Annotated in this window: 39 protein-coding genes; 13 read left to right on the top strand and 26 right to left on the bottom strand. The window is 73.8% G+C overall.

Going from position 1 to position 45,324, the window contains the following annotated elements; translation table 11 throughout:
- Nucleotides 1–539 (bottom strand): DUF4140 domain-containing protein (locus tag BIV57_RS19980; protein ID WP_139275732.1); only part of this gene is annotated, 539 nt, incomplete at its 3' end.
- Nucleotides 540–874: 335 nt separating this feature from the next.
- On the opposite strand from BIV57_RS19980, the gene BIV57_RS19975 reads away from it, so the two are divergent.
- Nucleotides 875–2,743: a putative bifunctional diguanylate cyclase/phosphodiesterase gene (locus BIV57_RS19975; protein WP_071658234.1), complete on the top strand. Its 1,869-nt coding sequence runs from the start codon at nucleotides 875–877 to the stop codon at nucleotides 2,741–2,743.
- 60 nt (nucleotides 2,744–2,803) lie between these two features.
- Nucleotides 2,804–3,178, top strand: a complete 375-nt coding sequence (locus BIV57_RS19970) for a hypothetical protein (RefSeq protein WP_071658233.1) — start codon at nucleotides 2,804–2,806, stop codon at nucleotides 3,176–3,178.
- Between the two features lie 15 nt (nucleotides 3,179–3,193).
- Here the strand turns inward: BIV57_RS19970 and BIV57_RS19965 are convergent, their stop codons facing one another.
- Complete coding sequence (locus BIV57_RS19965) at nucleotides 3,194–4,180, bottom strand: LysR family transcriptional regulator (RefSeq protein ID WP_217651748.1); 987 nt, start codon at nucleotides 4,178–4,180, stop codon at nucleotides 3,194–3,196.
- A gap of 63 nt (nucleotides 4,181–4,243) precedes the next feature.
- Here BIV57_RS19965 and BIV57_RS19960 point away from each other — a divergent pair, with 63 nt between their 5' ends.
- Nucleotides 4,244–5,485, top strand: a complete 1,242-nt coding sequence (locus BIV57_RS19960; protein ID WP_071658232.1) for an MFS transporter — start codon at nucleotides 4,244–4,246, stop codon at nucleotides 5,483–5,485.
- Here the strand turns inward: BIV57_RS19960 and BIV57_RS19955 are convergent.
- The 7 genes from BIV57_RS19955 to hpnC all read right to left on the bottom strand — a co-directional run bounded on the left by BIV57_RS19955 (nucleotide 5,460) and on the right by hpnC (nucleotide 14,098).
- A complete protein-coding gene (locus tag BIV57_RS19955; protein WP_071658231.1) occupies nucleotides 5,460–6,839 on the bottom strand; it encodes an aspartate aminotransferase family protein in 1,380 nt (459 codons plus the stop codon). The genes BIV57_RS19960 and BIV57_RS19955 overlap by 26 nt on opposite strands.
- Complete coding sequence (locus tag BIV57_RS19950; RefSeq protein ID WP_071658230.1) at nucleotides 6,836–7,489, bottom strand: phosphorylase family protein; 654 nt, start codon at nucleotides 7,487–7,489, stop codon at nucleotides 6,836–6,838. Before BIV57_RS19950 ends, BIV57_RS19955 begins: the two co-directional genes overlap by 4 nt.
- A gap of 104 nt (nucleotides 7,490–7,593) precedes the next feature.
- Nucleotides 7,594–9,621, bottom strand: a complete 2,028-nt coding sequence (gene shc, locus BIV57_RS19945; protein ID WP_071658229.1) for a squalene--hopene cyclase — start codon at nucleotides 9,619–9,621, stop codon at nucleotides 7,594–7,596.
- Nucleotides 9,622–9,625: 4 nt separating this feature from the next.
- Entirely contained in the window at nucleotides 9,626–10,657 is a 1,032-nt protein-coding gene (locus BIV57_RS19940) for a polyprenyl synthetase family protein (protein WP_071658228.1), read from the bottom strand.
- A 65-nt stretch (nucleotides 10,658–10,722) separates the two neighbouring features.
- A complete protein-coding gene (gene hpnE, locus BIV57_RS19935; RefSeq protein ID WP_071658227.1) occupies nucleotides 10,723–12,243 on the bottom strand; it encodes a hydroxysqualene dehydroxylase HpnE in 1,521 nt (506 codons plus the stop codon).
- Nucleotides 12,243–13,112: a presqualene diphosphate synthase HpnD gene (hpnD, locus tag BIV57_RS19930; protein WP_107409640.1), complete on the bottom strand. Its 870-nt coding sequence runs from the start codon at nucleotides 13,110–13,112 to the stop codon at nucleotides 12,243–12,245. The genes hpnE and hpnD overlap by 1 nt, the downstream gene beginning before the upstream one ends.
- A gap of 20 nt (nucleotides 13,113–13,132) precedes the next feature.
- On the bottom strand, nucleotides 13,133–14,098 hold the full coding sequence (hpnC, locus tag BIV57_RS19925; RefSeq protein ID WP_071658225.1) for a squalene synthase HpnC: 966 nt from the start codon (nucleotides 14,096–14,098) through the stop codon (nucleotides 13,133–13,135).
- Between the two features lie 466 nt (nucleotides 14,099–14,564).
- Here hpnC and BIV57_RS19920 point away from each other — a divergent pair, with 466 nt between their 5' ends.
- The gene (locus BIV57_RS19920) at nucleotides 14,565–14,792 is read left to right on the top strand and encodes a Rieske (2Fe-2S) protein (protein WP_071658224.1); all 228 of its coding nucleotides are present in this window, start codon (nucleotides 14,565–14,567) and stop codon (nucleotides 14,790–14,792) included.
- Nucleotides 14,793–14,898: 106 nt separating this feature from the next.
- On the opposite strand, the gene BIV57_RS19915 is transcribed toward BIV57_RS19920, so the two are convergent.
- The 7 genes from BIV57_RS19915 to BIV57_RS19885 form a co-directional block, all read right to left on the bottom strand.
- On the bottom strand, nucleotides 14,899–15,681 hold the full coding sequence (locus BIV57_RS19915) for an ABC transporter ATP-binding protein (protein WP_071658239.1): 783 nt from the start codon (nucleotides 15,679–15,681) through the stop codon (nucleotides 14,899–14,901).
- A gap of 133 nt (nucleotides 15,682–15,814) precedes the next feature.
- The gene (locus tag BIV57_RS19910; protein ID WP_175548807.1) at nucleotides 15,815–16,720 is read right to left on the bottom strand and encodes an ABC transporter permease; all 906 of its coding nucleotides are present in this window, start codon (nucleotides 16,718–16,720) and stop codon (nucleotides 15,815–15,817) included.
- A gap of 78 nt (nucleotides 16,721–16,798) precedes the next feature.
- The gene (locus BIV57_RS19905; protein WP_071658237.1) at nucleotides 16,799–17,671 is read right to left on the bottom strand and encodes a glycosyltransferase family 2 protein; all 873 of its coding nucleotides are present in this window, start codon (nucleotides 17,669–17,671) and stop codon (nucleotides 16,799–16,801) included.
- Between the two features lie 99 nt (nucleotides 17,672–17,770).
- On the bottom strand, nucleotides 17,771–18,607 hold the full coding sequence (locus BIV57_RS19900; RefSeq protein ID WP_071658223.1) for a CDP-alcohol phosphatidyltransferase family protein: 837 nt from the start codon (nucleotides 18,605–18,607) through the stop codon (nucleotides 17,771–17,773).
- On the bottom strand, nucleotides 18,549–19,631 hold the full coding sequence (locus BIV57_RS19895; RefSeq protein ID WP_071658222.1) for an iron-containing alcohol dehydrogenase family protein: 1,083 nt from the start codon (nucleotides 19,629–19,631) through the stop codon (nucleotides 18,549–18,551). Before BIV57_RS19895 ends, BIV57_RS19900 begins: the two co-directional genes overlap by 59 nt.
- Nucleotides 19,619–20,356 carry a phosphocholine cytidylyltransferase family protein gene (locus BIV57_RS19890; protein ID WP_071658221.1) on the bottom strand — a complete coding sequence of 246 codons (738 nt, stop codon included), beginning with the start codon at nucleotides 20,354–20,356 and terminating at the stop codon, nucleotides 19,619–19,621. The genes BIV57_RS19895 and BIV57_RS19890 overlap by 13 nt, the downstream gene beginning before the upstream one ends.
- A 121-nt stretch (nucleotides 20,357–20,477) precedes the next feature.
- Nucleotides 20,478–22,286 (bottom strand): DUF5941 domain-containing protein, encoded by a 1,809-nt coding sequence (locus tag BIV57_RS19885; protein WP_071658220.1) that lies wholly within the window; start codon nucleotides 22,284–22,286, stop codon nucleotides 20,478–20,480.
- A gap of 265 nt (nucleotides 22,287–22,551) precedes the next feature.
- Between BIV57_RS19885 and BIV57_RS19880 the strand changes: the two genes are divergently transcribed.
- Nucleotides 22,552–23,490 carry a cation diffusion facilitator family transporter gene (locus tag BIV57_RS19880; protein ID WP_071658219.1) on the top strand — a complete coding sequence of 313 codons (939 nt, stop codon included), beginning with the start codon at nucleotides 22,552–22,554 and terminating at the stop codon, nucleotides 23,488–23,490.
- A gap of 18 nt (nucleotides 23,491–23,508) precedes the next feature.
- On the opposite strand, the gene BIV57_RS19875 is transcribed toward BIV57_RS19880, so the two are convergent.
- Entirely contained in the window at nucleotides 23,509–24,366 is an 858-nt protein-coding gene (locus BIV57_RS19875; protein ID WP_071658218.1) for an ABC transporter permease, read from the bottom strand.
- Nucleotides 24,367–24,492: 126 nt separating this feature from the next.
- Between BIV57_RS19875 and BIV57_RS19870 the strand changes: the two genes are divergently transcribed.
- A complete protein-coding gene (locus BIV57_RS19870; protein WP_071658217.1) occupies nucleotides 24,493–25,125 on the top strand; it encodes a TetR/AcrR family transcriptional regulator in 633 nt (210 codons plus the stop codon).
- Here BIV57_RS19870 and BIV57_RS25400 read toward each other — a convergent pair.
- From BIV57_RS25400 to BIV57_RS19850, 5 genes are all read right to left on the bottom strand, one after another.
- Nucleotides 25,097–25,258, bottom strand: coding sequence for a hypothetical protein (locus BIV57_RS25400; RefSeq protein WP_175548806.1), 162 nt, complete (start codon nucleotides 25,256–25,258; stop codon nucleotides 25,097–25,099). The two genes, BIV57_RS19870 and BIV57_RS25400, sit on opposite strands and share 29 nt — an antisense overlap.
- Nucleotides 25,259–25,400: 142 nt before the next feature.
- The gene (locus BIV57_RS19865; RefSeq protein ID WP_071658216.1) at nucleotides 25,401–27,722 is read right to left on the bottom strand and encodes a glycosyl hydrolase family 95 catalytic domain-containing protein; all 2,322 of its coding nucleotides are present in this window, start codon (nucleotides 27,720–27,722) and stop codon (nucleotides 25,401–25,403) included.
- Nucleotides 27,723–27,763: 41 nt separating this feature from the next.
- A complete protein-coding gene (locus BIV57_RS19860; protein ID WP_071658215.1) occupies nucleotides 27,764–30,031 on the bottom strand; it encodes a glycosyl hydrolase family 95 catalytic domain-containing protein in 2,268 nt (755 codons plus the stop codon).
- A 314-nt stretch (nucleotides 30,032–30,345) separates the two neighbouring features.
- Nucleotides 30,346–31,431 (bottom strand): Gfo/Idh/MocA family protein, encoded by a 1,086-nt coding sequence (locus tag BIV57_RS19855; protein ID WP_071658214.1) that lies wholly within the window; start codon nucleotides 31,429–31,431, stop codon nucleotides 30,346–30,348.
- Nucleotides 31,416–32,108 (bottom strand): ThuA domain-containing protein, encoded by a 693-nt coding sequence (locus BIV57_RS19850; protein ID WP_071658213.1) that lies wholly within the window; start codon nucleotides 32,106–32,108, stop codon nucleotides 31,416–31,418. The genes BIV57_RS19855 and BIV57_RS19850 overlap by 16 nt, the downstream gene beginning before the upstream one ends.
- A 390-nt stretch (nucleotides 32,109–32,498) precedes the next feature.
- Between BIV57_RS19850 and BIV57_RS19845 the strand changes: the two genes are divergently transcribed.
- A complete protein-coding gene (locus BIV57_RS19845) occupies nucleotides 32,499–32,981 on the top strand; it encodes an ATP-binding protein (RefSeq protein ID WP_071658212.1) in 483 nt (160 codons plus the stop codon).
- 126 nt (nucleotides 32,982–33,107) lie between these two features.
- Here BIV57_RS19845 and idi read toward each other — a convergent pair whose 3' ends face one another.
- Both idi and BIV57_RS19835 read right to left on the bottom strand, forming a co-directional pair.
- Complete coding sequence (idi, locus tag BIV57_RS19840) at nucleotides 33,108–33,683, bottom strand: isopentenyl-diphosphate Delta-isomerase (RefSeq protein ID WP_071658211.1); 576 nt, start codon at nucleotides 33,681–33,683, stop codon at nucleotides 33,108–33,110.
- A 98-nt stretch (nucleotides 33,684–33,781) separates the two neighbouring features.
- Nucleotides 33,782–34,546: a FadR/GntR family transcriptional regulator gene (locus tag BIV57_RS19835; protein WP_071658210.1), complete on the bottom strand. Its 765-nt coding sequence runs from the start codon at nucleotides 34,544–34,546 to the stop codon at nucleotides 33,782–33,784.
- 201 nt (nucleotides 34,547–34,747) lie between these two features.
- On the opposite strand from BIV57_RS19835, the gene BIV57_RS19830 reads away from it, so the two are divergent.
- The 4 genes from BIV57_RS19830 (at nucleotide 34,748) to BIV57_RS19815 (ending at nucleotide 40,700) form a co-directional block, all read left to right on the top strand.
- Nucleotides 34,748–35,818, top strand: a complete 1,071-nt coding sequence (locus BIV57_RS19830) for a sugar ABC transporter substrate-binding protein (protein WP_071658209.1) — start codon at nucleotides 34,748–34,750, stop codon at nucleotides 35,816–35,818.
- Nucleotides 35,808–37,340, top strand: coding sequence for a sugar ABC transporter ATP-binding protein (locus BIV57_RS19825; protein WP_071658208.1), 1,533 nt, complete (start codon nucleotides 35,808–35,810; stop codon nucleotides 37,338–37,340). The genes BIV57_RS19830 and BIV57_RS19825 overlap by 11 nt, the downstream gene beginning before the upstream one ends.
- The gene (locus BIV57_RS19820) at nucleotides 37,333–38,340 is read left to right on the top strand and encodes an ABC transporter permease (RefSeq protein WP_071658207.1); all 1,008 of its coding nucleotides are present in this window, start codon (nucleotides 37,333–37,335) and stop codon (nucleotides 38,338–38,340) included. The genes BIV57_RS19825 and BIV57_RS19820 overlap by 8 nt, the downstream gene beginning before the upstream one ends.
- A gap of 332 nt (nucleotides 38,341–38,672) precedes the next feature.
- Entirely contained in the window at nucleotides 38,673–40,700 is a 2,028-nt protein-coding gene (locus BIV57_RS19815; protein ID WP_071658206.1) for a glycosyl hydrolase family 18 protein, read from the top strand.
- A 92-nt stretch (nucleotides 40,701–40,792) separates the two neighbouring features.
- Here the strand turns inward: BIV57_RS19815 and BIV57_RS19810 are convergent, their stop codons facing one another.
- On the bottom strand, nucleotides 40,793–41,701 hold the full coding sequence (locus BIV57_RS19810) for a DMT family transporter (protein ID WP_071658236.1): 909 nt from the start codon (nucleotides 41,699–41,701) through the stop codon (nucleotides 40,793–40,795).
- Between the two features lie 84 nt (nucleotides 41,702–41,785).
- Nucleotides 41,786–42,670 (bottom strand): DMT family transporter, encoded by an 885-nt coding sequence (locus BIV57_RS19805; protein ID WP_071658205.1) that lies wholly within the window; start codon nucleotides 42,668–42,670, stop codon nucleotides 41,786–41,788.
- 228 nt (nucleotides 42,671–42,898) lie between these two features.
- Here BIV57_RS19805 and BIV57_RS19800 point away from each other — a divergent pair, with 228 nt between their 5' ends.
- Both BIV57_RS19800 and BIV57_RS19795 read left to right on the top strand, forming a co-directional pair.
- Nucleotides 42,899–43,603, top strand: coding sequence for a TetR/AcrR family transcriptional regulator (locus BIV57_RS19800; RefSeq protein ID WP_079170516.1), 705 nt, complete (start codon nucleotides 42,899–42,901; stop codon nucleotides 43,601–43,603).
- A 158-nt stretch (nucleotides 43,604–43,761) separates the two neighbouring features.
- Nucleotides 43,762–44,868, top strand: coding sequence for a calcium:cation antiporter (locus BIV57_RS19795; RefSeq protein ID WP_071658204.1), 1,107 nt, complete (start codon nucleotides 43,762–43,764; stop codon nucleotides 44,866–44,868).
- Nucleotides 44,869–45,324 lie beyond the last annotated feature (456 nt).

Here is a 45,324-nt window from a genome sequence, read left to right as displayed (position 1 = left end):
GTGGTGGCCTCGTCGCGGCGGGCGCGGGCGAGGGCCACCGCGTGGCGCGCGTCGTCGGCGTCCTGGCGGGCCCGCTCCAGCGCCGCGTGCAGGCTCTCCAGGCGTGCGTCCACGAACGCGGCCAGCGCCAGCCGCGCCTCCACCGGCGCCGGCCGCGGCGAATCGCCGCGCTTCCCGCGAGGCGTCACCGCCCGCAGCGCCGCCGTCTCCGCGACGCGCAGCGTCAGCCGCTCGCGGCGCGCCTCCGCCTCGGCGAGCTCGCGCTCCGCGCGCTCCACCGCGTGCACCAGCTCCGGGAGTTGCTCCGAGGGGCCCAGCTCCGCGCCGAGCGAGAGGCGGACGTCCGTCACCGTCACGCCCGGCGCGGTCACGCCCGCCCGCAGCGCCGCCGGGTCGACCGTCCGCGGCAGCCCCGGCACCCGGACGCGGACCGCCTCGGCGCCCGCCGGGACCTCGACCCGCACCGCGCGGCGGCACTCCGCGCCCACCGCGTGCACCGTCACCGCCACCAGCCGCGATTCCGCCGCCACGACCTCCATGGCCCAGCCCCTTCCCCGTGATCCCCGTCCCGCCCAAACCTACCGTCCGGACAGATGGAAATCCGCCTATCCATCCTGCCCCGACCCGCTCCGCCGGGTCGGCTGGCGGTCATCGGCGTCTCACGGACCGTCATCCCGGGGCGCGCGACCGGTGGTGCGCGGCCGCCGATGCGCCCGCCGTGCAACCGTGCGCCCGCCTCGGCCTTGGCCGGAAGCCGCCGAATGTTACCCATGACGCATATGACGACCATATGATTCGCGCTGTGGTTGAGCTGTTCTCGTCCGATGATCCGGCCGCCACATCGCAACACACGGGCGACGGGGACGGAAGAAGGATGAGCGGTCGTCAGACGGCGGAGCAGGGCGAGGCCGAGCCCGGCAGCAGCCCCGCCGCGCGCGCCCACCCCGCGCCCGGCGCCGCGGTCGATCCCGCGGAGCACGCGGCCCTGCTCGACGAGTGGTGCAACGCCCTCGCCCACCACCCCGGCCCGACCCTCCGGCTGCGGCCCCTGCTCGCCGCGCTGACGGACCGTCTGCTGCGCGCCGCCGCGACCGGCGCCCCCACCACCGCCGCCGCCGAGTTCGCCGCGGTCGGCCGCGAGCTCGCCGCCAACGGCCTCGCCGACGCCGACGCGATCGGCGCCACCGTCTCCGTCGTCGGGAGCCATCTGCTGACCGCCGCGGCCGCCTCCCCCGCCGAGGCGGCCGGCTTCGCCCACCTCCAGGGCATCCTGGTGGGCGCCGCCCTGGAGGCCGCCCCGCGGCCCCAACTCCCCCGGCCCGCCGCCATCCCCGGGCCCCGCACCCCCGGCTCGACGGGGGCGCCCGGCCTGCCCGGACGCGACCCGCTCACCGGCCTCACCGACCGGGCCGGCTTCCACGAGCGGCTCGCCGCCGTCTTCCGCGACGCCCCGCCCGGCGCCCGCCTCGGCCTGTGCTACCTCGACCTGGACGGCTTCAAGGAAGTCAACGACACCGCCGGCCACCAGGTCGGCGACGAGCTGCTGACCCGCGTCGCCCGCCGGCTGCACGACGCCCTCGCCGGCCCCGGCCGGCTCGTCGCCCGGCTCGGCGGCGACGAGTTCGTCGTCCTGCTGGAGCGCTCCTCGGGCCCCGCCGACGCCGAGTGGGTGGCGCGCACCGCGCTGCGCGCCGCGGACTGCGCGTTCGGCAAGCCCGGCCAGGAGGTGCGCATCACCGCCTCGGCCGGCGTGGTGGAGCGCCCGGTCGCCGGCACCGACGCCGCCGACGCGATGCGCGCCGCGGACATGACGCTGTACTGGGCGAAGGCGGCCGGCAAGGGCCGGTTCGCGGTCTTCGACGCCCAGCGGGACGCCCGCCAGACCGCCCGCTACCGGCTCGGCGCGCAGCTCCCCCGGGCGCTGGAGCGCGGCGAGTTCTTCGTCCTCTACCAGCCCATCGTCCGCCTCCCGGACGGCTTCCCGGTCGCCGCGGAGGCGCTGGTGCGCTGGCGGCACCCGGAGCACGGGGTGCTCGCCCCGGGGCAGTTCATCCACCTCGCCGAGGACAACGGCATGATCGCCGAGCTCGGCCGGTTCGTGCTGGAGAAGGCGTGCCGGCAGGCCGAGGCATGGCGGCGGCGCGATCCGGCGCGGGCGCCCTCCGTCTCCGTCAACCTCTCCCCCCGGCAGTGCGCGGACGAGGGCCTGGCCGGCGAGGTCGACCGGGTGCTGCGGGAGACCGGGCTGCCGCCCGAGCGGCTGCAGCTGGAGCTCACCGAGTCGGCGGTGATCGAGGGCCACCGCTCGCCGGAGTCGCTGCGCGAACTGTCCGCGCTGGGCATCCGGTTGGCGCTGGACGACTTCGGCACCGGCTACTCCAGCCTCGCCTATCTGCGCACCCTGCCGGTGGACGCGCTGAAGCTGGACCGCTCCTTCGCGGAGGGCCTGCGCGGCGGCGAGGGCCTGGACGGGGTCGACGCCCGCATCGTCGCCGCGCTCACCCAGCTGGCCCGGGCGCTGACCCTGACGGTGACCGTGGAGGGCGTCGAGACGGCCGCGCAGGCCTACCGGCTGGCGCGGCTCGGCTGCGAGTTGGGGCAGGGGCTGCTCTTCGGCGGCCCGGGGCCGGCGGGCGCGGCGGGGCCGCTGGACGCGGCGGCCGAGCCGGACGCGCTGCACGTCGGGGAGCAGGCTGTCGGCGGGCATGCCGTTTCGCCGTGGCCCGGCGCGGAAAGCCACTGAGCGTCTGCAACGTCTGTGTCCCACGGTGGTTGTCGATCTATCGATGAGGAGTCGCGCGCGATGGCGAACATGGAGACCGCGCTGAAGGAAGCCATGCAGATCGAGGGGGCGCTGGGGGTGGCGCTGGTCGACTACAACAGCGGCATGGCGCTGGGCACGCTCGGCTCCGGCAAGGACTTCGACCTGAATGTGGCGTCGGCCGGCAACACGGACGTGGTCCGGGCCGAGATGCGGACGCTGGAGATGCTGAATCTGCAGGGCGAGGTGATCGAGGACGTGCTGGTGACGCTGGCCGGGCAGTACCACGTGATCCGGCCGCTGACGCATCACGGGAGCAAGGGGCTGTTCCTCTTCCTGGCGCTCAACCGCGCCCGCGCCAACCTCGCCTTCGCACGGCACCGGTTGGCGCGGATCGAGGAGGGGCTGGAGGTCTAGCCCGCTTCTGGAGGTCTAGCCCGCCCCGGCCGGGGTGAAGTCCGCGACGAGGGCCGCGAAGGCGGCGACCCGGGGGGTGGGCGGGCCCAGCGGGCGGACGAGGGAGAGGTTGCCGTCGGGGAGGCCGTCGACGGGGACGAAGGCGATGTCGCGGCGGAAGAGGTAGTCCGCCGCCTCCAGCCCGAAGAGCAGCCCGCCGCGGCCCGCCGCCGCCAAGGACAGCGCCTCCTGGAGGGTGTTGGCGCGGCAGCCGCTCGCGATCGTCCGGCCCGCGGGCGTCCGCTCCGGCGCGAACAGCTCGCGCCAGGCGCGCGGCGCGTCCTCGGGCACCCCGATGAGCGGCACCTCGGCGAGCTCCTCGGCGGCCAGCGAGTCCCGCCCGGCGAGCGGGTGACGGGCCGACAGGGCGAGCCCGCGCGGCCCCCGGCACACCGCCGGCCCCACCTGCACGCCCGGCACCGGGCCGACCAGCGGGCCGCGCAGCAGCATCACGTCCGCCTCGCCGCGCTGCAGCGGGCCGAACGGGTCGGCGAGCGGGGCCTCCACGATCGACACGTCGGAGCACGGGTAGCGGTCCCGGAAGGTCTGGGCCAGCTCCTGGAAGACCGAGTCGGGGATGCCGACGAAGCCCAGCCGCAGCGTCCCCGCGACGCCGCGGGCCTCCTCGGCCGCCCCGGCGACCGCGTTCCGCAGCGCGGCGTACGCGGGGCGCAGATCGGCCAGCAGCCGCGCACCGAGCGGGGTGAGCGCCGCGCTGCGGCTGGTGCGCTCCAGCAGCCGGCCGCCGATCCGCCGCTCCAGCGCGGCCAGCAGCTGGCTCACCCGCCCCTGGGAGACCGTCAGGCGCTCGGCGGCGCGGCCGAAGTGGAGCTCGTCGGCGAGCGCCAGGAACGCCTCCAGTTCGCGCAGTTCCAGCGATCCCTGGTACCCCTGGTAAGCCGGGGAGGACGGCGAGGACGGCCGGGCCGGCTGTGCGGGGCGCTCCGCGTAGCGATTAACCACGCTTATCGAACCATCCTCGAATCGCCGTTGTTCCCGCTCCGCCGCCGCAGCATCGTTGCGCCCATGGACACCACCTCCCGCCACTACCTCCCAGTGACCGTCGTCGCCGTCGGCTCCCTGACCGTCGTCACCAGCGAAATGGCGCCCGTCGGCCTGCTTCCGCAGATGGCCGCCGGGCTCCATGTCAACACCGGAACCGCCGGGTTGGCGATGACCGCGCCCGGCCTGGTCGCCGCCGCCACCGCGCTGCTCTTCGCGCTGCGCGGCGGCCGCGCCGACCGCCGCACCCTGCTGCTCGCCTCCTCCGGGACGCTGGCCGTCGCCAACCTGGCGGCCGCACTGGCGCCCGCCTTCCCCGTGCTGCTCGCCGCCCGGCTGCTCACCGGCCTGGCGATCGGCGTCTTCTGGTCGGTGGCCGCCGGGCTGGGGCCGCGGCTGGTGCCGGCCCCGGCCGTCGGACGGGCCACCACGCTGATCCTCGGCGGGGTGCAGGTCGCCAACGTCGCCGGGGTGCCGGCGACCGCGCTGATCGGCCGGGCGGCCGGCTGGCGCGCCGCGTTTCTCGTGCTGGCCGTCGCGGCGCTGGCGATCGGCGCCGCGATCGCGCTGCTCGTCCCCAGGCTGCCGGCGCCGTCCGCGGCGGACTCCACCCGGATCGGCGCCGTCCTCGGCGGCCCCGCCGGCCGGGCCGTACGCTGGGCGCTGGCCGCCCAGTTCCTCGCCGTCCTGGGGCACTTCGCCGCCTACACCTATGTGACGCCCGCGCTGCGCGACCTCGCCGGGGTGGCCGCCGGCACGGTCGGGGTGCTGCTCGCCCTCTACGGGGCGGCCGGGCTGATCGGCAACTTCGTCGGGGTGCCGCTGGTGTCCCGCTCCGGGCGCTCCTGGACGACGGGCGCGCTGGTGCTGGTGACCGCGCTCGCCCCGCTGACGCTGCCGCTGCTGGCGCACGGCACCGGCAGCGGGACCGCGATGCTGCTGCTCTGGGGCCTCGGCTACGGCGCCGCGCCGGCGCTGCTGCTGCTCGACATCTTCCGGGCCGCCCCGCAGGCCACCGAGACGGCGGGCGCGCTGGGCACCTTCGCCTTCAACCTCGCCATCGCCCTGGGCGCGGCGGCCGGCGGCGCCGTCGTCGACGCCGCCTCCGTCCCGGTCACCCTCGTCGCCGGCGGCGCGGTGCTGATCGTCGCCGCCCTGCTCTCCGTCCGGGCCCGCGCCCTCGCCGGGCGGCGGGCCCCGGAGACGGTGATCGCCCGTCAGGAGCCGGAGAAGGAGCCGGTCACCGGTTCGCGACAGCCTGCTTGATCAAGGTCTTGCCGAAGTCCCAGACCAGCCCGGAGCCGGAGTGGGCCGCGTCCATCACGTCCTCGAAGGCCGTGACGAACCGGTCCACCTCCGGCTCTCCGATGACCAGCGGCGGGATCAGCTTGATGACCTCCAGGTGGTCCCCCGACACCTGGGTGAGGATGCGGTGCTTCTGGAACAGCGGCACCACCACCATCTGCGCGAAGAGCCCCTTCCGCGCCGCCTGCAGCATCGCCCACTGGCTGCGCAGCTTCAGCCCCTTGGGCCGGCCGAACTCGATGCCGATCATCAGCCCGCGGCCGCGCACGTCCGCCAGCAGCTCGTAGCGGTCGACCAGCGCCTCCAGCCGGCCGCGCAGCAGGTCGCCGGTCTTTCGGGCGTTCTCCACGATCCCCTCGTCCTCCATCACCTGGAGGACGGCCAACCCGGCCGTCATCGCCTGGGCGTTGGAGCCGAAGCTCGCCGAGTGCACCAGCACCCGGTCCATCGAGGAGTAGACCGATCGGAAGATCCAGTCCTTGCCGAGCGTGGCGCTCACCGGGATGTAGCCGCCGGAGAGCATCTTGGCGACGGCGATCAGGTCCGGCTGCACGCCCTCCTCGTGCTGGTAGGCGTAGAAGTCGCCGGTGCGGCCCAGCCCGGTCTGCACCTCGTCGAGGATGAGCAGCGCCTTGTGCTGGTGGAGCAGCTCCTGCGCGGCGCGCAGGAACCCGGGCGGGGTGGGGGTGACGCCCTTGCCCTGGATGGGCTCGACGATCAGCCCGGCGACATCGCCGCGCTTCAACTCGCGCCGCAGCGCCTCCAGATCGCCCACCGCGATCGAGGTGTCCGGCAGCAGCGGGGCGAACCCCTTGCGGAAGCCGTCCTCGCCGTTGACGGAGAGTGCGCCGGTGGTCAGCCCGTGGAAGGCGTGGTCGAAGTAGACGACCCGCGGCTTGCCGGTGGCGTAGCGGGCGAACTTGACCGCCGTCTCCACCGCCTCCGTCCCGCTGTTGCCGAAGAAGACCCGGTCCAGGTGCGGCGAGTGGGCCAGCAGCTTCTCGGCGAGCAGCCCGGGCAGCGGCGAGGAGTCGAAGCGGGTGAGGTCGGGCAGCTGGGCGTCGAGGACGTCGTGCAGCGCCTGCCGCACCACCGGGTGGTGCCGGCCCAGGCCCTGGACGCCGAACCCGGCGAGCATGTCCAGGTAGTCGTCGCCCTGCTCGTCCCAGAAGTAGGCGCCCTCGCCCCGCACGTACGTCTTGTCGAAGCCGATGGTGTGCAGCATCTTGCGCAGCTGCGGGTTGACGTACTTCTCCTGCAGCTCGTAGCGCTCGCCGCCGCGCTCCTTCAGCAGCCGGTTGATGTCGAAGGTCATGCCTCCACCGCCTTGTTCTCGCTGCTCGTCGTGGTGTCGGTTCCGGTGCGCGCCTGCCACTCCAGGAAGGCGGGGACGGCGGCCTTCAGGGCCCGGTAGGCGTGCAGCCCGTTCCTGATCGTCGCGGGCCGGAAGAGCTCGCTGACCGGGGTGTCGACGACCACGCGGGCGACGGCGACGGGCCGGTCGGGGTCGGTGCGCGCCGCGACGCGCACGGTGGCGGCGCACTCCATGTCGACGCCGATGGCGCCGGTCTCGTGCAGTTCGGCGCGCTCGGGGCCGCGGACCACGTGGTCGGCGGAGACCAGGACGCCCCGATGGACCGTCAGCCCCTGGGCGCGCAGCAGTTCGGCGAGGGGCTCGGCGCCCGGGCAGGGCACGATCCCCGACTTGTCCCACACCTCGTCGGGCACCACGAAGCCGCCCGGCGCGATGGAGGGGTCGGTGGCGGCGCAGAAGCCGGACGCGATCACCGCCGCGTCGGCGGCGTCGGGGCGGGCGAGGGTGCGGGCCATCGCGCGGTGGGCGCGGACGGCGCCCATGCCGGTGCGCAGCACGCCCGCGCGGGCGCGGGCGGCGGACCAGTTGCCGCCGCGCAGCGCGTGGTGCTCGGTCGGCAGTGCGCAGACGACGAGCAGCGGTCTTGTCATCTTCCGGTTTCCTTGGGTTGCGGTTGCCGCCCCTTCGCCCCGGCGCCCCACCCGGACGGCTTCGCCGTCCGCCGGGGGCGCCGGGCGAGGGAGTGCCGCGGCCGTCAGGCCGCGGTGCGGACGGCCGGGGAGCCGGAGTGGGTGTCCGCCGGGCCGCCGTGGACGTAGCGGCCCAGCGCGGTGATGGGCCAGACCATCCGGTACAGGTGGTAGTTGATGGAGAAGTCCCAGGGGAAGCCGGTGCCGGTGAACTGCGGCTCGTCCCAGGAACCGTCCTCCTGCTGGGTGCGGCCCAGGTACTCCACGCCGCGCCGCACCGCCTCCGAATCGTCCTCGCCCGCCGCGAGCAGCGCCATCAGCGCCCACGCGGTCTGCGACGCGGTCGACTCGCCGCGGCCGGCCCACTCCGACGGGTCGTGGTAGGAGCGCAGGTCCTCGCCCCAGCCGCCGTCGGTGTTCTGGTGCTCCTCCAGCCAGGTGACGGAGCGCCGGATGGACGGGTGCGTCACCGGGATGCCGGCGGTGACCAGCGCGGGCACCACCGACCCCGTCCCGTAGATGTAGTTGACGCCCCAGCGCCCGAACCACGAGCCGTCCGGCTCCTGCTCGCGCAGCAGCCAGGCGACGCCGCGGCGCGTCCGGGGGTGACCGGAGAAGCCGAGGTCGGCGAGCATCTCCACCATGTGCGCGGTGACGTCCGCGGACGGCGGGTCGATGACCTCGCCGAAGTCGCAGAACGGCAGCCGGTTGGGGAACCGGCTGGTGTTGTCGGCGTCGAAGGCGCCCCACGCCCCGTCCTTGGACTGCATGCCGGCGGCCCAGTTGGCGGCCCGCCGGATCGCCGCGTCCCGCCGCCGGTTGTCGGTGGTGTCGACGCGCCGCAGCGCGAGCACCACCTCGGCGGTGTCGTCCACGTCCGGGTAGTTGTCGTTCTGGAACTCGAAGGCGAAGCCGGAGGCGCCCAGCCGGGGCCGCTGCACGGCCCAGTCGCCGCGCTTGGCGACCTCCTCCTGGACCATCCAGTCGCCGGCCCTGACCAGCGCCGGGTGGTCGCGGGGCAGGCCGGCGTCGGCGAGCGCGACGACCGCGAGGCAGGTGTCCCAGACCGGCGACTGGCAGGCCTCGACCATCCGGGCGCCGCCGCGGCGGGCCACCGAGAAGTCGTCCAGCGCCTTCAGCCCGGCCCGCATCACCGGGTGGTCGATGTCGTAGCCCTCCAGGTAGAGGGCCATCAGCGAGTAGACCGCCGGGGGCTGGATGCCGCCGAAGCAGCCGTCGTTCTCCTGGCGTTCGATGATCCAGCGCACCGCCTGGTGCTTGGCCATCTTCCGCAGCCGCTTGGAGTGGTGCTTGTGGTAGACGTGCAGGATCTTGTCGAGCCGCTGGAAGACGCCCTCCCAGCTGGCCGCCGGGGCCGGCGGCGCGGGCTTGTACGGGTCCTCCGGGTCGGCGTGCAGCTCGTCGAGGCGGAACGGCGCCGGGCGGCGCGGCCGGCGCGAGCCGACCACGGTCAGCGGCACGATGGTCTGCCGCGCCCAGGAGGCGAACGAGTAGATGTTCAGCGGCATCCACTTGGGCAGGAACATGATCTCGGGCGGCATCTCGGGCAGCCGCTCCCACGGCCACCACCCGAAGAGGGCCAGCCAGATCCGGGTGAAGACGCGGGACTTGACGATCCCGCCCTGCTTGCGCACCCAGGCGGAGGCGGCGGCCATGTGCGGGGCCTCGGGGTCGTCCCCGGCGAGCCGGAGCGCCACATAGCCCTCGATGGTGGCCGACAGGTCGGACGGGCCGCCGTAGAAGGTGGCCCAGGTGCCGTCGTCCTGCTGCTGGGAGCGGACCCAGCGGGCCGCCGACTCGGTGCGCTCGGCGTCGCGGATGCCGAGGAACTCCCGGAGCAGGAGGTCCTCCGCGTCCATGGTGATGTTGGTCTCCAGGTCGCCCTTCCACCAGCCCTCGTCGCTCTGCCGGGCCAGCAGGTTGTCGGAGGCGGCGCGCAGGGTCTCGGCGGCGCGCTCGCGCACGGCGTCATCGCCGCCCCCGGGCCGGACGGCACCCTCGGCCGCGGCAGCAGCGGCGGGGTCGGCGACGGAGGAGCCGGCGGCGGGCTCTCTTTCGGGGCTGGGGGACATGCGGTCACTTCTTCCGTACGACGACGAATTCGGCGAGAGCGACGAAAGCGTTGCGGACCTCGGCGTCCATCGGGACGTCGTCGAGGGCCGTGAGGGCGGCGCGGTGGCGGCGCTCGGCCTCCTCCTGCGTCCAGGCGCGGCCGCCGGCGTCCTCGATCAGCCGGGCGCGCTCGGCGAGCTGCTCCTCCGTCTCCTCTCCGTCGGCAGGGGTGGCGAGGAGTCGGGCGAGGCGGTCGGAGGCGGGCCCGCCGGCGGCGAGCGCGGCCACCACGGGCAGCGACTTCTTGCGCTGCCGCAGGTCGCCCCAGGAGGGCTTGCCGGTGACGGCGGTGTCGCCCCAGATGCCGAGCAGGTCGTCGACGGCCTGGAAGGCGAGGCCGAGGTGCCAGCCGTAGCGCTCCAGGGCGTCGGCGTGCTCGTCGGGGGCGCCGCCGAGGACGGCGCCGATGGAGGCGGAGCAGGCCAGCAGGGCGCTGGTCTTGTTGCCCTCCATGGCGAGGCACTCCTCGACGGAGACCCGGTCGCGCTTCTCGAAGGAGAGGTCCTGGGCCTGACCGTCGATCAGCGCGCGGGTGGCGCGGGTGAGTCGGCGGATGGCGCGCAGCGCCTCGGGCCCGCCGCTCTCCACCAGCACCTCGTTGGCGAGCGCGAACATCGCGTCGCCGACCAGGATGGCCTGCTCGGGGCCGTGCACCTTCCAGACGGTGGCGCGGTGGTGGCGCTGCTCGTCCTCGTCCATCAGGTCGTCGTGCAGCAGCGAGAAGTTGTGCACCAGCTCCACAGCGACGGCGCCGGGTACGCCGGCCTTGGGGTCGGCTCCCGGCACCTGGGCGGAGAGCAGTGCCATGGCGGGTCTCAGGCCCTTGCCGGCGGCCCCGGTGGCCGGATTGCCCTCGGCGTCGGTCCATCCGAAGTGGTAGGAGCCGACGATGTCCATCGGAGGTGCGAGCCGGCCGATGGCCTCCCGGAGGACGGGCGTGGTCAGGGAGCGGCCGCGCTCCAGGATCGCGCTCACATCAACCTGTCCAACGCTCACGGCGCCTCCTTCTTCCTTCGTGCCATTCGCTGTCCGGCCAGTCTGATGGGTACCGGTGGCGCCGATCACCGGACCACACCCGATTTCCGGGTCGGCTCAGGGGTGTCTCCCCCGTACGGCCCATCCTGGGAACCGTCCGCGACCGCCTCGCGATTCCTCAACTCAGGTCGCAATTCGATCTCGGGGACACCGAGTCCGAGCAGCGTGCCGCGGGCGGCCCGCAGTCCGCTGCGCACCGCGCCCTCCATGGTGGCGGGCCAGCCGGTGGCGGTCCATGCCCCGGCCAGGTGAAGGCCGGTCAGCCGGGTTGCCTGGGTGGGGCGCAGGGCTCCGCTGCCGGGCGCCGGCGCGAAGGTGGCGGTGCGCTCCCGGGTGACGAAGAAGTCGAGCACACGTGCGCCGCGGGCGGCGGGCAGCACCCGCTGCAGCTCGGGCAGGAAGCGCTCGCGCAGCACGGAGACGGAGGCGTCGATCTCCTGGTCGGCGGCGGACTGGGAGAGCGCGATGTACTGGGCGCCGGGCCGATGGGCGATCAGACCGGAGTGCCGGGTGCGGTCGAAGATCCACTGGATGGGGCTGCCGAGGACGGCGAGGAAGGGCCGGCGGATCACCTGGCGGTCGTACACCGCATGAATGTTGATGATCGGCGAGTCGGCGAGCTTGTCGAGGCGGCCCGGGTCGTCGAGGGCGCCGTCCGGCAGCAGCGGCCGGGCCTCGGTCTGCGGGACGGCGAGGACCACGGCGTCCGCGGGCAGCTCCGCGCCGCCCGCGGCGACGGACCACTTCGGCCCGCCGCCCGGCACCGCCCGGACGCCGTCGACGCGGGTGCGCAGCCGGATCCCGACCCCGGCCGCCTCCAGCGCGGAGCGGGCCAGGTCGTGGTGGATGCGGCCGAGCGGGACGCGGGAGATGCCGATGTCGGAGGCGCCGGGGTCGGAGAGCAGCCCGGTCTTGAAGACCATCGCGGCGAGCGCCATCGAGGTGCGGTCGGCGGTGGCGTTGAGGGTGGCGACGCCCACCAGGTCCCACAGCGCCTCGACGGCGCGCGGGGATTGGCGCTGCTCGCGCAGCCAGTCGCCGAAGCTGCGCCGGTCCAGCTCGGGGTCGGCCGGGTCGAGGCCGCGCAGCGCGAGGGCGGCCTTGGCGGCCAAAGCCCGCTCGACGGGGCTCATGTGCGGGTAGCGGGCGAGGCTGCCGGCCAGGTGCAGCGGGACGGGCAGGCCGACGCGGCCGAGCCGCCCGTAGCGGAACTCCTCTGCGCCGGGCAGCCGTTGCACGCCCCCTTCCGCGGGACGCGCCGGGGGCACGGAGACCACCGGCACGTCCAGGCGGCGCTGGATGTCGACGTGCTCGGTGCCGCCGATCCGGTCCAGCAGGTCGCGGTAGGCGGTGCAGCAGCGCAGGAAGACATGCTGGCCGTTGTCGACGTCCAGGTCCCCGCGGCGGAAGGAGAAGGCGAGGCCGCCGAGCCGCGGCCGGCCCTCCAGCAGGGTGACGGCGACGCCCGACTGGGCGAGGGCGAGCGCGGCCGTGATGCCGGCGAGGCCCCCGCCCACCACCACCGCGCGCCGCGGCCCGCCGGTCATCAGGTCCGCCTTCCGGTGAGGCCCTTGACGGCGACAGAGGCCTTCTCCCACGGCGGCAGCGAGACCCGGCCGCGGAGCACGCTGCGCGGGTCGGCGGCGATCCGGGCGAGCAGCCGGTGGTAGATGCCGGCCATCGCGGAGACGCAGGCGGAGCTGCGCCAGTCGAGCATCGGGAGCAGCTTCAGGCCCTCGTCGAAGAGCGCCTGGGCGCGGCGGGCCTGAAAGGACATCAGCCCGTTGAAGTCGGCGCCGGCGGGCAGCGGGCCGGCGAACCCGGCCTCGCAGCCGAACTGCTCCAGCTCCTCGCGGGGCAGGTAGGTGCGGCCGTTGAGGGCGTCCTCGCGGACGTCCCGCATGATGTTGGTGAGCTGCAGGGCGAGGCCGAGGGTGTCGGCGAGCTCGGGCCCCTTCTTGGGGTCGCTGCAGCCGAAGACGCCGAGCGAGAGGCGTCCGATGGAGCCGGCGACGCACCGGCAGTAGAGCTTGAGCTCCTCGTAGGTCTCGTACTCCTGGCCGCGCACGTCCATCTCGACGCCGTCGACGAGCTCGCCGAACGCCTCCATCGGGATGGGGAAGCGGCGGGCGGCGTGCTGCAGGGCGACGGCGACCGGGTCGGTGTCCTCGGGCCGCACGGCGCGCTCGTCGACCCGCTCGATGAGGGTGCGGACCTCGCCGAGGCGGGCGAACTTGGTGTCGTTGTCGAGGGTGCCGTCCCCGATGTCGTCGACGCGGCGGGCGAGGGCGTAGACGGCGGACATGGCGCGCCGCTGCGCCGGGGGCAGCAGCTTGATTCCGTAGGCGAAGTTGCGGGCCTGTATGCCGGTGACGGCCTCGCAGTAGCGATAGGCCGCAACGACCTCGGGGGGCAGGGTGGTTGGCACTCCTCGGCTCACCTTCCTGGGTGGTTGGCGGTGCGTGGCCCCGGTTCTCCCGCGGACGAGGCCGTGCTGCGGGGGCGGCGGCGCCGCGGGGAGGGGGCGAGAAGCAGGGCCGCCTCGGCGGCGATCCGCTTCTTGTCGGCCTTGGGCGATGCTGCGAGGACGTCGTGGCCGGAGGCCTCGATGGCGCGCAGCTGGGCGCGGCCGCCGGCGACGAAGCCGGCGAGCAGCACCCGGAGCCGGCCGCGGACGGTGCCGACGAGCGGCTCGCCGCGGCGCAGCAGGTCGGTGGCGCGCGCGGTCTCATGGGCGATGAGCGCGCGGACGCGGGCGGGGGCGGCGGGCAGGGCCAGGTCCGCCTCGGTGACGCCGAACCGGGCCAGGTCGCCCTGCGGCAGGTAGACGCGGCCCACGGCGAGGTCCTCGGCGACGTCCTGGATGTGCTCGATCACCTGGAGCGCGCTGCACACCAGGTCGGAGAGGCGGCGCCGTTCGGGGGTGTGCACGTCGAAGAGGCGCAGCACCAGTTCGCCGACCGGGTTGGCGGACAGCTCGCAGTAGTCGAGCAGGGCGGGGAAGTCGGCGTAGCGGTGGACGGTCTGGTCCATCCGGTTGGCGCCGATCAGCCGCTTGAAGGGGTCGGCGGGGATGCCGTGGGCGCGGACGGTGCCGGCGAGGTCGCGCATCAGCGGGTGGCGGGGCCCGTCGCCGTCGGCGTAGATGCGGTCGAGGTCGCGATCGAGGGCGTCGAGGACTTCGATGCGGGTGCCGCCCTCCGCGCCGAGGACGGCCTCGTCCTGCCGGCCGGGGGGCAGGTCGCCGTCGCCGATGTCGTCGACGAGGCGGGCGAAGCCGTAGACGGCCATCACGTCCGCGCGCACGGCGGGGGGCAGGAAGAACGGGGCGACCGGAAAGTTCTCGGCGGACGCCTTGGCGAGGACGCCGTCCTCGGCGGGTGTGCAACTCTGCACGGTCATCGATCCGATCGACCTCCGCCACCGTTCAATATCCGCACAAAACCGGTCATTGTTGCCACGCTCGCTTCATCCCCCGTTCTACACCGAACACACCCTCCACCGATCCCGGCGCGCCCGTCCGGGACCCCCGCCGGACCGCCCCTCCAGAAGCATGTTCACTTCAACAGGCCATCCGGCCCGGCGATTCCGGCAGGGAACCGCACGCGCTCCCCCGCGCGTCACTCTCGCATCTTGCGCATCGTATAGCCGAGGCAAAAGCGCGGACGCGTCGGGATGGGGGACGAGGGCCGTTCGGCCCACGGTTCCGGACGATCACCCCTCCGTGCGGGGCACACCTGCCCGACGAACATCTGCCCGAACGTCACCACCTTCGGGCGAAAGCCACGTTCACGATGAATTTCGGTGCCGAAGCGCACAAACTGGGCATCACCCGCAAGAGAGCGCACCACCCCGAAGGGAGCGCACCATGGCTCACCCTCAGCAGGCGCAACGCACGGCCTGGGTCCAGATCCACACCGCGGGAGGCTGGCTCCCGGTCATCCCCTACGAGCAGTTGCCGCCGGGCCGCGTGATTTCGATGTCGGCGCTGGGCGAGGCGGTCGCGGTCCTCCGCGACCTCGCCGGAGCGGTGCGGGTCACCGCCCGGGATCCGTTCCGCGGCGGGGAGCGGGCGCTCGAGGCGCGCGTGCGCTGACGCCTCCGCCCCGGCACCCGCGATCGCCGATGGCGATCGGGCGGGGTGCCGGGGCGGAGGGGCGGCGAGCCGTGCGCCGCGCGAACTGCGGGACGAGCGGGAACCGCTACTTGCCGGACTCCTTCTCGTAGGCCTGGAGGACTTCCTCCGTCGGCCCGTCCATGATCAGCTTGCCCTTCTCCAGCCACAGCACCCGGTCGCAGACCTCGCGCACCGAGCGGTTGTTGTGGCTGACGAGGAAGACCGTCCCCGCCTCCTCGCGCAGCTCGCGGATCCGCTGCTCGCTGCGCTTCTGGAACTTCGCGTCGCCGGTCGCCAGCGCCTCGTCGATCATCAGCACGTCGTGCGTCTTCGCCGCCGCGATGGAGAACCGCAGCCGCGCCGCCATGCCGGAGGAGTACGTCCGCATCGGCAGCGAGATGAAGTCGCCCTTCTCGTTGATCCCGGAGAAGTCGACGATGTTCTCGTAGCGGTCCGCCACCTCCTTCGGCGTCATGCCCATCGCCAGGCCGCCGAGCACCACGTTCCGCTCGCCCGTCAGGTCGTTCATCAGGGCCGCGTTGACGCCCAGCAGCGAGGGCTGGCCGTGCGTGAAGACCGCGCCGCGCTCCGCCGGCAGCAGGCCGGCGATCGCCTTGAGCAGCGTCGACTTGCCCGAGCCGTTGGAGCCGATGATCCCGATCGACTCGCCCTTGTAGGCGGTGAAGGAGACGCCGCGCACCGCGTGCACCTCGCGCACGCCTGCCGCGCGGCGGCGCAGCATCAGCCGGCCCAGCGCCGAGGTCGCGCTGCCCTTGCCCGCCGAGGCGCCGTACACCTTGTAGACGATGTGCAGCTCGTCGCAGACGACCGTCGGCTCGGTGCCCACCTTGCGGTAGGGGCGGACGATCTCCCTGCCCGTCTCGTTGTCGACGGTGACCGTCACATAGCCGCCGCCCTCCTCGGGCGGCAGCTCGCGCACGAAGGTCTCCCAGCGCGGGCCCTCCGGGGCCACCGCCTCGGCCAGCAGATCAGTCGAGTTGTCAGCCACGTCCGTACTCCTCCTCCGCGCGCCAGAAGTAGATGAACCCGCCGATGCCGACGACCACGGCCCAGGCCACCGCCAGCAGCCACACATGGTGCGGCAGCTGGTTGGCGTGGAACGAGTCCAGCAGCGAGTAGCGGGCCAGGTCGATGTAGACCGCGGCCGGGTTCACCGCGAGCAGGATCTTCACCCACTCGGGCTTGCCGTGGCTGACGACCGTCAGGCTCCACATCACGCCGGACGTGTACATCCACGTCCGCAGGATGAAGGGCACCAGCTGCGCCATGTCCGTCACCTTGGCGCCCAGCCGGGCCACGATCAGCGACAGGCCGGTGTTGAAGACGAACTGCAGCACCAGCGCGGGGATCAGCAGCAGCCAGGTCAGCGTCGGCGGCTGCACCACCAGCACGATCGCGATCATCACCACGAGCGAGAAGAGCAGCTGCTGGAGCTGCTGCACGGTGGTGGAGATCGGCATGCACGCCCGCGGGAAGTGCAGCGCCCGGATCAGCCCCAGGTTGCTGGAGATCGACCGGGTGCCCTGCAGCACCGCCTGCTGCGTGAACGTGAAGATGAACACGCCGATGGACAGGTACTGGATGAAGTCCGGGATGTTGCGCTTGGTGCCCAGCAGCACACCGAACACGAAGTAGTAGACCAGGATGTTCAGCAGCGGCGTCAGCACCTGCCACAGCTGCCCCATCTTGGCGGTCGTGTACTGGGCCGTCAGCTTCGCCGTCGCGAACGAGACGATGAACTGGCGGCGCCGCCACAGCTGCTTGACATAGGTGACCAGCCCAGGACGGCGGCCGCTGACGGCGAGCGCGTACTTGTCCGCCAACTGTTTCGGGGTGAGCCCCCGGTCCTCGGGCGCGCCCTCGGGCGCTCCCGGGAGGGGGGGCATGTCGGTGACTGTTGACACGGTGTCCTCTGTGTCCTCGATGTCCTTGGCTGGGCTGGATGCGTCCATGGCGGCCGCCGGTCAGACGATGGGGGGCCGACCGAGGCGGGTCAGCCGCCACACGGTCCGCCACGACATGGGCCTGCGTTCCCCGCAAGGAGTGTTCCATCCTTCGCGGAATCCTCCGAACCAGGAGCGCAGCGCCTCGGGCGAGGGGCGGCGCGCCAGCGTCAGCGCCACCCAGACCCCCAGGTAGAGCGGGATCAGCGGGGCGGGCAGGTTGCGGCGTGCCAGCCAGACCCGGTTGCGCGCCACCATGCGGTGGTAGACGGCGTGCCGGGACGGCGGGGTCCTGGGGTGGAGCAGCACGATGTCGCCCCGGTACTCGATGTCCCAGCCGCGGTCCAGGGCCCGCCAGGCCAGGTCGGTCTCCTCGTGGGCGTAGAAGAACTCGCCGGGCAGCTCCCCCGCCTCGGCGAAGACCTTGGTGCGCACCGCGTTGGCGCCGCCCAGGAACGTCGTCACCCGGGAGGAGCGCAGCGGGTCCGAGGCGCGCAGCCGCGGCACGTGGCGCCGCTGGGTGGTGCCGGTCTCCGGGTCGGCGATCCGGAAGGTGACGATGCCGAGCCGGCCGTCCGCCTCGAACGCCCGGCGGACCTTCTGGGCCGCGTCGTCGTCCGGCAGCAGGCCGTCGTCGTCGAGGAAGAGGATCGCGTCGACCTCCCGGCCGCTGGGGCCGAACGCCTCGATGCCGACGTTCCGCCCGGCCGGGATGCCGAGGTTCTCGGGCAGCTCGATGCCGCGCACGCCGTCCGGCAGCGGAGGCAGCGGGGCGCCGTTGCCCACCACCACCGTCTCGACCGGGGCGCCCTGCTGCCTGGCCACCGACTCCAGCAGCGCGGTCAGCTCGGCCGGGCGGTTGCCCATGGTGAGCACCACCGCGCCCAGCCGCATCGGCACCGCCTCCGGCTCGCGCACCGCGGCCCCGCCCTCGCGGGGCACCGGCGCTACCGCCTCGCCCATCGGGAACACGCTCCCTTCCCTGTCACCGGCTCACCGGAGCCTGCTGGAGAACATGATGCTGGCCAGGTGGAGCGCCGTCTGGAGAACCGCGATGGCGCACACCACCACCACCAGCACCCGCTGCACCGTCAGGCCGCCGCCCACGAAGAGGTCGACGACCGCGACCACGACGATCACCAGGCTCGCCTCGATGCCGCCGATCAGGCGGTGGAACTGCAGCCCGGACGCCAGCCGGCGGGCCAGCGCCACCCCGCCGGAGCGGGGCACCGACGCCGACTCGCCGATCACCGGCATCCCGGCGGCGGCGCGGGCGACGTGCACCAGGTCCGTCTCGGACTTGATCAGGATCGCGCAGAGCGCGGCGCCCACCCCGAGCACCGCCCACCACGGCTCGGTCGCCCCGTGGCCCTGGCCGACGCCGGCGCAGCGCAGCCCGAAGCCGGCCAGCAGGCTGGCGTCGGCGAGGTAGGCGCCCACCCGATCCAGGTACACGCCCACCACGGACTTCTGGTTCCGCCAGCGGGCCAGCTCGCCGTCCATGCAGTCCAGCAGCAGGTACAGCTGCATCATGACGGCGCCCAGCACCGCCCCGGCGATCCCCGGCACCAGCAGCGCGGGACCGCTGAGCAGCCCGGCGACCGTCATGATCCAGGTGTAGTGATTGGGCGTCAGCCGCCCGTTCACCAGATGGCGGCTGATGCGGGAGGAGACGTCCCGCATGTACAGCCGGCCCGCCCAGTGCTCTCCGCTGCGGCGCTCCTTGAGGCCGGGCGGGTGGGCGACCGCGCGGTACTCGGCGAGCGTCGGCTTACGCGGTCGTGAGTTCTGCACTGGACCGGAGGGTTGCGAGGTAGTCGGTGTAGGCATCCCGGATGGCGTCCTGGTCGAGGTCGAGGTGTTCGAGGATGGTGTAGCGCCCCGGACGGGTCCGCGGCGCGAACTCCACCGCGCGGACGAACTCGTCGAGGGTGAAGCCCAGCTGCTCGGCCGTCACCGGCAGCCCGTGGCGCGCCAGGCAGCCGGCCATGCGCAGGCTCAGCGCGTGCTCGCCGCGCAGATGGGTGGCGAACGCCGCGCCCAGCCCGCACTCCTCGCCGTGCGAGGTGGCGCGCTGCGGGAAGAGCTGCACCAGCGCGTGGGAGATCTCGTGGCAGGCGCCCGAGGAGGGCCGCGAGCTGCCGGCGATCGACATGGAGATCCCGGACATCACCAGCGCCTCGGCGAGCGAGGTGAGGAAGGCGTCGTCGGCGGGGCTGCCGGGGTGGTTGAGTATGGCCTCCCCGGCGTTGCGGGCCATGGCGAAGGCGAGGCCGTCGACCTGCTCCCCCGTCACCCGGTGGGAGAGCTCCCAGTCGGCGCAGGCCGAGATGTTCGACACCACGTCGCCGATGCCGCCGCGGACGAACCGCGCGGGCGCCTGGCGGATCACGTCCAGGTCGATGACGACGGCCGCCGGGGTGGGCACCCCGTAGGAGCCGCGGCCCGCGTCGTTGTCCAGGGTGCTGACGGGCGAGCAGATCCCGTCGTGGGCGAGGTTGGTGGCGACCGAGACGACGGAGACGCCGACCCGCGCCGCGGCGTACTTCGCCACGTCGATGATCTTGCCGCCGCCGAGGCCCACCAGGACCTCGTAGTGGCCCGAGCGGATCGAGTCGGCGAGCTGGACGGCGTCGTCGAGGGTGCCGCCGCACACCTCGTACCAGTCGGCGGCGGGCAGCCGCGGCTCCAGCCGCTCGCGCAGGCCCGCGCCCGAGCCGGCGCTGTAGGCCACCGCGAACCGGCCGCTGGTGGCGACGCGCTGGTCGGCGAGGATGCCGGCCAGCTCGTCCAGCGCCCCGGCGCGGATGTCGATGCCCACCGGTGCGGGCAGCAGTCGGGTCAGAGCCGGCACGCGATCTCCCGACCCCGTGCCAGGTCCTCGTGGTTGTCGATCTCCACCCACGGGACGTCGCCGATCTCGGCGGTGTGCACGGTGGTGCCGCGGTCCACCAGCTCCTGGTAGCCGTCCTCGTAGTACAGCTGCGGGTCGCGCTCGAAGGTGGTCTTCAGCGCGTCGGCGAGGCCGGCGGCGGCGGACGGCTCGATGAGGGTGACGCCGATGTACTCGCCGGTGGCCTCGGCCGGGTCCATCAGCTTGGTGATGCGGCGCACGCCGGCCTCCGGCTCGGCGATCACCTTCATCTCCTCGTCGGCGAGGCTCTTGACGGTGTCCAGCGCCAGGATGATGCTGCGGTCGCCCCCGCGGGCGGCGAGCAGCGTCTTCTCCACGGAGACGGGGTGGACGGTGTCGCCGTTGGCGAGGATGACGCCCTCGGCGATGACGTCCCGCGCGCACCACAGGGAGTAGGCGTTGTTCCACTCCTCGGCCTTGTCGTTGCGGACCAGCCGCAGCTTGACGCCGTACTGCCGCTCCAGCTTCTCGCGCCGCTCCTCGACGGCCTCGGCGCGGTAGCCGACGACGACGGCGGCCTCGGCGAGGCCCACCTCGGCGAAGTTGCGGAGCGTCAGGTCCAGGACGGTGCGCTCCCCATCGACCGGCACCAGCGCCTTGGGCAGGGTGTCGGTGTAGGGGCGCAGACGCCGCCCGGCGCCGGCGGCCAGCACGAGGCCGATCATGAGATGTCTCCTGTGTCATAGCCTTCGCCCCGCAGGGGCGCGGGACTGCTGTCGAACATGCGGCTCCGCCGCGTGGGCGCGAGTGAGTACAGCGGACGAGTCGCCCGGCAACGGTCGCACATCACGCGGCCTCACCCGCCTCGTCATGCACCGCGGGCGCTTCCGCCGAGATCCAGAAGCGAATGGACTCGGTCACGACCACCGCCGCGACCACCGCCGCCACGAGCGTGAACGCGAGCTCCAGCGATCCCGCGGGGCGCACCGCCGCGGCGAGGACGGTGAGAAGAACCACGCGGCCCTCCTGCCCGCCGACACCCCGGCGCAGGGCCGCGGAGGGGGCCCCCGCGCCGCCGCGGATCCGGTACACCGTGTCGTAGTGATGGTAGGCGACCGCCGCCACCAGCCCGAACGCCGCGGGCAGCACCCGGTCGGAACCGGACGCCCCGGACGGCACCGCCAGCGCCGCGAGCAGCAGCACCGTCAGGTACTCGCCGGCCCGGAAGAACGGCGGGACGAGCCAGTCCAGCGGGCCGCGCAGCGGACGCGCGGTCGCCGCCCCGGCGCACAGGGCGTAGAGCACGGCGGGGGCCAGCGACCACCAGTGGCCGGCCCCGCCGAAGAGCAGCGCCCCCAGCTGGACGGCGACCGCGAAGAGCGCGATCAGCGGCGCCGCCAGGACCGGCGCGTCGGCGAGCGCCCCGCGCAGCACCCGGGCCACCGCGTCGGCGATCGGCCCGTTGTCGGCGAGCTCCCGCACCGCCCGCGCCGCCGCCTCGGAGCGGCGCGCGCGCCGCCGCGCGACGGAGCGCAGCAGCCGGCCCGCGGTGGTGTAGCAGGCCGCGAGGCCGCACGCGATCAGGAGCACGACCAGCGTGATGCGCGGGGTGGTGCACGCCGTCAGCACGGCGATCAGCGCCCAGCGCTCGCCGATCGGGAGGACCACGATGCGCCGCGCCCAGACCGTCCAGCCGGCGGCGTCCAGCCGGTCGGAGATGCCCGCGGTGGGGCTGTCGTTGGTGGCGCTGTCCGCGTACGCCTCGTTGTAGGAGAAGTCGACGACGTGCCGGCAGGTCTGCAGGATCATCGCGCCCAGTGCCAGCGCCCACACCCGGTCGCCGCCGGCGCTGATCGCCCCGACCGCCAGGCCCGCGTAGAAGACGTACTCCTTGGCGCGGTCGAAGGTGGCGTCCAGCCAGGCGCCGAGCTTGGAGTACTTCAGCGCGTAGCGGGCCAGCTGGCCGTCGGTGCAGTCCAGCACGAAGGAGGCGAGCAGCAGCACGCCCGCGGCGACGAAGCCGATCCGGGTGCCGGTCGCGGCGCACAGCGCGGCGATCACGGCCACCGCCAGGGAGGCGGTGGTGACCTGGTTGGGCGTCAGGCCGCGCCGGGCGCACCAGCGGGCGATGTAGCGGGAGTAGGGGCTGACGCAGAAGGTGGTGAAGAACCCGTCGCGGGACTTCACGGCCCGGCGCAGCCGCACCGCCTCGTCGTCGACGGCGGCGATCGCCGCCTCCGCGGCGGCCTGCTCGGCGCCGTTCCGCGGCACGGCCGCGACCAGCTCGCCCAGTTCGGGCTCGACGGGCGCGACGCCGGCCGAGGCGAGCTCCGCGGCGAGCACGTCCGGATCGGCGAGGCCGCCGGGGGCGGCGCGCACGGCGGCGTCCAGCGCCGCGCGGGCGGGCCCGTCGACGGTGAGCACGCCGGGGACGTGCACCGCGTCGAAGCGGGGGTCGATCAGGGCGAGCCGCAGGGCATGCGGATGGCCGGTGAAGCGGGCGTCGATGACGGCGACCCGCTCACCCGGGGGGACGTCCGCGAGGGCCGCGGCCAGCTCGGAGCGCCCCGAGCCGGGCGGCAGCGGCAGGCTGCTGAACCCGAACTGCGCGGTGTCCGGCCCCGGCCCGGGGCCGACGACGATGGCGGTCGACAGACGAACTCACTCCCTGAAGTGCTGGCGCACGGCTGGTGACGGGCTTTCATGACCTCAAGTCAGCGGCAAAGGATATCGGCATCCGGAACGGCGCTCGCCGCGGGGCGGACCGGTGCCCGATCCGTCCTCATCGTCTCCTCCTCGGGCCGCGTTGTTGGGAATGGTTACAACATTCATTGTTCATTTGCGAATGAACAGTCATCGGTGTTCACTGGAGGTCGTTTGCGAACGCCGACGATCTCGATCGCCTGGGGAGGCGCGCGGTATGGGTGCCGGGCACGACCACGGACACGACCACGGAGCGGGGCTGCGCACCGCCGCCGCCGCGCATCGCGGGCGGCTGCGCACGGTCCTCGCCATCACCTGCGCGATCATGCTCGTCGAGGTGGTCGGCGGGCTGGCCACCGGCTCGCTGGGGCTGCTCGCGGACGCCGGGCACATGGCCGCCGACGCGCTGGGCGTGGCCACCGCGCTGCTCGCCGTCCACCTGGCGAACAAGCCGGCCACCGCCCGCCGCACCTTCGGCCTGGCCCGCGCGGAGGTGCTCGCCGCGGTCGGCAACGCGCTGCTGCTCTTCGTGCTCGCCGGGGTGATCCTGTGGCAGGCCGTGGCGCGGTTCGCCGCCCCGCCCGAGGTCGGCGCCGGCCCGGCCGCGGCGTTCGCGCTGCTGGCGGTCGCCGGCAACAGCGTCTCGCTGATGCTGCTGCGCCGCGGGCAGGCGGAGAGCCTCAACGTCCGGGGCGCCTTCCTGGAGGTGCTCTCCGACGCGCTGGGCGCGGCGGCCGTGGTGGTCTCGTCCGCGGTGATCTGGGCCACCGGCTGGTACCGCGCGGACGCGGTCGCCTCGGTGCTCATCGCGGTGATGATCCTGCCGCGCACCTGGAAGCTGCTGCGCCGCGGGCTGGACGTCCTGCTGGAGAGCGTCCCCGAGGGCGTGGACATCACCGAGGTGCGGCGCCACCTGCTGGAGCACCCGCGCGTCGCCGACGTCCACGACCTGCACGCGTGGACGCTGACGTCGGGGCTGCCGGTGCTGTCGGCGCACGTCGTGGTGGACGACGACGAGGAGCTGGGGCGGGCGGAGCACGACCGGCTCCTGGACGAGCTGCAGCGGTGCCTGGGCGGGCACTTCGACCTGGACCACTCGACGTTGCAGCTGGAGCCGGCGGGGCATGCGGACCACGAGGCCTCGCGCTGCGGTTGAGGCCCGCCCGGGTGTCCGTCAGCCCTGGCCATAGGTGCCCTCCCCCTGCCAGAAGCCGAGGTAGCCGGCCGCGGCGGCGATCAACGCCCAGCCGAGGGCCAGCGCCCAGGCGTGCCCGGGCAGTCCGCGGGAGGCGGCCCGGCCGATGAGGGCACCGCGCACCAGGTTCATGTAGACCGCGGGCGGGTCCACCTCTATCGCGGTGCGCAGCAGCCGCGGCGCCCCCGCCGCGAGCCGGGTGAAGGTGTAGCCGACGCCCGACGCGTACGTCCACGCCCGCGCCACGAACGGCGCGAAGAGCGCCGCCTCGCCGGTGCGCGCCGAGATCCGCGCCGCGCCCAGCGCCAACCCGGCGTTGAAGACGGCCTGCAGCACCAGCGCGGGCAGCGCCCACAGCCAGCCGGCGTCCGGGCGGTGCCCGAACGCGACGAGCAGCAGCACGCCCACGCCGAGCGCGAGCAGCAGCTGACGCCCCGCCGCCAGCACCACGGCGAGCGGCAGGCAGGCGGTCGGGAAGCGGATCTCGCGCACCAGGTCGAGGTTGGCCCGCACGCAGCGCGTCCCGCCGAGCAGCGAGGCCTGGGTGAAGGTGAAGACGAACGCCCCGATGACGTCGAAGGCCACATAGGTGGCGCGGTCGGCGAAGCCGTTCGCCTCGCCGAGCAGCACCCCGTAGAGGAGGTAGGCGATCACCGCGTTGAGCAGCGGGGTGAGCAGCAGCCAGGCGCCGCCCAGCGTGGTGGGGGCGACGGGCACCGCGAGCCGGGCGCCGGCGAAGGCGGCGGTGAAGTGGCGGGCCCGCCACAGCCGCCCCGCGTAGACGGCGGGGCCGGGACGGGATCCGGCGCGGGCGAGGGCCGGCTGCACCATGCGCATGCGCCCTCCCTCCGCCCTCTCCGCGACGTCGCTACGGTCCCGTAGCGACGTGTCCGACGGGGTAGACCGTAGGCCATTTCCACGTCGGAACGCAACCGTATCGTCGTGGCCCGTTAGCATGGGCTCATGACAACCGGTCAGCAGAGGGCCCGCCGTGCGCCCGCGGGAGCCGCCGTGCTCCGCGAGGACGTCACCGAGGCGATCCGCGCGGCCACGTTCCAGGAGCTTGCGGCGGTCGGCTACGGGCGGCTGTCGATCGAGGCCGTGGCGCGCCGCGCCGGCGTCGGCAAGACGGCCGTCTACCGCCGCTGGAAGTCCAAGCTGCCGATGGTCATCGACGCGGTCTCGGAGATCGCCCGGATGGGGATGCCGGTGCCCGACACCGGGAGCCTCACCGGCGACCTGCGGCTGCTGCTCGGCTTCCTCAACTGGGCGCTGCGCCACAAGCTCGCCTCGCAGATCATCCCCGACCTGCTCGCCGAGGCGGCCCGCAATCCGGAGATCGCGGCGACGCTGGCGACGGCGCTGCGCGAGGCGCAGCGCGGCATCAGCGCGGTGGTCCTCAAGCATGCGCGGGAGCGCGGCGAGCTCGCCGGCGACCTGGACGCGGACGCCGCGCTGGACCTGGTGATCGGCCCGCTCTACTGGCGCGTGGCGGTGGTCCGCACGCCGCTGCCCGAGGGGCACCTGGACCGGCTGGCGTCCGCCTCGGCGGCGGCGCTGGCGGCACTCAGCGGCGGGCCACCACCGTCAGATTGACGCCGGCGCGGGAGTCCGCGCCGGCCGGCTGGGTGGCGGCGGCCCAGATGACGGCGAGCGCGAGCGCGAGCAGCGCGATGGCCGCTATGCGGCTCAGCACGGCCTTGCGGGAACGGCGCGGTTCTGTGGTCACGACCTCAGGTTGGCGTGCGCGGTTGAGAGACGTGTCGAGCGCCGGTGAGAAGTCGGTGAGAATCCCGTGGCCCCTGTTGGCCGCCCCTGCGCACCCGCGTGCCCCGTCAGGGGCGCGGGGAAGCGCGCGAGCGAGCACCGGCCTACGGCAGGCCCCACTGTGGCACGTCGGGGCCGGGGACGTTCCGCGGGGGCGTGCCGGGGCGGGGGCCGGCAGGATGGATCAGCGCCTCGCCGCCGGGTTCGAGGCGAAGCCGGATCAGCCGGCCGCCGAACGCCGGATCGGTGCCGGCCGGCTCCCACTCGGCGCCGTCGACCGCCAACTCGCCCTCGATGCCCGGGCGCAGCACGCACGGCGCGCCCCGCTCGCTGCGGACCCGCACCCACGCCGTGGCGCCCGCGCGGCGGTCCGCGTCGACGAGGAAGGCGCCCTGCATCCGCATCCCGGCGATCGACGCGTCCGGCCAGTCCGAGGGCAGCGCGGCGAACGGCCGGAGCACCCCGCCCCAGCTCTGGCCGACCAGGTCCAGCACCGACTGGGCGGCGCAGAACGGCGTCTCGATCGCCCCGTTGCCGCCCTCCCGGTAGAAGGTGTTCTCGGTGAGCACGGTGTTGCCGATCACCTCGCCGTCCAGCAGCCGCGTGAGGTAGCCGAGTCCCTCGTCGCCGGCGTCCATCGCGGCCAGCATCGAGCAGGCCGCGGCGAGGCTGTAGCCGTGCCAGGCGGACTGCATGGACGCCCAGTGGTCGAAGGTGCGGCGCATTGCCTCGCGGTCGCCGGCCGAGGCCCAGGTCTTCTCGAAGAGCGGGTAGAGCCACAGCAGGTGCGAGAAGTGCCGGTGGGAGTCGGCGAGCGGGACGTCCGCGCCGATCAGCACGCCCTGCTCGGGATCGGCGTGATAGGGCGTCAGCCGGTCGAGGATCGCCTGCCAGCGCTTGGCGTCCGGCTCGCCGTCCAACCCGAGGACCGCCGCGGACTCCAGCAGCGTCGCGCACCCCCAGCGCAGCAGCGAGAGGTCGTAGGTGCAGTCCTCGGCGTTCGCGTACTCCGGGGAGCGGGTGGTGGCGAGGTGCAGCAGGCCGTCCTCGCCCTCGGTGAGGAACTCGGCGTAGAAGTTGACGGCCCGGGTGAGCAGCGGGTGCAGCACCTCGCGGAGGATCGAGGCGTCCAGGGTGTGCCGGTAGGAGAGCCAGACGTTGTGCAGCGCCCAGATGAGGTTGCCGAAGTTGTCGGTGATGTGCGCCGTGCCGGGGACCCCGACGGTGTGCGCGCCGGGGCGCAGGCTGCGGTCGGAGGGGTGGGCGAGAGCGGCGAGGTCGGGGCGGTCGCGGTAGGGGGCGTCCAGCGACTGCGGGAGGTTGCCGGAGTGCTCGGCGAACGTCCGGGTGATCGCGTCGAGTTCGGCGGTGTGGTTGGAGCCGTGGATCGGCCAGTAGGCGACCTGGGCGTTGAGGTTCCACCAGACGGCCGTCCAGGGGTCCTTCCACGGGTACCACGGCCCCCACTCCGCGGTGACCGGGGCGTGCCGGCGGGTGGCGGCGGCGAGCTTGTAGACCTGGATCCAGTAGAAGCTCTGCACGGTCTTGTCGGGGACGGAGAGCCAGCTGCGCGTGAAGTAGCCGTTCCACCAGTGGCGGTGGCGGCGCACCAGCGCATCCGGGGTCTCGTTGAGCAGCCGCTGGACGGCGCCCTGCGCCTCGTCGGCGGCGCCGCCCTGGGGGTAGCGGTAGCGGACGGCGCAGGCCAGCACCTGGCTGCCGGACTCGTCGCCGCTGTCGGCGAGGCGCCAGGCGGTGGCGTAGTCGCCGCCGGCGGCGAGCGGCTGGCGGGTGAGGTCGACGCCCTCGCGGACGGTGCGCTCGGGGGCGGGGTTGGGGGTGTAGTCCGGGGGCCGGTTCTTGGTGCGGTCGGTGGCGGACGGCAGCGGATCGAAGCGCCAGGCGGCATCGCGCTCGCCGGCGCCGGGGCGGATCTCGACGAGCAGCGCGGCCTCGGCGTTGAGCGCCTGGGCGCGGAACTCGACGGAGCCGCGGGTGGTGGTGACGCTGCCGCGCAGCTCGGCGTCCCACAGGTCGAGGCGCCAGTCGACGGCGGTGATCTCGCCGTTGAACGTCCAGGCGAGGGAGCCGACCGGCAGCCGGGAGAGGCCGATGCCGGCCTCCCACTGGGGTCGCTGGTCCTGCACCTCGGAGTGGCCCAGCATCCAGGTGAGGGTGCGGGCGTCGTCGCCGGCGTAGAGCTGGACGCCGAGGAGGCCGTCGCCGAGGAACGGGCCCTGCCGCCAGTCGGCGGGCAGCCGGCGCCACAGCGGGTCGGCGGTGGCGAGCAGCGCGCGGTGCGGGTCCCCTCCGGAGGGGACGTCGGCGGCGGCCGGTCCGCCGCCCGCGGGCTCCGCCACCATGGCGGCCCCTCCCGCGACCGCCGCACCGAGTCCGAGCACCTCTCGTCGGGAGACCTCACTCATCGGATGTTCCCTCCTTGATCGGGCGGTGTGCTGACGGACGCTCAGGCGGGCAGGCCCCAGCGGGCGGCCGGGGCGCCGGGGGCGACCGGGCCGAGGGCGGTGGACGGGCGCGGTGTGCCCGCCGGGTGCACCAGCGCCTCCTCCCCCGCCGCAAGATGCAGCCGCAGATCCCCGTTGTCCAGGGTCTCGTGGGGCACGGTGCGGCCGTCCGCATCGCGCACCTCGACCGCGGCGCCCAGATCGCTGCGGAGCACGCAGGGCGCCCCCGCCTCGCTGCGGATCCGCATCCAGGCGGTGCGGCCGGCCCGCCGCTCGGCGGCGAGCAGGAAGGCGCCCTCGGTGCGGAAGTCCTGCAGCCGGACGTCGTCCCAGGCGGACGGGACCGCCGGGAAGAGGCGGAGCACCCCGCCCCAGGACTGGCAGACCATGTCCTGCAGCGAGCGCACCGCGGACAGCGGCGTCTCGATGACCGGACCGGACTCCTGGTACATGGTGTTGGGCTTGATGAACTCGGCGAGCAGCTGCTCCAGATAGCCCTGCGCGCGGTCGCCGTCCCCCATGCCCGCGGCGATCGAGGCGGCGCCGGTGAAGGTGTAGCCCTGCAGCGCGCCGGTGAAGCCCACCCAGTGCGCGAGGGACCGCTCGATGAGCGCGCGGTGCTCGGGCTGCTCCCAGGTCATCAGGTGCAGCGGGAAGATCATCAGCAGGTGCGAGTAGTGCCGGTGGGACGTGGCGAGCGGGGTGCCGGCCCCGATCATCAGACCGGTGCCGTCCACCGGGTAGGGGGTGAGGCGCTTGAGGGTGTCCTCCCAGGCGGCGGCCGACGGGTCGTCCACGCCCAGGACGCGGGCCGCGTCGAGGAGAGTGGCGCAGCCCCAGCGGATCAGCGCCAGGTCGTAGTTGACGTCGGTGGCGGTGCCGTACTCCGGCGAGTAGGTGAGCGGCAGGTGCAGGAAGCCGTCCGGGCCGGCGGCGAGGAACCGCAGGTAGTAGGCGACGCACCGGCGGAGCAGCGGGAAGACGGTGTCGCGCAGCAGGGCCTCGTCCATGGTGTGGCGGTACGTCAGCCAGACGTTGTGCAGCGCCCAGGCGAGGTTGCCGATCTCGGGGGTGGGGTCGGCCTCGCCGGGGACGCCGACGCCGTGGCCGGGGTCGGTGCCGTCGGTGGGCCCGCCGCCGGCGAGGTGGATGTCGGTGGTGCGGGGGAGGCCGGCGCCGTCCGCGCGGTAGGCGGGGGCGAGGGCGTCGCCGAGGCGGTCGGCGTGCTCGGCGAGGGCGCGGGTCAGGGAGTCGAGTTGGTCGATGTGGTTGCTGCCCTGGATGAGCCAGTACTCCAGCTGGACGTTGAGGTTCCACCAGGTGGCTGGCCACGGGGTGGGCTCCAGCCACGGTCCGCAGGTGGCCATGACGGGGCGGTCGCGGCGGGTGGCGGAGGCGGTCTTGTACAGCTGGATCCAGTAGAAGGCCTGCAGCCGGGCGTCGGGGACGGAGAGGAAGCTCTTCGGGTAGAACGCGTGCCACCAGGCGCGGTGCGCGGCTGTGTCGGCGTCGGCTTCGGCTTCGGCTTCGGCTTCGACGAGGGCGGCGGCCGCGGCGGGGTGGGCGTCGCCGGGGAAGGCGTGCGCGAGGCCGACGGCGAGGGTGGCGGTGCCGTCCGCCGCGACGGTCTGGCGCCAGGCGGTGGTGTGGCCGCCGCCGGCGAGCAGGTGCTGGACGGAGGCACCGCGGGCGTGGGCGGTGACCGCGAAGGACTGGTCGCCGTCGAGGACGGCGGGGTCGTTGCCGGTGTACCCGGTGGGGCGCGGGCGGGGGCTGTGCACGCGGGGGCTGATCGCCTCGGCGGCGGTCCAGGTCCAGGTGGCGGCGGACTCGCCGCGGCCCGGCGTGAGCCGGACGGTGAGGACGTCGCGCTCGGCGTGCACGAGGGCGCGGAGGCGGAGGATGCCGGCGGTGGTGGTGACGGTGCCGGTGAGCTCGGCGTTCCACAGGTCGAGGCGCCAGTCGAGGGCGGTGATGTCGCCGGCGGTGGTGAGGGTGAAGTGCCCGATGGGGAGGCGGGCGAGGCCCCACAGGGTGCCGAACCGGGGGCGGTGGTCCTGCACTTCGCTGTGCTGCACGTTGAAGCGGAGCCGGCGGATGGGCCTGTCCGCATTCGCGGGGTCCGCGGGTTCCGCGGGCTCTGCGTAGATGCCGGAGCCGAGGCCGCCATTGCCGAGGAACGGGCCCTCGTACCAGGTGGTCGGGATGCGCTGCCAGACCATGTCGGCATCGGCGAGGGCGCTGCGCCAGGGGGCGGTGTCCGCGGTCATGCGGAACCATACCTCGGATGTCTTCGGATGCACCAGGGCTCGGTGCAAACGCTTGCGGCGTGTGCGGTGACCTGTTCGCCGCCCCTTCGCCCCGGCGCTCCGGTCACCGAGGGGCGGGTGGGGTGCCGGGGCGAAGGGGCGGCGGCGGGGCCGGGAGGCGACGGCGACCCGCGGCCGCGTCGGGCGGGGGAACGCCCCGGCACCCCACCCAGGTCGGCTCGGTGGAAGGCGACAGGTCACCGAGGGACGGGTGGGGTGCCGGGGCGGAGCGGAGGGGCGGCGGCGCTGCGCGGCGGGGCGCAGGCGCGGCGGCGTCAGACGATGGGCGCCGGCCGCTCGCAGGTGGAGGCCACCGCTACGGCGTTGCCGGACTCGGCCGCCTCCAGGAGCGACAGCATCACGTCGAGGACGTGCCGCGCCAACTCGCCCGACGCGCGGTGCGGTTCGCCGGACGCGACGCCCCGCGCCATGTCGGCGAGCCCGAACCCGCGGGAGGCGTCCCGGTAGCCCGCCTCGTCCGGCAGCGTCTCCCACTCCCCCGCGGTCCCGCGGTACAGCTCCACCGTCCCGCCGAACCCGTTCGGGTCCGGCACCGACACCGAGCCGTCCGTGCCGTGCACCTCGATCCGCGGCAGCCGCGCCGCGTGCACGTCGAAGCTCATCACCAGCGTGGAGAGCGCCCCCGAGGCGTGCTCGAGGACTCCGGTCACGTGGGTGGGGACCTCGACCGCGAACCGCGTCCCGGCCCGCGGCCCGCTGCCGATGACGCGCTCGTCCCGCGGCGTCGAGGAGAAGCCCGTCACCCGCGCCACCGGCCCGAGCAGGTGCACCAGCGACGAGAAGTAGTACGGCCCCATGTCGAGCAGCGGACCGCCGCCCGGCCGGTAGTAGAACTCCGGGTCCGGGTGCCAGCGTTCGTGCCCCGGGGTGGTCATGAACGCGGTGGCCGCCACCGGCGTCCCGATCAGGCCGTCGTCGACGGCCTTGCGCGCGGTCTGGGTGCCGGTGCCCAGCACGGTGTCCGGCGCACAGCCCACCCGCAGCCCGGCCGCCGCCGCGTGCTCCAGCACGCCGTCGGCCTCCTCGCGCGTGGTGGCCAGCGGCTTCTCGCCGTAGACGTGCTTGCCGGCGGCGAGCGCCGCCCGCGCCACCTCCGCGTGCACCGCGGGGATGGTCAGGTTGAGGACCGCGTCCACGTCGTCGCGGGCGAGCAGCTCGTCCACGCCGCCCTTGACGGCCACCGCGCCCGGCGCCTTCGCCGCGGCCTCCTCGGCCCTCGCCGGGTCGAGGTCGGTGACGGCGGTCAGCTGCAGCTCCGGCAGCTTGGGGAAGGTGTCGAGGTAGGCGCCGCTGATCTTGCCCGCGCCGACCATGCCGATCCGCATCAACGGCTCGCCCACAGCAGCCCCCGCTCGGTCAGGGCCCGCACCTCGGGCACGTCGAAGTCGTCGACCTTGTGGCCGATGGTGGAGACGAAGACCTTGCCCTCGCCCCACTGGCGCGTCCACACCGCCGGGACGGTGACGGGTTCGCGCCACGGGCCGTCGTGGTCGCCGGGGCGGAAGACGGTGGTGGCGAGCACGTCGTCCAGCGCGTCGGTGGAGACCCAGTACTGCTCGGTGTGGACGTCGAAGTCGGCGAGGCCGGCGACGACCGGGTGGTCGGCGCGCTCCTTGCGGATCGCCACGGTGTGGTCGAGGAACCCGGGCGGGTGCATCAGGAACTGCCCGCCGGTCATCAGCTGGTACTCCAGGCTGCCGCGGAAGGAGTCGCAGATGCCGCCGTGCCAGCCGGCCAGGCCGGTGCCGGCGCGGACCGCGGCCTCCAGGCCGGCGCGCTGCTCGCGGCTGATCTCGCCCATGGTCCAGCACTGCACCACCAGGTCGGTGGCGCCGAGCAGTTCGGCGTCCAGATAGCTGTCGAGGGTGTCGGACACCTCGACCGAGAAATCGTTGTCACGAAGGAAGGGGATGAAGAGGTCGGTGGCCTCGACGGGGGCATGGCCCTCCCAGCCGCCGCGCACCACGAGGGCGCGCCGGGGCCGGTTCGAGGCTGTTGTGTCTGCGCTCTGGGACACGCGCACACTCCGGGGACGTTCGGGTCGGCCGCGGCGGGCCGACGGGTCTGGACTTGCAGCCGGTCTCCCCCTTCCTGCCTCATCGGTGATCTCCCGTCAAGAGCCTGACCTCAGCAGGCCACCATCGGAGCGGATCGGGGCGGCTGTCCGAATGGACGCGTCGGGTGCGAACGCGCGGCTCAGCGGCGTCCGAAAACCGCCCCGCCGGACCCACCGCGGGCGATCGGAATCGGGCACCGACGGTCGGGATTCGGTCGAATCGCGCCGAGTTGCCGTGTCTCACACGATTCGGTCGGCCTGGCCTTACGCTCAGTGGCACTTGACCAACTGGCAATTGACGGACGTTGGCCGGTTCCATTCGCGAGGATCGGAAGGACGAGTGCTGCGCTGATGGACGTGAGCGGGAGTACCCCTCCCGACCCCGGAGCACTGGCCGGGCCCGGAGGCATTCCGGGGCCGGAGCTCTGGCACTTCACCGCGCCGACGGTGGAGTCCTCGGTCCCGCAGGCCCGCCGCGCGGTGCGGGACCTGCTCGGCTCGCACGGGCTCGCGCCGGGCGATCCGGTCGTGCAGGACCTGCTGCTGATCGTCTCGGAACTGGTGACCAACGCGGTCCGGCACGCGGCGCTGCTGACGCCCGAGGTGCGGGTGGAGGTCGCCTTCCAGGGCGCGTGGGTGCGGGTGGCGGTGCAGGACCGCCACCCCTACCGGCCGCACGCGCTGATGTCGGGGGCGACGGATTTCGGGCGGACGGGCGGCAGGGGGCTGCTGCTCGTCAAGGCGCTGACCGACGAGGGCGGCGGGCGCTGCGACGTCCTTCGGACGGAGGACGGCGGAAAGGTCGTCTGGGCGGAGTTGCCCAGGTACCGCTGAGTCCTGACGGACGGCCGGGTCCGGGCGGGGCGCGGTGGGTTGCGGCCGACCGGTCGCTCCCGGGTCACTCGCGCCCGCGCGGCGGAGCCGCACCTCGGCAGAGCCCCGCGCCCCTTACGGGGCGCCCTACCAGGCGCCGGTGAGCCGGCGGATCGCCGGGAGCGCCGCGTCCAGGACCGTCGGGAACCAGACGGAGAACTCCGAGCCCGGGGCCTCGCGCAGCTCCGCCAGCTCCGCCGCGGTGACGAAGCGGGTGTCCTCGACCTCGTCCGGGTCGGGGGCCATCGCCGCGTCGACCGTCCCGACGAAGAGGTGGTTGAACTCCCGCTCGATCAGCCCGGAGGCAGGGTCGGGGAGGTCGTAGCGGACGGTGCCGCCCTCCTCGATGCGGTTCGGCGCCGCGCCCAGCTCCTCGTAGGTGCGCCGGGCGGCCGCCGCGATCGGCGCCTCGTTCGGGTACGGGTGCCCGCAGCAGGTGTTGGACCACACCCCCGGCGAGTGGTACTTCGACATCGCGCGGCGCTGCAGCAGCATCCGCCCGCGGGTGTCGAAGAGGAAGACGGAGAACGCCCGGTGCGGCCGGCCCGGCGGCAGATGCGCGGAGAGCTTCTCCGCCGTGCCGATGGTGCGGCCGGCATCGTCGACCAGCTCCAGCATGATCTCCGCTGCGGTGGCGGTCTCCGATGTGGAGTCGGTCGTCATGGCGCGTCCTTCCTGGTGGGCCGCGGGGCCTGGCTGCGGATCGGCCTCCCAGTCTGCCCTATGGCCGTCCGCTCCCTGGTGTCAACCGGGCCCCTGGCTCACTCCTTCCCCTCCTTCGTGTCCCCCTTGGCGTCCTTGGCGTCGTCCTTTGCCGCGGCGGCGGGCCCGCCCTCCTCGTCCTCGACCCGTCCGAGCGCGTTGCGCAGCCACGACTCGGAGGTGTGCACATGCACCAGCGCGGCCGCCTGGGCCAGCGGGCCGTCCTGGGACTCCAGGGCGCGGAAGATGGCGCGGTGCTCGGCGAGGGTGACGGCGGCGGCCTCGGCGTCGACGATGCCGTGCCAGACGCGGCCGCGGACGGTGCGCCCGGAGACGCCGTCGAGGATGGAGACCAGCGTCTCGTTGCCGGTGGCGTGGACGACGGCGCGGTGGAAGGCGGCGTCGTGGCGGACCAGGCGTTCGATGTCGTCGCCGGCGTCGGCCATCTGCTCGAGGTGGCCGCGGACCTCGGCCAGGTGCTCGGGCGTCATCCGCTGGGCGGCGAGCGAGGTGGCGGTGGGCTCCAGCAGCCGGCGCACCTCCAGGACCTCCAGCAGGGTGTCGCCGCTGAGCAGGTCGATGGCGAAGCCGAGGCTCTGCAGCAGCAGGCCGGGCTCCAGGCTGGTGACGTAGGTGCCGTCGCCGCGCCGCACGTCCAGCACCCGGGCCACCTCGAGGGCCTTGACCGCCTCGCGCATCGAGTTGCGCGAGAGGCCGAGCTGGGCGGCGAGCTGCTGTTCCGGGGGGAGGCGCGAACCGGGGCTCAGTTCGCCGTCCCGGATCAGCTTGGTGATCTTCGCGATGGCGTCGTCGGTCAGGGCCATCCCCGCGCTCCCGATCTGAAGGTGGTCGCTCCGCGTCGTCCCGCGGATGTGTAGCGGCACAGTACTGGAGAACCGCCGACGGGCAGTAGTTGGATGTTCGGCTTAACAGTTCGGTGTCGTTCCGCCGGGGTATGGACACGCCCACGACAACTGCCCTAGAAAGACATCCGACCTTAGCGCAGGTGAGCGAAGGAGCCGTTGATGTCTTCTCAGCCGTCGCGCCGCACCGCCGTCCTGGCGACCGCGTTAGCACTGCTCTGCGTCCCCCTGGCCGCCTGCGGAAGCAGCACCAAGGGCGGGGCGTCCTCGTCGAAGCCGCTGGTCGGGGTCGACTACCCACGCGCCGACACCGACTTCTGGAACTCCTACATCAAGTACGTCCCGCAGTTCGCGGGCCAGCAGGGCGTCACCCTCAAGACGACGAACTCGCAGAACGACATCTCCAAGCTGGCGTCCAATGTGCAGACGCTGATCAGCCAGCAGGTCAAGGGCGTGGTGATCGCCCCGCAGGACACCGCGGCCGTCAAGCCGACCCTGCAGACGCTGGCCGCCAAGAAGATCCCGGTGGTCTCGATCGACACCCGGCCCGACTCCGGCAAGGTCTTCATGATCGTCCGGGCGGACAACAAGGCGTACGGCGAGAAGGCCTGCCGGTTCCTCGGCACCAAGCTCAAGGGCAAGGGCCGGGTCGTCGATCTGGAGGGCGACCTCACCTCGATCAACGGGCGGGACCGCACCGACGCCTTCAACGCCTGCATGAAGCAGAACTACCCGGGCATCACGGTCGTCGGCGAGCCCACCAACTGGGACCAGGACACCGCCTCCCGGAAGCTCAAGACCGATCTGCAGGGCGCGCCCGTCAACGGCGTCTACATGCAGGCCTCGTTCGCGCTCTCCGGCACCCTCCAGGCGCTGAAGCAGCGCGGGATGCTGGTGCCGCCGAGCAACCCCAAGCACGTCTACATCGTCTCCAACGACGGCATCCCGCAGGAGCTGAAGGACATCAAGGCGGGGCAGATCGACGCCACCGTCTCCCAGCCGGCCGACCAGTACGCCAAGTACGGGCTCTTCTACATCAAGGCCGCGATCGACGGGAAGACCTTCAAGCCGGGGAAGACCGACCACGGTTCGACGATCATCCGCACTCCGCAGGGCAACCTGGAGGACCAGCTGCCCGCCCCGCTGGTCACCCTGGACGGCGGCTCCTACGGCGGCATCACCAGCGTCAAGCCGGACGACACCAGCCTCTGGGGGAACCACCTTGGCGGCTGACGCTCCCTCGGCTCCCCCGGTGGTGGAGGCGATCGGCGTCACCAAGCGGTACGGGCCGACCACGGCGCTCGACGCGGTCGGCCTCTCCGTCGCCCCCGGCTCCACCCATGCCCTGGTGGGGCGGAACGGGGCGGGGAAGTCGACGCTGGTCTCCGTCCTCACCGGGCTCACCCCGGCCGACGCCGGCACCGTCCGCTTCCACGGCCGCCCCGCCCCGCACCTCGCCGACCGGGACGCCTGGCGGGAGGTGGTGGCCTGCGTCTACCAGCGCTCCACCACCATCCCCGGGCTCACCGTCGCCGAGAACCTCTTCCTGGGCCGCCATCCCCTCCGCGCGGGCCGCCTGATCAGCTGGCGGGAGCTGCGCCGCCGCGCCCGCGAGCTGCTGGAGACCTGGCAGGTGGACGTGGACGTGAGCCGCCCGGCCGGGGAACTGACGGTGGAGCAGCGGCAGTTCGTGGAGATCGCCCGCGCGCTGTCGTTCGGCGCCCGGTTCATCGTCCTGGACGAGCCCACCGCGCGCCTGGACGGCCCCGCCATCACCCGCCTCTTCGAGCAGCTGCGCCAGCTCCAGCGGCAGGGCGTGACCATCCTGTTCATCTCCCACCACCTCCAGGAGGTCTTCGAGATCTGCGACACCGTCACGGTCTTCCGCGACGCGCGGCACATCTCGACGCGGCCGGTGGCCGGGCTGGACGAGTCCGACCTGGTCGCCGACATGACCGGCGAGGTGCGGCTGCCGGGCGCGGCGCGGTCCGCCGCCGGGGACGCCGCGGACGGCGGACTCCTCGGTGCGGCGCCGGTGATGGAGGCGCGCGGGCTGGGCCTGGACGGCGCCTACCAGGACGTCGACCTGACGGTCCGTCCGGGCGAGATCGTCGGCCTGGCGGGGATCGCGTCCAGCGGGCGCACCGAGTTCGCCGAGACGGTCGCCGGGCTGCGCGCCCCCGACCGCGGCACGCTGGAGATCTCCGGGCGGCCGGCCCGCCCCGGGGACGTCCGGGCGGCGATCCGCGGCGGGGTGGGCCTGGTCCCTCAGGACCGGCACCACCAGGGCTTCGTCGCCAACCTCTCGGTGGCCGAGAACGCCACCATGACGGTGCCGGAGCGGCTGGGCCCGGCCGGCACCGTCCGGCCGTCGGCGCGGGACGCGCTGGCCCGGACGCTGATCGACCGGCTGGACATCAAGACGGACGGTCCGCGCCAACCCGTCGACGGCCTCTCCGGCGGCAACCAGCAGAAGGTGGTGATGGCCAGGGCGCTGGCCGGGGATCCGCGGCTGCTGGTGATGGTCTCCCCGACGGCGGGCGTCGACGTGCGCTCCAAGGAGACGCTGCTGTCCAACGTGGCCCGGGTGGCCGCGGAGGGCACGGGGGTTCTGATCGCCTCCGACGAGCTGGAGGACCTGCGCGGCTGCCACCGGGTGGTGGTGATGTTCGGCGGGCGGATCGCCGCCGAGCACGCGGCCGGGTGGCACGACAACGAGATGGTCGCGGCGATGGAGGGAATCGGCCATGCCTGACAACGCAACGGTGACGCTGCCGGGGATGCGGCGGCTGCCGGCCCTGGCGCGGCTCCGGGACCTCGCGCTGATCCCGGCGATCATCGTGGTGGCGATCGTCGGACAGGCCGTCAACCCGGTGTTCCTGGAGGGCGGGAACATCATCAACGTCCTCCAGACGATGTCCGAGATCGCGGTGATGGTGCTGGCGGAGACGCTGGTGCTGGTCGCCGGGAAGATGGACCTGTCGCTGGAGGCGACGTTCGGGCTGGCGCCCGGCATCGCGGCCTGGATCTGCCTGCCGGCGGGCGGCTCGGCGCACGGCCTGGGGTGGCTCGGGGGCGCCTGGTCGGTGCCGCTGACGCTGCTGGTGGGGCTGGCGATCGGGCTGCTCAACTCGCTGCTGATCGTGCGGTTCGGGCTGAGCGCGTTCATCGTCACGCTGGGGATGCAGATCACCCTGCACGGGATGCTGACCGGGATCTCGGGCGGCAAGACGTTCTTCAACCTGCCGTCTTCGATGCTCTACATCGGGACGGCGGAGTGGGGCGGGGTGCCGGTGTCGATCTGGCTCTGCCTGGTGCTGTTCGCGGCGGGCGTGGGCGTGCTCGGGTGGACGCGCGCGGGGCGGTCGCTCTACGCGATCGGCGGGAACACCGACGCGGCGAAGGCGGCCGGCATCCGGACGGACCGGGTGCTGTGGGTGGCGATCACCACGGCGAGCGTGCTGGCCGCGGTGGGCGGGCTGATGCTGACGGGGCGTCTGGCCTCGGTGGCGGCGGCGCAGGGCACCGGGGACATCTTCACGGTCTTCGCGGCGGCGGTGATCGGCGGGGTGAGCCTCAACGGGGGCAAGGGGACGGTCTTCGGGGCGTTCACCGGGATCCTGCTGCTGTACATGATCCAGAACGTGCTGACGCTGGCGGGGGTTCCGGCGCAGTGGATCGGGGCGTTCAACGGGGCGATCATCCTGGTGGCGCTGATCCTTTCGCGGATCACCTCGGGCAAGCGGCAGGAGTAGCGCCGACGCGGTGCGGGCCCGGCGCGGTGCGGGCCCGGCGCGGTGCGGGTCCGTCGCGGTGCGGGTCCGTCGCGGTGCGGGTCCGTCGCGACCGTCGCGGCGCGCGCGGCGCAGGGTCTGCCGCCCGTTCGCCCCGGCGCCCCACCCGCCCGCCGCGCGGGCGCGGGGGGCATGCCGGGGCCTTCTTCGGAGCAAGGATTGACGGGTACTTGACACGATCAGTGGTCTAGTCCACATTGGTCCGCGTCAGGGCATGCGCAGTCGGTCCGGCTGCCGGCTCCCCCTCGCCGGCGCCCCTGGTACCCCGTCAATCGCCCACCGGAGGACTTCCCATGGTCGTCCGCTCCTCCCGACGGCGCGCCTCGCTCGCCGCCGCGTTGTCCGCCGGCGCCGCCCTCGTCGGGCTCGGCGCCTCGCTGCTCACCGGCGGCCCCGCCGCCGCCCGCTCCGCGGCCCACCACGACAGCACCACCGGCGCCTCCGCCACCGGCGGCGGCCTCAAGGTGGCCTACTACGACCAGTGGTCGATCTACCAGAACGCCTACTACCCCAAGGCCCTGGACACCGGCGGCGCCGCCGGCAAACTCGACTACCTGCTCTACGACTTCGAGAACATCGACCCCGCCAACCTCACCTGCTTCGAGGCCACCAAGGCCGCGGACCAGGACGAGAACGACCCCAACGCGGGCGACGGCGCCGGCGACGCCTACGCCGACTACCAGAAGACGTACGGCGCCGACACCTCCGTCAACGGCCAGGCCGACACCTGGAACCAGCCGCTGGTCGGGAACTTCAACCAGCTCAAGGAGCTGAAGGCGAAGTACCCGCACCTGAAGATCCTGCTCTCACTGGGCGGCTGGACCTACTCCAAGTACTTCTCGGACGCGGCCGCCACCGACGCCTCCCGCAAGAAACTCGTCTCCTCCTGCGTCGACATGTTCATCAAGGGCAACCTGCCCGCACAGGGCGGCTACGGCGGCGCCGGCACCGCCAAGGGCATCTTCGACGGCTTCGACATCGACTGGGAGTACCCGGGCGGCGGCGGGCACGTCGGCAACCACTCCAGCCCGTCCGACAAGGCGGACTACACCGCCCTGCTGGCCGAGTTCCGCTCCGAGCTGGACGCCCAGGGCCAGGCCGACGGCCGCACCTACGCCCTCAGCGCGGCGCTGCCCGCCGGCCAGGACAAGATCGCCAACGTGCAGACCGACAAGATCGGCCAGTACCTCACCTTCGCCGATGCCATGACGTACGACATGCACGGCGGCTGGGAGCCGACCGGGCCGACGAACCATCAGGCCCCGCTCTACGACAACCCGTCGGACCCCTCGGCGGTGATCCCGCCGGGTCAGCAGAAGTACAGCATCGACGAGGCGGTCAGGGCGCTCACCGCGGGCGACTCCGCCTACGGCATCCCCGGCGGCTTCCCGCCGTCCAAGCTCAACCTGGGCGTCCCGTTCTACTACCGGGGCTGGACGGGCGTGCCGGCCGGCAGCGACCACGGGCTCTTCCAGACCGCCACCGGCCCGGCGCCCGGCGCCGCCGACTCGGGCAACGTCGCCGGCATCCGGATGTACAAGGAGCTGGGCGGGGTCGTCGACAACGCGGCCGACACCTACTGGGACCCGCTCGCCCAGGCCGCCTGGTTCTACGACGGCACCACCTTCTGGTCCGGCGAGGACGCCAGGTCGATCCAGGCGACGGCCGACTACCTGCACTGCAACGGCCTCGGCGGGACGATGATGTTCTCGCTCTACGACGATCCGTCGAACACGCTGCTCAACGACGTCGTCAACGCCACCAACGGCTCGGCGCCCGGCACCTGCCCGTCGCCGCCGAGCGGCTCCCCGACGCCGACGCAGTCGACGTCCGCCTCCGCCTCGCCGACGCCCACCCCGACCGGCAGCACCTCGGCGAGCCCGACGCCCACCTCCAGCGCCACCGGCACCCCGCCGGCCTCGGGCGGCGTGGTCAACGGCGGCTTCGAGAGCGGCGCACTGTCGCCGTGGACGTGCTCCGGCGGGCTCGGCACCGTGCAGAACACCACCGTGCACGGCGGGCAGTACGCGCTGGAGGGCAACCCGTCCTCGGCCGACACGGCGCAGTGCCAGCAGACGATCACGGTGAAGCCGGGCACCGCCTACACGCTGAGCGGCTACGTCGACGGCAACTACACCTACCTCGGCGTCTCCGGCACCGGCGGCACGGACACCTCCACCTGGACGTCCACCGGCGGCACCAGCTGGCAGAAGCTCAGCACCTCCTTCACCACCGGCGCCTCCACCACCAGCGTCACGGTCTATGTGCACGGCTGGTACGGCCAGGGCTCCTACACCGCGGACGACATCTCCGTGAGCTGACCCGGGCCGCCGCTCGGGCGCGGGCCGACCACGCTCACCCGCGCGGTTCCCCGCGCTCCTGCGGCGCGGTCGTCAGGCGAGGGGGCGGTCCGTCAGGAGGAGGCGTCCGCCACCGCCGTGGCGCCGCCCTTGGCCTGCGCGCGGGCGTCCCCCTTCGAGCTGAGCGCGGGCTGCCGGGAGAGCCCCACCGCGCCGAGCACCACCAGGCCGACGCCGAGCAGCTCCGGCACCAGCCACCAGCCGGTGCGCACCGTCTCGCTGTAGAGGGTGACGCCGAGCGAGAGCGAGATCAGCGCGTCGCCCAGGGTGAGGGCCGGCTGGGAGGCCACCAGCGGACCGGCCTGCATCGCGTTCTCCAGCAGGAACAGCGCCATCACGCCCATCAGCGCGAAGCCGTAGGTCTGCCAGGACGTCAGGAACCCGCTGAGCCCGCGGTGGTCGAAGGTGTCCGTCGCCGACTTCATCAGCGCGGCGGTGAGCGCGTTGCCGATCGCCGCCGCCGTCCCCAGGCAGGCCGCCCGCACCGGCCCGTCCGGGCGCTTGAGCGCCGCCGCCACCAGCGCGGCGATCGCGCCGAGGCAGCAGACCAGCGCGAGGATCCACAGCACCATCGGGGCCTGCGCGGTGCCGCCGTGCGGATTGGCGGCGGCCAGCGCCAGCGCCAGACCGGCGACGATGAACCCCGCCGACCACCAGGCGCTGCGCCAGACCCGTCGCTTGAGGATCGGGCCGACGAAGAAGAAGACGAAGGGCAGCTCCAGCACGAAGATCGGCTGGGCGAGGGCGAGCGGCCCGGTGGCCATCGCCACCGCCTGGAAGATCGCCGCGAAGATCACGCACAACATGCCGAAAGCCCAGGCGGGCTGCCGCAGCATGTCGATCAGCAGCTGGAACCGCATCGCCGAGGAGCCCGGGACGCGCAGCGCGGCACGGCGCTGCAGCACGGTCCCGCAGGCGTTGCTCGCCGCCCCGAGGATCGCGCACAGCACCGAGATGACGATCACTCTGGTCCACCTCGCAAGGGGCACTCCCGCCGTCCCGAGCCGGCCCGCGCCGACGCCTCCGTCCGCCGTCCTCCTAAGTTCCTAACCGATGAGACCCGTCTCGGCATTTCGACCCGCACCGCCCTCCCTGGTGAGAAGGACGACACCGCGGGCGCCGAGGACGGCCGCGGCGAGGGCGACGAGCGACCCCACCCATCCCCCGCTGAACCGCTCCCCCAGCAGCGCCACGCCCACCACCGCGGCGGCGGCCGGGTTGGCGAGGGTGAGCAGCGCCAGCGGCGCGCCCAGCCCGGCCCGGTAGGCGCTCTGCGCCAGCAGCATCCCGGCGGTCGCGCAGAGCGCCACAAGCGTGGCGACCAGCGCCAACTGCCAGGCGGGGGTGGAGCCGTGGTCGGTGAGGCGGACGGCGACGGTCTGCGAGAGCGCCGAGGCGATCCCGGAGCAGATGCCCGAGGCGGTGGCGTGCCGCGCGCCGAGGCCGCGTCCCACCGGGCCGCGCCGGCCGGGCAGCACCAGGGCGACGGTGAGGACGGCGGCGCCGCCCGCGACGGCGACCGCCTCGGGCGTGGAGAGCGCGCCGTTGGGGGCGACCCGTCCGGTGATCAGCAGCAGACCGGCGAGGCCGAGCAGGGTCAGGGTGGTGCCGCGCCACTCGTAGGAGGTGACCTTCCGCCGCGCCGAGCGGGCGCTCAGCGGGACGGCGGCGACCAGGGTGAGCGCGCCCATCGGCTGAACCAGCGTCAGCGGGCCGAAGCGGAGCGCGGCCACATGGAGGGCGGCGCCGGCCCCGTTGAGGAGCACCGCCCACCACCACGCGCCGCGGGCCAGCAGCCGGGTCAGGGCGTGCGCCTGGCGGCCGGGGGTGACCGCGTTCCGGGCGGCGAGTCGTTCCTGCACGACCGCGCCGACGGCATAGCCCGCCGCCGAGACGAGGGAGAGCAGGACGGCTGCGAGGGTGGCGGTCACCCCGGGGCCCCGGGCATCAGGCCGTCGCGCGCGCGGGCGCGCATGCGGGCGCAACTCATGGACAAATCCCCCTCCCGAGGCGGATCGCGCCCGCTCTGCCGTGCTGGGCGCTGCGGTACGGGAGCGTACCGGTACACCATCGTACCGATACGCTTGCGTGCCGATGAGACCGGGACTACGGTCGCATCACCCCACGTCACACCCGGCACCCGCAGGGAGCTTCGCACCATGCCGGCGCACCTCGCGTCCCCCTCGTCCCCGTCGTCGCACTCGTCCCCGTCGTCCCCGTCCGCCACTCCGGCATCACCGGCACCGCCCGTACGGCTCTCGCCCCGCTCCAAGATCAGCCCGGAGCGGGTGCGCGAGCTCCACGAGGCGGTGCTCGACCTGCTGCGCGAGGGCGGCTACCAGTCGCTCACCATGGAGGCCGTCGCGGCCCGCACCCGGTGCAGCAAGTCCACCCTCTACCGGCAGTGGAAGGGCAAGCCCGGCCTCGTCGCCGCGGCGCTGCGCACCTGCCGGCACCGCCCGCTCGGCGACATCGACACCGGCAGCCTCGCCGAGGACCTGCGCGCCGCCGCGCGCGCCATCGGCGACCGCGCGGTACGCGAGACCAACCTGATCCACGCCATCGCCCATGCCGCGATGAACGACAAGCGGCTCCGGCAGGCGCTGGTCGAGGCGCTGATCGAACCGGACGCGGCCGCGCTGGAGGCGATGGTGCGGCGCGGGGTGGAGCGCGGCGAGGTCGCCGCCGACAACCCGGCGGCCCGCTACATCGCGGCGCTGCTCTTCGGGGCGCTGCGCACCGCGCCGCTGGTGGAGGGGTGCTACGCGGACGCCGACTACCTGGTGGGCTGCGTCGACGCGGTGGCGCTGCCGGCGCTCGGGCTGGGCGAGCCGGTGCGGGCGGCGGGCCGCTCCGCGGCGTGACCGCGCCCGCCGGCCCGCGGGAGTGACGGACCGTCGGGGGTGACGGACCGTCGGGGGTGCGCCGTTCGGGTGCATCTGACAGCCCGTATCGCACCGGGTGCCGCAGTGGTGACGCTGAGCGCTTCTCACTCTCCGTCGACCCCTGGCAGGGTTGGAGCATGATCGCGACAGCCCGCCTCCGTCGGACCGCCGTGCAATGGACGACCCTGCTGCCGGTTCTCGGCATCATCGCCCTCGCCTTCACCTGGGGCACCTACCCGCCCGGCTGGGTGGTCGCGGTGTGCGCGGTGATCCTGGCGGGCGCCGTCCTGTCGGCCGTCCACCACGCCGAGGTGATCGCGCACAAGGTCGGCGAGCCGTTCGGCTCGCTGGTGCTGGCGGTGGCCGTCACGATCATCGAGGTGGCGCTGATCGTGACGCTGATGGCGGACGGCGGCGACAAGAGCGCCGGCCTCGCCCGGGACACCGTCTTCGCCGCCGTCATGATCACCACCAACGGCATCCTCGGACTCTGCCTGCTGGTGGGCGCGCTGCGGCACCGCACCGCGGTCTTCAACCAGTCCGGCACCGGCGCGGCGTTCGGCACGGTGGCCACCCTGGCGACGCTGAGCATGGTGCTGCCGACGTTCACCACCACGACGCCGGGCCCGAGCTTCTCGGGCTCCCAGCTGGTCTTCGCCGCGGTCGCCTCGGCGGTGCTCTACCTGATCTTCGTGATGACGCAGACCGTCCGGCACCGCGACTACTTCCTGCCGGTGCGGCGGGACGGCGGCGCGCCGAGCCAGGACTCCCACGCCGACCCGCCGACCCGTCAGGCGGCGCTCTTCAGCCTGGTGATGCTGGCGCTGGCGCTGGTCTCGGTGGTGGGGCTGGCGAAGGTGATCTCGCCGACCATCGAGAAGGGCGTGGCCTCGGCGGGGCTGCCGAACGCGGTGGTGGGCGTCGTCATCGCGCTGCTGGTGCTGCTGCCGGAGACGATCGCCGCGGTGCGCGCGGCGGGACGCGACCAGGTCCAGACCAGCGTCAACCTGGCGCTGGGCTCGGCGATGGCGTCCATCGGCCTCACCATCCCGGCGGTGGCCGTCGCCTCGATCTGGATGACCGGCCCCCTCAACCTCGGCCTGGGCCCGACCCACATGGTCCTGCTCGCCCTCACCGTGATCGTCGGCACCCTCACCATCATCCCCGGCCGCTCCACGCCCCTCCAGGGCGCCGTCCACCTCGCCATCCTCGCGGCCTACCTGGAACTCTCGGTAACGCCTTAGCCTCTGCCGCGCCCGGTTCGGACGAAGGCGAGCGTGGGGGCACGGGCGAGCCACCCGTCGCCGCCACGCCAGGCGGGGGCGGCGGCCCGCGGCGTCACAGCGTCGAGGGCGCGACCAGGGGCGGCACGGCCCTGCCCGCCCGGCCCGCCACGGCGGCCACCTCAACCCTGCGTGGTCCGCCGGCCGCCGACGGCCGCTCAGGCCGTCAGGTCCGCGGCGGCCGCGGGGTGTCCGGGCTGCTTTCCGGACCGCCGCCCGCGGCCTCAACCCCCGCTCACGCGCCAGCCATCGCCGCCGAGCCCGCGGACGACGGCCGCCAGGAGCGGCGCGGCCGGGGCGCCCGCTCCCAGCAGCGACGGCCACGTGGAACCGGGTCGTCGGCGGGCGATCAGGGCGTCGGGGCCGCATCGGCCCTGGGGGGCCGTCAGGCGTCGGTGCCCGCGGTCGCCCGTGACG

It is taken from the genome of Mangrovactinospora gilvigrisea (assembly GCF_001879105.1).
Taxonomy (GTDB): Bacteria; Actinomycetota; Actinomycetes; order Streptomycetales; family Streptomycetaceae; genus Mangrovactinospora; species Mangrovactinospora gilvigrisea.
Note: the sequence above shows the minus strand (reverse complement) of the source record. Positions and strands in the feature narration are given on the sequence as shown.

Excerpts from the sequence above, each read along its gene's own strand:
- BIV57_RS19975 (WP_071658234.1), top strand. The coding sequence starts at position 875 with ATGAGCGGTCGTCAGACGGCGGAGCAGGGCGAGGCCGAGCCCGGCAGC.
- BIV57_RS19970 (WP_071658233.1), top strand. The coding sequence starts at position 2,804 with ATGGCGAACATGGAGACCGCGCTGAAGGAAGCCATGCAGATCGAGGGG.
- BIV57_RS19960 (WP_071658232.1), top strand. The coding sequence starts at position 4,244 with ATGGACACCACCTCCCGCCACTACCTCCCAGTGACCGTCGTCGCCGTC.
- BIV57_RS19955 (WP_071658231.1), bottom strand. The coding sequence starts at position 6,839 with ATGACCTTCGACATCAACCGGCTGCTGAAGGAGCGCGGCGGCGAGCGC.
- BIV57_RS19950 (WP_071658230.1), bottom strand. The coding sequence starts at position 7,489 with ATGACAAGACCGCTGCTCGTCGTCTGCGCACTGCCGACCGAGCACCAC.
- shc (WP_071658229.1), bottom strand. The coding sequence starts at position 9,621 with ATGTCCCCCAGCCCCGAAAGAGAGCCCGCCGCCGGCTCCTCCGTCGCC.
- hpnE (WP_071658227.1), bottom strand. The coding sequence starts at position 12,243 with ATGACCGGCGGGCCGCGGCGCGCGGTGGTGGTGGGCGGGGGCCTCGCC.
- hpnC (WP_071658225.1), bottom strand. The coding sequence starts at position 14,098 with ATGACCGTGCAGAGTTGCACACCCGCCGAGGACGGCGTCCTCGCCAAG.
- BIV57_RS19920 (WP_071658224.1), top strand. The coding sequence starts at position 14,565 with ATGGCTCACCCTCAGCAGGCGCAACGCACGGCCTGGGTCCAGATCCAC.
- BIV57_RS19910 (WP_175548807.1), bottom strand. The coding sequence starts at position 16,720 with ATGCCCCCCCTCCCGGGAGCGCCCGAGGGCGCGCCCGAGGACCGGGGG.
- BIV57_RS19905 (WP_071658237.1), bottom strand. The coding sequence starts at position 17,671 with ATGCGGCTGGGCGCGGTGGTGCTCACCATGGGCAACCGCCCGGCCGAG.
- BIV57_RS19900 (WP_071658223.1), bottom strand. The coding sequence starts at position 18,607 with ATGCCTACACCGACTACCTCGCAACCCTCCGGTCCAGTGCAGAACTCA.
- BIV57_RS19890 (WP_071658221.1), bottom strand. The coding sequence starts at position 20,356 with ATGATCGGCCTCGTGCTGGCCGCCGGCGCCGGGCGGCGTCTGCGCCCC.
- BIV57_RS19880 (WP_071658219.1), top strand. The coding sequence starts at position 22,552 with ATGGGTGCCGGGCACGACCACGGACACGACCACGGAGCGGGGCTGCGC.
- BIV57_RS19875 (WP_071658218.1), bottom strand. The coding sequence starts at position 24,366 with ATGCGCATGGTGCAGCCGGCCCTCGCCCGCGCCGGATCCCGTCCCGGC.
- BIV57_RS19870 (WP_071658217.1), top strand. The coding sequence starts at position 24,493 with ATGACAACCGGTCAGCAGAGGGCCCGCCGTGCGCCCGCGGGAGCCGCC.
- BIV57_RS19865 (WP_071658216.1), bottom strand. The coding sequence starts at position 27,722 with ATGAGTGAGGTCTCCCGACGAGAGGTGCTCGGACTCGGTGCGGCGGTC.
- BIV57_RS19860 (WP_071658215.1), bottom strand. The coding sequence starts at position 30,031 with ATGACCGCGGACACCGCCCCCTGGCGCAGCGCCCTCGCCGATGCCGAC.
- BIV57_RS19845 (WP_071658212.1), top strand. The coding sequence starts at position 32,499 with ATGGACGTGAGCGGGAGTACCCCTCCCGACCCCGGAGCACTGGCCGGG.
- idi (WP_071658211.1), bottom strand. The coding sequence starts at position 33,683 with ATGACGACCGACTCCACATCGGAGACCGCCACCGCAGCGGAGATCATG.
- BIV57_RS19835 (WP_071658210.1), bottom strand. The coding sequence starts at position 34,546 with ATGGCCCTGACCGACGACGCCATCGCGAAGATCACCAAGCTGATCCGG.
- BIV57_RS19830 (WP_071658209.1), top strand. The coding sequence starts at position 34,748 with ATGTCTTCTCAGCCGTCGCGCCGCACCGCCGTCCTGGCGACCGCGTTA.
- BIV57_RS19820 (WP_071658207.1), top strand. The coding sequence starts at position 37,333 with ATGCCTGACAACGCAACGGTGACGCTGCCGGGGATGCGGCGGCTGCCG.
- BIV57_RS19815 (WP_071658206.1), top strand. The coding sequence starts at position 38,673 with ATGGTCGTCCGCTCCTCCCGACGGCGCGCCTCGCTCGCCGCCGCGTTG.
- BIV57_RS19800 (WP_079170516.1), top strand. The coding sequence starts at position 42,899 with ATGCCGGCGCACCTCGCGTCCCCCTCGTCCCCGTCGTCGCACTCGTCC.
- BIV57_RS19795 (WP_071658204.1), top strand. The coding sequence starts at position 43,762 with ATGATCGCGACAGCCCGCCTCCGTCGGACCGCCGTGCAATGGACGACC.